At 57.7% G+C, this 57,671-nt stretch carries 54 protein-coding genes (1 of these 54 running past the window's edge); 39 read left to right on the top strand and 15 right to left on the bottom strand.

The window, feature by feature from the left end; translation table 11 throughout:
• Positions 1-8, top strand: partial view of a hypothetical protein gene (locus U1140_RS06150; protein WP_369846660.1) — the final stretch only. Its footprint begins 160 nt before the window's first position; 8 of the gene's 168 nt are visible here — the last part of the coding sequence; its start codon lies beyond the left edge, outside the window; the stop codon is at positions 6-8.
• On the opposite strand, the gene U1140_RS06145 is transcribed toward U1140_RS06150, so the two are convergent.
• On the bottom strand, positions 5-1,078 hold the full coding sequence (locus tag U1140_RS06145; RefSeq protein ID WP_369846659.1) for an HtaA protein: 1,074 nt from the start codon (positions 1,076-1,078) through the stop codon (positions 5-7). The two genes, U1140_RS06150 and U1140_RS06145, sit on opposite strands and share 4 nt — an antisense overlap.
• A 284-nt stretch (positions 1,079-1,362) precedes the next feature.
• Here U1140_RS06145 and U1140_RS06140 point away from each other — a divergent pair, with 284 nt between their 5' ends.
• Positions 1,363-1,683 carry a hypothetical protein gene (locus tag U1140_RS06140; RefSeq protein WP_369846658.1) on the top strand — a complete coding sequence of 107 codons (321 nt, stop codon included), beginning with the start codon at positions 1,363-1,365 and terminating at the stop codon, positions 1,681-1,683.
• A 624-nt stretch (positions 1,684-2,307) separates the two neighbouring features.
• Here the strand turns inward: U1140_RS06140 and U1140_RS06135 are convergent.
• Positions 2,308-2,637, bottom strand: a complete 330-nt coding sequence (locus U1140_RS06135; RefSeq protein WP_369846657.1) for a hypothetical protein — start codon at positions 2,635-2,637, stop codon at positions 2,308-2,310.
• Positions 2,638-3,481: 844 nt separating this feature from the next.
• On the opposite strand from U1140_RS06135, the gene U1140_RS06130 reads away from it, so the two are divergent.
• Positions 3,482-4,915 (top strand): DNA polymerase IV, encoded by a 1,434-nt coding sequence (locus U1140_RS06130; RefSeq protein WP_369846656.1) that lies wholly within the window; start codon positions 3,482-3,484, stop codon positions 4,913-4,915.
• 16 nt (positions 4,916-4,931) lie between these two features.
• On the opposite strand, the gene U1140_RS06125 is transcribed toward U1140_RS06130, so the two are convergent.
• Positions 4,932-5,924 carry an asparaginase domain-containing protein gene (locus tag U1140_RS06125; protein ID WP_369846655.1) on the bottom strand — a complete coding sequence of 331 codons (993 nt, stop codon included), beginning with the start codon at positions 5,922-5,924 and terminating at the stop codon, positions 4,932-4,934.
• Between the two features lie 113 nt (positions 5,925-6,037).
• Between U1140_RS06125 and U1140_RS06120 the strand changes: the two genes are divergently transcribed.
• A complete protein-coding gene (locus U1140_RS06120) occupies positions 6,038-6,652 on the top strand; it encodes a WKL family lipoprotein (RefSeq protein WP_369846654.1) in 615 nt (204 codons plus the stop codon).
• A gap of 108 nt (positions 6,653-6,760) precedes the next feature.
• Here U1140_RS06120 and U1140_RS06115 read toward each other — a convergent pair whose 3' ends face one another.
• Together U1140_RS06115 and U1140_RS06110 are read right to left on the bottom strand one after the other, a co-directional pair.
• Positions 6,761-8,434, bottom strand: coding sequence for an L-lactate permease (locus tag U1140_RS06115; protein WP_369846653.1), 1,674 nt, complete (start codon positions 8,432-8,434; stop codon positions 6,761-6,763).
• A 348-nt stretch (positions 8,435-8,782) separates the two neighbouring features.
• On the bottom strand, positions 8,783-9,898 hold the full coding sequence (locus U1140_RS06110; protein ID WP_369846652.1) for a hypothetical protein: 1,116 nt from the start codon (positions 9,896-9,898) through the stop codon (positions 8,783-8,785).
• Positions 9,899-10,015: 117 nt separating this feature from the next.
• On the opposite strand from U1140_RS06110, the gene lspA reads away from it, so the two are divergent.
• From lspA to U1140_RS06065, 9 genes are all read left to right on the top strand, one after another.
• The gene (gene lspA / locus U1140_RS06105; protein ID WP_369846707.1) at positions 10,016-10,546 is read left to right on the top strand and encodes a signal peptidase II; all 531 of its coding nucleotides are present in this window, start codon (positions 10,016-10,018) and stop codon (positions 10,544-10,546) included.
• On the top strand, positions 10,536-11,471 hold the full coding sequence (locus U1140_RS06100; protein WP_369846651.1) for an RluA family pseudouridine synthase: 936 nt from the start codon (positions 10,536-10,538) through the stop codon (positions 11,469-11,471). Before lspA ends, U1140_RS06100 begins: the two co-directional genes overlap by 11 nt.
• Positions 11,472-11,541: 70 nt before the next feature.
• Entirely contained in the window at positions 11,542-12,192 is a 651-nt protein-coding gene (locus tag U1140_RS06095) for a hypothetical protein (RefSeq protein ID WP_369846650.1), read from the top strand.
• Between the two features lie 38 nt (positions 12,193-12,230).
• Positions 12,231-12,428 (top strand): hypothetical protein, encoded by a 198-nt coding sequence (locus U1140_RS06090; RefSeq protein WP_369846649.1) that lies wholly within the window; start codon positions 12,231-12,233, stop codon positions 12,426-12,428.
• A gap of 30 nt (positions 12,429-12,458) precedes the next feature.
• Positions 12,459-16,037, top strand: a complete 3,579-nt coding sequence (gene dnaE / locus U1140_RS06085) for a DNA polymerase III subunit alpha (protein ID WP_369846648.1) — start codon at positions 12,459-12,461, stop codon at positions 16,035-16,037.
• 76 nt (positions 16,038-16,113) lie between these two features.
• Complete coding sequence (gene ilvA, locus U1140_RS06080) at positions 16,114-17,415, top strand: threonine ammonia-lyase IlvA (protein WP_369846647.1); 1,302 nt, start codon at positions 16,114-16,116, stop codon at positions 17,413-17,415.
• Between the two features lie 13 nt (positions 17,416-17,428).
• Positions 17,429-18,070, top strand: a complete 642-nt coding sequence (locus U1140_RS06075; protein ID WP_369846646.1) for a YigZ family protein — start codon at positions 17,429-17,431, stop codon at positions 18,068-18,070.
• An 11-nt stretch (positions 18,071-18,081) separates the two neighbouring features.
• Entirely contained in the window at positions 18,082-18,318 is a 237-nt protein-coding gene (locus tag U1140_RS06070) for a hypothetical protein (RefSeq protein ID WP_369846645.1), read from the top strand.
• A gap of 30 nt (positions 18,319-18,348) precedes the next feature.
• The gene (locus tag U1140_RS06065; RefSeq protein WP_369846644.1) at positions 18,349-18,765 is read left to right on the top strand and encodes an RNA-binding S4 domain-containing protein; all 417 of its coding nucleotides are present in this window, start codon (positions 18,349-18,351) and stop codon (positions 18,763-18,765) included.
• Between the two features lie 32 nt (positions 18,766-18,797).
• Here U1140_RS06065 and U1140_RS06060 read toward each other — a convergent pair whose 3' ends face one another.
• The 4 genes from U1140_RS06060 to U1140_RS06045 form a co-directional block, all read right to left on the bottom strand.
• Complete coding sequence (locus U1140_RS06060; RefSeq protein ID WP_369846643.1) at positions 18,798-19,442, bottom strand: hypothetical protein; 645 nt, start codon at positions 19,440-19,442, stop codon at positions 18,798-18,800.
• A gap of 172 nt (positions 19,443-19,614) precedes the next feature.
• The gene (locus U1140_RS06055; RefSeq protein WP_369846642.1) at positions 19,615-22,536 is read right to left on the bottom strand and encodes an FAD-binding and (Fe-S)-binding domain-containing protein; all 2,922 of its coding nucleotides are present in this window, start codon (positions 22,534-22,536) and stop codon (positions 19,615-19,617) included.
• A 61-nt stretch (positions 22,537-22,597) separates the two neighbouring features.
• Positions 22,598-23,437 carry a glucosamine-6-phosphate deaminase gene (locus U1140_RS06050; RefSeq protein ID WP_369846641.1) on the bottom strand — a complete coding sequence of 280 codons (840 nt, stop codon included), beginning with the start codon at positions 23,435-23,437 and terminating at the stop codon, positions 22,598-22,600.
• Between the two features lie 48 nt (positions 23,438-23,485).
• A complete protein-coding gene (locus U1140_RS06045; RefSeq protein WP_369846640.1) occupies positions 23,486-24,634 on the bottom strand; it encodes an N-acetylglucosamine-6-phosphate deacetylase in 1,149 nt (382 codons plus the stop codon).
• A 142-nt stretch (positions 24,635-24,776) separates the two neighbouring features.
• Between U1140_RS06045 and U1140_RS06040 the strand changes: the two genes are divergently transcribed.
• Genes U1140_RS06040 through U1140_RS06030 form a run of 3 tightly spaced genes read left to right on the top strand, consistent with a single transcriptional unit; the run spans position 24,777 to position 27,456 of the window.
• Positions 24,777-25,718 (top strand): dihydrodipicolinate synthase family protein, encoded by a 942-nt coding sequence (locus tag U1140_RS06040; RefSeq protein ID WP_369846639.1) that lies wholly within the window; start codon positions 24,777-24,779, stop codon positions 25,716-25,718.
• Between the two features lie 2 nt (positions 25,719-25,720).
• Positions 25,721-26,674: an ROK family protein gene (locus U1140_RS06035; RefSeq protein ID WP_369846638.1), complete on the top strand. Its 954-nt coding sequence runs from the start codon at positions 25,721-25,723 to the stop codon at positions 26,672-26,674.
• A 56-nt stretch (positions 26,675-26,730) separates the two neighbouring features.
• Entirely contained in the window at positions 26,731-27,456 is a 726-nt protein-coding gene (locus U1140_RS06030; RefSeq protein WP_369846637.1) for an N-acetylmannosamine-6-phosphate 2-epimerase, read from the top strand.
• Positions 27,457-27,570: 114 nt separating this feature from the next.
• Here U1140_RS06030 and U1140_RS06025 read toward each other — a convergent pair whose 3' ends face one another.
• Positions 27,571-28,269: a FadR/GntR family transcriptional regulator gene (locus U1140_RS06025; RefSeq protein ID WP_369846636.1), complete on the bottom strand. Its 699-nt coding sequence runs from the start codon at positions 28,267-28,269 to the stop codon at positions 27,571-27,573.
• Between the two features lie 283 nt (positions 28,270-28,552).
• Here U1140_RS06025 and U1140_RS06020 point away from each other — a divergent pair, with 283 nt between their 5' ends.
• Genes U1140_RS06020 through U1140_RS06005 form a run of 4 tightly spaced genes read left to right on the top strand, consistent with a single transcriptional unit; the run spans position 28,553 to position 34,092 of the window.
• Positions 28,553-30,193 (top strand): ABC transporter substrate-binding protein, encoded by a 1,641-nt coding sequence (locus tag U1140_RS06020; RefSeq protein ID WP_369846635.1) that lies wholly within the window; start codon positions 28,553-28,555, stop codon positions 30,191-30,193.
• Between the two features lie 24 nt (positions 30,194-30,217).
• Positions 30,218-31,183, top strand: coding sequence for an ABC transporter permease (locus U1140_RS06015; RefSeq protein WP_369846634.1), 966 nt, complete (start codon positions 30,218-30,220; stop codon positions 31,181-31,183).
• Entirely contained in the window at positions 31,183-33,228 is a 2,046-nt protein-coding gene (locus tag U1140_RS06010) for a dipeptide/oligopeptide/nickel ABC transporter permease/ATP-binding protein (RefSeq protein ID WP_369846633.1), read from the top strand. The genes U1140_RS06015 and U1140_RS06010 overlap by 1 nt, the downstream gene beginning before the upstream one ends.
• A gap of 6 nt (positions 33,229-33,234) precedes the next feature.
• A complete protein-coding gene (locus U1140_RS06005) occupies positions 33,235-34,092 on the top strand; it encodes an ABC transporter ATP-binding protein (protein ID WP_369846632.1) in 858 nt (285 codons plus the stop codon).
• A gap of 99 nt (positions 34,093-34,191) precedes the next feature.
• Here the strand turns inward: U1140_RS06005 and U1140_RS06000 are convergent, their stop codons facing one another.
• Positions 34,192-34,875 (bottom strand): GntR family transcriptional regulator, encoded by a 684-nt coding sequence (locus U1140_RS06000; RefSeq protein WP_369846631.1) that lies wholly within the window; start codon positions 34,873-34,875, stop codon positions 34,192-34,194.
• A 124-nt stretch (positions 34,876-34,999) separates the two neighbouring features.
• Between U1140_RS06000 and U1140_RS05995 the strand changes: the two genes are divergently transcribed.
• Together U1140_RS05995 and U1140_RS05990 are read left to right on the top strand one after the other, a co-directional pair.
• On the top strand, positions 35,000-35,638 hold the full coding sequence (locus tag U1140_RS05995) for a flavin reductase family protein (RefSeq protein WP_369846630.1): 639 nt from the start codon (positions 35,000-35,002) through the stop codon (positions 35,636-35,638).
• Entirely contained in the window at positions 35,635-36,909 is a 1,275-nt protein-coding gene (locus U1140_RS05990; protein ID WP_369846629.1) for an MFS transporter, read from the top strand. Before U1140_RS05995 ends, U1140_RS05990 begins: the two co-directional genes overlap by 4 nt.
• 82 nt (positions 36,910-36,991) lie before the next feature.
• On the opposite strand, the gene U1140_RS05985 is transcribed toward U1140_RS05990, so the two are convergent.
• The 3 genes from U1140_RS05985 to U1140_RS05975 form a co-directional block, all read right to left on the bottom strand.
• Positions 36,992-38,725: a BCCT family transporter gene (locus tag U1140_RS05985; protein ID WP_369846627.1), complete on the bottom strand. Its 1,734-nt coding sequence runs from the start codon at positions 38,723-38,725 to the stop codon at positions 36,992-36,994.
• Between the two features lie 85 nt (positions 38,726-38,810).
• Positions 38,811-40,130 (bottom strand): DNA polymerase III subunit epsilon, encoded by a 1,320-nt coding sequence (locus U1140_RS05980; protein ID WP_369846626.1) that lies wholly within the window; start codon positions 40,128-40,130, stop codon positions 38,811-38,813.
• Positions 40,127-40,849 carry a TetR family transcriptional regulator gene (locus tag U1140_RS05975; protein WP_369846625.1) on the bottom strand — a complete coding sequence of 241 codons (723 nt, stop codon included), beginning with the start codon at positions 40,847-40,849 and terminating at the stop codon, positions 40,127-40,129. The genes U1140_RS05980 and U1140_RS05975 overlap by 4 nt, the downstream gene beginning before the upstream one ends.
• A gap of 276 nt (positions 40,850-41,125) precedes the next feature.
• Between U1140_RS05975 and U1140_RS05970 the strand changes: the two genes are divergently transcribed.
• From U1140_RS05970 to pyk, 16 genes are all read left to right on the top strand, one after another.
• A complete protein-coding gene (locus U1140_RS05970) occupies positions 41,126-41,848 on the top strand; it encodes a hypothetical protein (RefSeq protein ID WP_369846624.1) in 723 nt (240 codons plus the stop codon).
• A gap of 3 nt (positions 41,849-41,851) precedes the next feature.
• Positions 41,852-42,433 carry a hypothetical protein gene (locus U1140_RS05965; RefSeq protein ID WP_369846623.1) on the top strand — a complete coding sequence of 194 codons (582 nt, stop codon included), beginning with the start codon at positions 41,852-41,854 and terminating at the stop codon, positions 42,431-42,433.
• Between the two features lie 22 nt (positions 42,434-42,455).
• On the top strand, positions 42,456-43,877 hold the full coding sequence (gene hisD / locus U1140_RS05960) for a histidinol dehydrogenase (RefSeq protein WP_369846622.1): 1,422 nt from the start codon (positions 42,456-42,458) through the stop codon (positions 43,875-43,877).
• Between the two features lie 4 nt (positions 43,878-43,881).
• Positions 43,882-44,967, top strand: coding sequence for a histidinol-phosphate transaminase (locus tag U1140_RS05955; protein WP_369846621.1), 1,086 nt, complete (start codon positions 43,882-43,884; stop codon positions 44,965-44,967).
• A complete protein-coding gene (gene hisB / locus U1140_RS05950; protein ID WP_369846620.1) occupies positions 44,964-45,569 on the top strand; it encodes an imidazoleglycerol-phosphate dehydratase HisB in 606 nt (201 codons plus the stop codon). The genes U1140_RS05955 and hisB overlap by 4 nt, the downstream gene beginning before the upstream one ends.
• Positions 45,569-45,736, top strand: coding sequence for a hypothetical protein (locus U1140_RS05945; RefSeq protein WP_369846619.1), 168 nt, complete (start codon positions 45,569-45,571; stop codon positions 45,734-45,736). The genes hisB and U1140_RS05945 overlap by 1 nt, the downstream gene beginning before the upstream one ends.
• A gap of 364 nt (positions 45,737-46,100) precedes the next feature.
• Positions 46,101-47,360 (top strand): MFS transporter, encoded by a 1,260-nt coding sequence (locus U1140_RS05940; protein ID WP_369846706.1) that lies wholly within the window; start codon positions 46,101-46,103, stop codon positions 47,358-47,360.
• A gap of 15 nt (positions 47,361-47,375) precedes the next feature.
• On the top strand, positions 47,376-48,008 hold the full coding sequence (gene hisH / locus U1140_RS05935) for an imidazole glycerol phosphate synthase subunit HisH (protein WP_369846618.1): 633 nt from the start codon (positions 47,376-47,378) through the stop codon (positions 48,006-48,008).
• An 11-nt stretch (positions 48,009-48,019) separates the two neighbouring features.
• Positions 48,020-48,790, top strand: coding sequence for a bifunctional 1-(5-phosphoribosyl)-5-((5-phosphoribosylamino)methylideneamino)imidazole-4-carboxamide isomerase/phosphoribosylanthranilate isomerase PriA (gene priA, locus U1140_RS05930; RefSeq protein ID WP_369846617.1), 771 nt, complete (start codon positions 48,020-48,022; stop codon positions 48,788-48,790).
• Positions 48,791-48,804: 14 nt separating this feature from the next.
• Entirely contained in the window at positions 48,805-49,596 is a 792-nt protein-coding gene (locus U1140_RS05925; RefSeq protein WP_369846616.1) for an inositol monophosphatase family protein, read from the top strand.
• 25 nt (positions 49,597-49,621) lie between these two features.
• Positions 49,622-50,386 carry an imidazole glycerol phosphate synthase subunit HisF gene (hisF, locus tag U1140_RS05920; protein WP_369846615.1) on the top strand — a complete coding sequence of 255 codons (765 nt, stop codon included), beginning with the start codon at positions 49,622-49,624 and terminating at the stop codon, positions 50,384-50,386.
• Positions 50,383-50,784: a phosphoribosyl-AMP cyclohydrolase gene (gene hisI / locus U1140_RS05915; protein ID WP_369846614.1), complete on the top strand. Its 402-nt coding sequence runs from the start codon at positions 50,383-50,385 to the stop codon at positions 50,782-50,784. Before hisF ends, hisI begins: the two co-directional genes overlap by 4 nt.
• A 4-nt stretch (positions 50,785-50,788) precedes the next feature.
• Positions 50,789-51,460 (top strand): TIGR02234 family membrane protein, encoded by a 672-nt coding sequence (locus U1140_RS05910; RefSeq protein WP_369846613.1) that lies wholly within the window; start codon positions 50,789-50,791, stop codon positions 51,458-51,460.
• Between the two features lie 91 nt (positions 51,461-51,551).
• Positions 51,552-52,433, top strand: coding sequence for an indole-3-glycerol phosphate synthase TrpC (locus U1140_RS05905; protein WP_369846612.1), 882 nt, complete (start codon positions 51,552-51,554; stop codon positions 52,431-52,433).
• Between the two features lie 21 nt (positions 52,434-52,454).
• Positions 52,455-53,387, top strand: a complete 933-nt coding sequence (lgt, locus tag U1140_RS05900) for a prolipoprotein diacylglyceryl transferase (RefSeq protein ID WP_369846611.1) — start codon at positions 52,455-52,457, stop codon at positions 53,385-53,387.
• A 29-nt stretch (positions 53,388-53,416) separates the two neighbouring features.
• Positions 53,417-54,847, top strand: coding sequence for a pyruvate kinase (gene pyk, locus U1140_RS05895; RefSeq protein WP_369846610.1), 1,431 nt, complete (start codon positions 53,417-53,419; stop codon positions 54,845-54,847).
• 11 nt (positions 54,848-54,858) lie between these two features.
• Here pyk and U1140_RS05890 read toward each other — a convergent pair whose 3' ends face one another.
• Positions 54,859-56,115, bottom strand: coding sequence for an amidohydrolase (locus tag U1140_RS05890; protein WP_369846609.1), 1,257 nt, complete (start codon positions 56,113-56,115; stop codon positions 54,859-54,861).
• Between the two features lie 363 nt (positions 56,116-56,478).
• On the opposite strand from U1140_RS05890, the gene U1140_RS05885 reads away from it, so the two are divergent.
• A partial coding sequence (locus U1140_RS05885; RefSeq protein ID WP_369846608.1) for a hypothetical protein occupies positions 56,479-57,671 on the top strand: 1,193 nt, incomplete at its 3' end.

The raw sequence follows: 57,671 nt of genomic DNA, 5'->3' as shown, positions 1-57,671 counted from the left end.
AACGCTAGCCGCGTACCTGGTCGGCGGCCTGGGCGGCAGTGATCAGCCCCAGTGGCACCCGCACCATTTCATCGGCACCCACATTGTAAGAGCGTGAGACAAGCCCCGAAATCAGGAAGCCGCCGTCTGGTTGCGGTATGAGCCACGGATCGGCCACCGCGACTTCCGTCAGGGTAAATCGTGCGGTGGTGATCACGGTGCCTTTGTATTTGCGCACACCATCGCCGTTTTCTGCGGCCGCATCTCGGGTGAATGTCACGCGGTTTGCATCGGTCTTGGTTGCTCCATTCTTGGCGTTTACCCCGCCCTTGGTGATCTCTGCGAAACGGAAGGCAAGGTCGGCATCGAGAAGAAGATCAGGCTGGGGTGGTGCAGGGGTGTTTGGGCCAGGTTCGGGCGAGTAATTCAAGGGAATATAAAATTCCTCGGCCGCATTGATGGATCCTGCGCCAGGGTAAACATACACGCCCCAATTATCACCAGGCGTGGTTTCGGGGGGATCCACCACGATGCGGGCGGTAAACGAACCGTCAGCATTCATTCGCTGCTCCTGCCGCGCGATAGAGCGGCGCATGTCAACGGCTCCGGCGGGAATACTGTCCAGAGTGCCTTCTGGCATGACCCACGCCATGCGATCGTGCGGGTGGGTACGGGCGGAAGAATCTGCGCCCTCGCTGGGCTTCCAGTGTGAGGGGAACGCTCCGTATAAGGCGTAGAGGCCATTGGGTACGCCCGGTGGGACAGGGAGGGGGAAGCCGCCTTGGTTAGCTTCGGGGGAGAATCCGGTGCCATGCACCAGTAGCACGTCGCCGCGGTGGACGGTCGCGCCTTCGACGGGGGTACCGTCTTCGAAAGTTACGGATACCTGTGGGTTTTCAGTAACTTTCGGGAAAATAGGTAGGTCGTCCGGAATCACTGGGGTGGCGGCGTGGGCGCGAGGGGTGATCTCGGGAGTGCCGGGAGCGAGCGTGCTAGCTGCAAGGGCGAGCGTGAGCACGCCAGCCGAAAGCGACGCGGTGCGGCGGGAGAAACCACGGCTGCGTAGGCGGGGTGTGTGGAATAGCAGGCGAGAGTTCATAGTACCCAAGGTAATTCATTATCAGGTTCGCCAACCTTTATTTGGTTATGCTGTATATCACTTGGGGAAATTGTGTTCGCGATAAGCAAAGGCGTGCAGTACGGAAAGGAGTTAATGGAGTGCTCGTAAACGTCGCGTGGGTTTTAGAAAACGGACAAGCTGTTTTGAAGACAGCCTATTCAGTCCGGGGTGAAGGGGTGATGGAAGTTCGGGATTGGTAAACTAGCTAAACCCACTAACCCGTTTAATCGCGACGAGTTTTTCTCTAAAGTTAGGAAGCAGGCATGACACCATCGATTTATGGCATCAATGCTGAAGATGCAGCCGATGACGTCGATGGCGCGTTAAGAAGATTGTGGGAAGAGTTCTTGACCGATTACCTACAAGAATTTCAGACGCCAGATGCGATTGACACTAACAGCGGCGGAGAATTCGACCTATCGTTTGAATATGCCATTGACGCGCTTATTGCCGAAGACGTCATAATCAGCGAACAGTGGCTTGACGTGCTCGAAGTAGCGATTTATCTAGACCCCTGGGATCGTGAACAGTTTGCCGAATATGCCAAGCGCGTGCGCGCACACCATGATAAGGCAAGCGCTTAACCCGAAAGATTCACCACTATGCCGGCCCATTATCGCGCCGGGTGGGAAAAGCGAGTTCAGAGTGCTCACGAATTTGGCGTTGAAGTCTCAATATTCCGTGGCAGCAGCTCTGCGGAGACCCAAGGGCATGTCGAGACACTCAAGGAGGCATTCGAGAGGCTACAAGCACAGGTATTAGCTCTCCGCATTCGTGGAGAAGAGACATGCTTGACGTGTTCTACTGCCAGCAACTTGGCATTACCCCGCGTGCGCGGAGAAGCGAATGATGGCCGGTGTGTTACACGGCTTTCAACTCTTTGTATAGGCGCGGTATGTTTCTTAGGCCATAGCCTACTGCCATAGCGAAAGCTGCGTAGAGTATGAGGGTGAGTTCAATAGGCGCAGGCAGGGCATTACTGAAGATAAGCGCTACACCGAGTGTGATGGTGATTATTTTTTCCATGATGGGTGCTTTCTGCTGAAGGGGGGGGCGAATTCTTTGCCATCTGGTTTGGCCGGGGATTCTTTTATTGATTATTCTTTAGAATAAGCTCCACGGATGCGGAGAAGAGCTGCTGTGAACCGCTATTACGCCTGGAATTGCCTTCGAATGCAGGGAAAGAGTAATCGGTCCGGGTTTCCGAATTAAGCGTTTGTCTTTGCGTGATAGGCACGCACGCGCTTGGCGTATTCGGCGAATGCTGCTTTCTGTCTATCATCCAGGTAGACCACTGCCTCTAACACTGAAAGCCATCGTTCACTGATGATGATATTTTCATCGATAAGCCCCAAGATTGCGTATTCAAGAGCCAGATCAAATTCGCCCGCGTAAGCAAGAGTATTGTACTCAAGGTCATCAGGGTTAGAGTATTCTTTCAGATAATCTGTAAGGAACTTCTCCCACAGCTGCATCATTTCATCGTTCATATCAGCTAGGGCGTCTTCTACTTCGATTCCGTATATCGAAAGTGACATTGCTGCTCCTAAACATCAGTGAAAAGATGATCATATTTCTCAATTGCAGGTGATCCACTAATTTACCACCTTTCTTAAGAAAACTTCTTCTCCCTGATAGAGAAACGGTTTTTAGGGCTGCAGTATTTCCAGACGCATTCTAGACCGCTTCTATGAGGACGACCCCATCAAGATTCTTTCTTCCATGTCGCATTCCTCAATTATCGATACGATATTTTTCTCGCTGCTCGATAGTTCTATGCACGGCATTAACAACCTCCTGTGGTTCCCATGACTCCGGAAAACGGTTTTATTACTCTTTTCCGATCTGTAGAGATGTTTCCGAATATCGCGGAGCTCATGGGCTGACGCACCAGTATTACCTTCTTTTTGCCAAGCGTTCCCGGCGGGTGTTGTTGGCAGCCGAGCAGGAGGTGTCCAGCAGATTCTGTAGCCACTAACTGGAGCGGCTAGGGATCACAAAACCCGTGTGATTCACTTTGAGCGATCGCTTCGGCGTTTTCAAACTTTTAACGCTAAGGAACCTCACCGGTTCTTCTGAATCGGTTGCTTCGCGCCGTTGAAAAATGATGAGTTCTCACCACTGACTACGCTGCTGATTACAAGCATCTCGCGACTCGCCAGCATCGTGCAAAAGAGCATGCTGCGGGCGAAGGAATACGAGCATGGATTGTTTTATCTCGGCTAACTGTACTTTTTAGTATCTTACGCGCTGGCTGGTAGACGAGCTGGTTAGTCACCCCGCGTAGCTTTTTGTAAGCCTTACCCGAAGAATTCCTCCGCATGCGCGGAGAACCCCCGCACAATCAGCCGTTACTCGAGCACCGTCACTAGACTGGAAGGCATGCAACGCTGGGTCATTCACATCGATATGGACGCGTTTTTCGCTTCCGTCGAACAGCTGACCCGCCCCACTCTGCGCGGCCGCCCCGTCATCGTCGGCGGTATGAACGGCAGGGGAGTTGTCGCCGGGGCTTCCTATGAAGCCCGCAAATTCGGGGTGTCGTCCGCGATGCCCACCTACCGGGCGTTGCAGCTCATCGGCTTTGGCGCGGTACAAATCCAACCGCGCAAGGCCGTGTATTCCGCGGCCAGCAAGCGCGTATTCGCGCTGATCCGCAAGCGAGTTGATCTCGTCGAACAACTCTCCATCGACGAAGCTTTCATGGAACCCGCCGAACTCGTCGGCGCCACCGCGGAAGAGGTCAAAAACTGGGCGGATAACCTGCGCGCAGAGATCAAAGAGATCACCGGTTTGCCGTCGTCGATCGGGGCAGGCTCTGGAAAACAATTCGCGAAAATTGGCTCCGGCCAGGCGAAACCCGATGGGTCAAAGATCATTCCTGTCGACGAAGAACTCGATTTTCTGCACCCGCTGCCCGTCGGCAAGCTCTGGGGTGTCGGGCCAGTCACTGCGTCGAAGTTGCAGTCCATTGGCGTGACGACGATCGGCGACCTGGCAAACATGAGCGAGCGGGAGGTAAAAATCTCGTTGGGCAGCACCGTCGGCATGGACTTGTGGCACCTGGCGCGCGGTATCGACGAGCGCCCGGTCGCGCCCCGAGCGGAGGCGAAATCGCATTCGGCGGAGCAGACCTTCGCCAAAGATCTCACCACTGCCGCGCAGGTGGACGAAGCCGTAGGGAGGGCCGCAGAATCCGCGCACAAACGCTTGCTTGCCGACGGACGCGGCGCACGCACCGTCACAGTAAAGCTGAAGATGGCGGATTTTCGTACCGAAACTCGCTCTGCCACGCTGCCGTACGCTACTGACGATGCCGAAACGCTGCGCGCGGTCGCGGGAACCGTGGTGCGCTACCCAGCAGAAACCGGTCCGGTACGGCTGGTTGGTGTGGGCTATTCCGGGCTCGAAACCGCCCGACAAGACGTATTGTTTCCAGAGCTCGATCGTGCCGCGCAGCGACGCGTGACGGCAAGCTCCAGCGATGGTGCGAGCATGGAAGAACCCACCATGGTTACTGGAATTCCTGGCGCGGATATCGTCGTCAGCGAAACTGCGGGAGAAGACATCGCAGAACAACCCGGCGCCCCCGAACTGCCTGGCAGCCACTGGCGCGCCACCCAAGACGTATTTCATCCCGACTTCGGTCACGGCTGGATTCAGGGCAGCGGGCATGGGGTGGTCTCTGTGCGCTTTGAAACTCGCGCGACCGGCCCAGGCAAGACGCGCACCTTTCGCACGGATGATCCGCAGTTGGTTCCCGCCGATCCGCTGGACTCGCTGGCCTGGGAAGACTGGTTAGTCGATAATGCTTAATCGACGTCGCTACAGCTTAGTCGAAAAGCTGGAAAACCGTTTCTACTGCGGTCCCGGTGGCCAGTGCGCTAATCAGCGCCAACCGTGCTTGCCCAGGATGCACCGTGCGGGCAGAGACCGCGCCGTGTTCTGCCAGGGTAGCGCCGCCGCCACCGCCGCCGTAGGCCAGCGCGACTGCTCCTTGCGGGACGCGCGTAGCGACGACCACAGGGACGCCACGCTCCAGAGCACGCACGACGGCGGGCCCAAGATCTGCCGACATATTGCCTGAACCTAAAGCCTCGATGACGAGCCCGTCGGCGTGGTGCTCGACGGCATAATCCACGAGTTCTGCGGTGGCGCCGGGATAGCCAGCGATGATCGGCACGAAATAGCCGTCCAGCTTCGGTAACTGCACCGGTGCCGGAAACTTCGCAGAGTAAGCGTTCGTACAGTCGGCGTCGTGAGCATGAGAGGCGAAGGCCGCGAGTTCCGCAGTGTGCCGCTTGTGCACGCTATGCCCGGGGAGGTTCTTGCCGGCGAAGTGCACCTCGACGGCGGTTGCGGCCGACGAGCCAGCATCTGCCCTGGCGTCGGCTAATTCCACCGCGCGATTAATCGCTCCCGCGAGGTTGCGCGGCCCGTCCGTAGCTGGGTGATCAAACGCACGCTGCGCACCGGTAAAGACCACCGGGGCGCCGCGCACCAGCAGGGCAGTCGCGAACGCAGATTCCTCCATGGAATCCGTGCCATGCGTGACGACGACCGCCGCAATGCTGGGATCCGCGGCTTGTTCAGCGATTGCGGCAAGCAGTGTGTCCAACTCGGCGAGCCCGATCGACGACGAGTCGAGCTGCAACGTGTCGAGGATGCGGAAGCGCACATCGTCGTCAAGCGCATCGTCGTCAAGCGCGGGCACGGCGGCGTCAACAAGCTGGTGGCCGCTGACTGTGGGCACGAGGGCGCCGGTGTCGTCGGCAGTGCACGCGATGGTGCCTCCGGTGCAGATGATAGCGATGTGGCGAGTCATGAATTCAAGTATAAAAGGCAGGCAGGTAAGATTTCTTCGAGCGCTACGACTTCGAACCAGAAACCTGTGGGTTCGAGGGCTATGACCCCAATGTCTATTTTGGAGGATTGACCGTGAAATTCACGAAAACGAGCATCACCGCCGCAACCGTCGGCCTGGCGTTGACCCTGGCTGCATGTTCCGATGATGCAGACAACGCTGATAATGCTGCCGAAACCACCAGCAGCGCCGCCAGCAGCGCCCCGGCTGAAAGCGAAGCTGTTGGCGTGCCGACGAAAGAAGAACTGAACGAGGTTTTGCGGCGTGCCGCCGATTCCAGCCTGCCGCAAGAAGAGCGCGTGAACACCGTCGAAGGCGGCGAAGAGTTCCCAGAACTGTTCGACACGATGGCTGCCGCGCAGGAAGAATCTGGCGCGGAGTTCAACGTCGTGGATCCGGTGATCCCGGGTTACGTTACTAACTCTGCTTTGGCAACCGTGGCTTTCACGACGCCAGACGGTGATGTGCAGTCAGCCGATGAAGTCGAGTTCATCTACCAGGATGGCCACTGGAAGCTCTCGCGTGACTGGGCTTGTGTGCTGATCACCAACACCGTCGAACCAGAGCAGGTTCCAGCGACATGTTCGGAAGGTGACGTCGAGGTTCCGCCGAATGAAGCAGAGGTCATCGAAGAAGGCCACCACGAAGGGCACGAAGGCCACGATGCTCCGCCTGCAGAAGCACAGTAAATACGTGCAGTAAATAGGCGCACGACAAAGCCGCCCGGTTCCAGTTGCAAAAACGTGGTACCTGGGCGGCTTTTGACGTTGTAGGTTGAACCGCGGCAGCCAACGGAACTAGTTCACGACCGGCGCCATCCAAGACAAGATGTTCGTCTGCAAGAAGACCAGGGTACACAGCCCGATCAGCAGCACGATCGAGTACCCCACGACGGACTTGAAGATCGCGCTCTCTTTGCCTTCCAGGCTCACGGCGGTGGCGGCAATCGCCAGCGACTGTGGCGAGATCATCTTGCCGACGACACCACCGGTGGTGTTGGCAGCCAGCAGCAGATCCGGGTTGAGGCCGATGTTGTTGGCGGCGGTAACCTGCAGGTTCGCGAACAGCGCGTTGGCAGAGGTATCGGAACCGGTGATCGCGGTACCAACCCAACCCAGCACCGGCGCAAGGAATCCATAGACTGCACCCAGCGAGGCCACATAGGTACCCATAGCGACGGTCTGGCCGGAGTAGTTCATGACATAAGCCAGCGCAAGAACCGTCACGATGGTCAGCGCAGTCCAGCGCATCTTGTAGGCAGTGCTGGTCAGCTCACCGAGGACGGCGCTGCTTTTCACGCGGAACTTGCCGTTGTGGTTGAAGATGCCGTAGATGACTGCGACGATGATGCCGGAGATCAGCAGCAGGGTGCCTGGGTTGTTGATGATCTTGAAGCTATAGGAGGTGTCGATGACGCTTCCCGACGCATTGACCAGGCGGTCGGTCAGCAGCGGCCATGCGAACGAGATCTTTGCTTTGTCCAAGAACTCGGGGATGGTCTTGCCCAGGTTCGCCAGACCGAAGATGACCGTGACGATTGCGTATGGCAGCAGGGCCATCCACACACGGGTTTTGGTCAAAACTTCTCCGTCGTCTTCGCGCTCTGGAATGTTCAAGCGCTTGCGCATCGCGGCAACGCCCTTCGGCTGCCAAACGCGCAGGAAGGCGAACGCAGCGCCCAGGGAAACCAGGCAGGCGACGATGTCGGTGAGTTGGTATGCGAAGAAGTTTGATGCCCACCACTGTGCGATGGCGAAAGAACCCCCGATGACGGCTGCTGCCGGGGCAGCTTCGCGCATACCGCGAGTGCCGTCGAGGATGAAGAGCAGAATGAATGGCACGAAGAAGGCAAAAAATGGTGCCTGGTGGCCGACGATTGCAGCGATGTTTTCGGTCTGTTCCAGGCTACGGCCACCGACGTTACCGGCGGTGGTAATCGGGATGGCGACGGCGCCGAAAGCTACCGGCGCGGTATTAGCCAACAGCACGGTGGTTGCGGCCTTGAGCGGTTTGACTCCCAATGCGAGAACCATCGTTGCTGTGATGGCAACTGGTGCGCCGAAACCGGCGAGGGCTTCGAGCAGGCCACCGAAACAGAATGCGATGAGGATGGCCTGGATGCGGATATCGCCGTTGCCCAAGGCATCAAAGGTGCGGCGTAGATCTTCGAATCGGCCAGAAACGACGGTGACCTGGTAGAACCAGATCGCCATCATGATCACCCAAACGATGGGCAAAAGACCGAAGAGGCCACCGCGGAATGCCGAGGAAATTGCGGCGTCGAACGGCATGTTCATGCCGAAGATGGCGATCAACAATGCTGCAAGTAGGGCAGCGGCACCAGAGGTGTGCGCGCGTGCTTTTACGAACAACAGCATGACGAAGAAGGTCAACAGTGGGACGGCGGAAACCAGGGCTGTGAGGCCGAGGCTTTCCCCGATCGCTTCGGTATTAACCATAAATTGGTTCATGGGGGTCTCCGAACTGTGAGTGGGGCAAAGAACAGCCTCATGGCGGTGAGTCTCGTAACGATGCGCTCAGCGCGAGGTTGTCAAAATGCTGCGTGTTGCTAGATCGATTCAGTTAGCCACCAGAAACTGGGGCTTGATCGGTAATGCAAATCACGAAACAGACGTTAACACAGCCGGTTTCACTAAATTGAATTACCTGCAAAACTCGGTTTTTGACACGAACATAATCTGTGTTGCGTCTGATGGTTCGGCAGAGCCTGTGGTCACATAAAATGCCTGCGACCACGGCAGCTGGCGATGTCAACGATGCACACTATGACACAGCACTATGACGCAGCCGTGGCGCGCCTATTGCGCGGTAGTAAACCGCAGGCGCGTCGACGAATCCTGCACCACGCTGGCGTCGCTGCCGTCGGTGCCGTAAACCACGCGGGTGGTGTAATCCAACTCGCCAGCAACCGGCAGTGGCTTGCGCAAATCCACCGTTAGCGATCCATGTGAGCGCGTATTAGAGCTGGTGACATTCAACGTATCGTCGGCAAAGCCTTCCGCACCGGCCAGGCCCTCCAGCGACAGTGCACCCAACGCCGGGCGCTGCTCGATAGAAATGTCCAACTCAACAGTGTCGTCGGCAAGCTCGGTGATTTCGAAAGTCGTGGTTTGCAGCATCGTCGACTCACCGGTGACCCGCGAATCCACCGACCACCGCGCACCCACGCCGACGGCTTCTTCTGGGAAGATCACCGGGGCGGAAACTAATTTCGTGATGGATTGCTCCACGATCGCGCGGGCTTCATCGCCTGCCTGTTGCGGGGCTGCCAACAACAAAGTAGCCAACTGCCCATTGGGTTCGGCCAACCAACCGAAGCCAAAACCATCAGCCGAAGCGATCTGTTCTGCCAACCCGGTATCCGAAATCTGCGGATCGCGCACCCGGAAATCCACGTGCCGCGCGGCATCGGCGCCCGGCGTGGAATCCTCAAAACCTTCCGGAACCAGCACTGACCCGGCGACCGGCAGGGTAGTGGTCACCGAATCGTCAGCACCCGGCCCCTGAGTTGTATCCGCGCCCGCGCCGGTGTCTGGTGCTGCAGTCACCAGCTGCTCATTGCGCACGACGAACTGCTCGAAGCCCTCGGTGACCTCAATATCAACGGCTTGCTCGGCATCCACGTCGTCATAGGCCAAAACGGCACGCTCGCCTTCGCCCGTCGAGGCAACCTCAATGCGGGGAGCGTCGATCGGCAAGCCCACGGCATTTTCGGTTGCTGGTGGCGTACCGCGACGGTCTCCCGCGCTGCCAGCAGCGGAATCGCCGGCGTCGCTAGCGCCATCATCACCACACGCTGCAAGCATCAGCGCAGAAGCTGTCAGCAGGGCAGTCGCGGCAAGGCGCCGGGAATCCGTGCGCCCGGAGGTGGTGCGTCGGGAAGAAAACCGTCGGAAACTAGCAGCAGAATTCACACCAGCTAGTCTAACCAGCGCGGCAATTTCACGTAAAACCCATTTTCGGGAACAATAAAGGCCGTGACTAGGTTAAAAACGTTGCCAACTCGACGACGCGCACCACACCTGCGGCTCATGTTGCTGCTGATCGCAGCCGTCGTCGTGGTTGATCAAGCCAGCAAACTCGTCATCGAAGCCACACTGCAGCCAGGCCAAGCACTGCACATCATTGGTGATTGGTTCCGCTTCCTGCTGGTCTACAACCCGGGTGCGGCATTCTCCTTGGGCGGCGAGTCTTCTACCTGGCTCTTTACGACGTTTCAACTAGTGTTCCTGGTCGGCGTGATCATCGCTGCACCGCGTATTGATGATCGCTTCCAAGCCGTCGCTCTGGCCATGGTCGCCGGCGGGGCGGGCGGTAACCTCGTCGACCGCTTGGTGCGCGAGCCCGGGTTTTGGTTCGGTCACGTGGTCGATTTCATCTCCGTCGGAGATTTCGCCATCTTCAATATCGCAGATTCATTCATCACCGTCGGCGTGGGCTTATTCCTTATCGCCGTGTTGACCGAAGAACGCCGCGCCGGGGCAACCGCTCGCGCGAGCGACACCGCAGCAACGACAGACACCGCAGCAACAACAGAACATGAGGCCGACGATGAGCGCTAACCGCCGCGAGACCCGCTCGCTGCCCGTCCCCGAAGGCCTCGCTGGCATGCGCGTCGATGCTGCCCTGGCGAAACTATTGGGCTTATCGCGCACCGTCGCCGCCAACCTGAGCGCTGCTGGTGATGTGCTTGTCGACGGCACCAGCGTCGGCAAGTCTGACCGATTGCATGAGGGCGCTTGGCTGGAAGTCACGCTGCCGGAACCGGCGAAACCACTGGTGCCCAAAGAAGAACTCGTCGAGGGCATGGACATCCTGTATTTCGACGATGATCTGATCGCGGTACACAAGCCCGTCGGCGTGGTCGCACACCCAACCGTCGGCTGGGAAGGGCCAACCGTCGTCGGGGGCTTGGCGGCTGCGGGTTTCCGTATCTCAACGTCCGGTCCGCCAGAGCGCAAAGGTATCGTGCAGCGCCTGGATGTTGGCACCTCCGGTGTGATGGTGGTCGCGGCGTCGGAACGCGGATATAGCAGCCTGAAAAATGCGTTCCGCGAGCGCACTGTGTCCAAGACCTATCATGCGTTGGTGCAGGGGCTGCCGGACCCAATCGAAGGTACTGTCGACGGCTCGATCGGCCGCCACCCCAGCGCCGGGTGGAAATTTGCGGTCACCGACGACGGCAAACGCGCCATCACCCATTACCGGCTGCTTGAGGCCTTCCGCGAGGCGAGCCTGCTGGAAATTTCGCTGGAAACCGGCCGCACCCACCAGATTCGCGTGCACATGTCGGCCCTGGGGCATCCGTGTTGCGGTGATCCGATGTATGGTTCTGATCCCAATCTGGCGCAGCGGCTCGGCCTGCAGCGGCAGTGGCTGCACGCTGTCAAAGTTGGTTTCCATCACCCCGGCGATGGGCACTGGATGGAAATTGAGGCGCCGTACCCGGATGATCTCGCCGCTGCACTGGGCAAACTCCGGCAATGACCGGGGCGGCAGAAAACGAAAACAGCAACCGTTTCGGCAGGAATTCGGTAGGAATCGCAGGGACAACGCGATGAGCACTCGCAGCATGGGCGCAACACTGGTGATCGGCTCGCTGGTCGCGGCATTGATATGGCTGGCAGGTGGCAGCGACTATGCACGCCCGCGACCGTTTGCTGGCGACCACCTGGGCCCGCACACCGGGCAGACCAGCGCTGAGTACCAGCAGCATGCCGACGAATCCCTGGCTGCCGCGCTGCAGCGCGCACCAACCAGCAGCGCTTATGCCATGCTGAGCTTGACGACGCCACTAGCTGCCGCCGAAGCCGGCGAACTTTTCGCAGATCTGCAGCGGGTGGGAACCATCATTACGCATGATGGGCAGATCTTGGCAACCCCAGAACCGGCGGCCTCGGCCAGTCGTGGTGAAATTTTTCAGACCACGCTCGCAGCTGCGCTCGCAACCGCCCTGACTGACAGTGCGAGGACTGACACCGCGGCGACTGATAGTGCGAGGACTGGCACCACGGCGGTCGGCAGTGCCAGCGCTACCACCGCCGTCGCACCGCACGATCTCCCACAGATCAGCGCCGTGATCGCGTTCGAGAGCCCAGAAAACCTGGCTCTGCTGGCGGACAATCCGGCGATCGCCACCATCGAGGTGTTGCCGGCCGATGCGGTGTGGCGGCAATTCGGAATTAGCCCGCCGGTAGCCGGAGTATAAGCACCACTGGCAATCGAATTCGACTAAACTTCGGGTCTATGAAGAAGCGAGAATCGATTACTTTCACCGTCGCTTTACTCGCGATTTTCGCGGGATGTTTCAGCCTGGTCATAGGCGTGTTCAACGGTTCTTTTGCCTGGCCAGGGTTGCTTGCCGTGCTTGTCGGGGCAGTCGTTGCGTTTTCTGTTCTCCGCGCCCATGCCAACCCAGAAAAGGCCTTAGAACAGCACGCTTGAGAACCAGCCACCGGGCGCTAAACTAACGCCATGGCTAAAAACTCTTCTTTCGTCCACCTGCACAACCACACAGAGTTTTCCATGTTGGACGGTATGGCCAAAGTAGACCTGCTGTCGGAAGAGGTTAATCGCCAAAAAATGCCAGCCGTGGGCATGACGGACCACGGCAATATGTTCGGTGCCGATGCCTTCTATCGCCGGATGACGGCCAATGGCATCAAGCCGATCATCGGCATTGAGGCTTATATGGCTCCGGAATCTCGGTTCAATAAAAACCGCGTGCGTTGGGGAACCCCAGATCAAAAGCGTGACGACGTCTCCGCCTCCGGTGCCTATTTGCACCAGACGATGTTGGCGGAAAACGCCACTGGCCTCAAGAACCTGTTCAAACTCTCGTCGCTGGCTTCTTATGAAGGTCAATTGGGTAAGTGGCCACGCATGGATGCCGAATTGATTGCCGAGCATGCCGACGGCATCATCGCTACCACTGGCTGCCCCTCGGGGGATGTGCAGACCCGCTTGCGCCTGGGGCAATTCAACGAGGCTTTAGAGGCTGCGGCGATGTGGCAAGACATCTACGGCAAGGAAAATTACTTCCTGGAGTTGATGGATCACGGCCTGGACATCGAAAAGCGCACCCGGGATCAGCTGCTCGAGATCGGCAAACGACTGGAACTGCCACCGCTGGTGACCAACGACTGCCACTATGTGCTGCAATCACAGGCCAAAGCCCACGAAGCGATGCTGTGCGTGCAAACCGGCAAGACTTTCCAAGACCCGGATCGCTTCAAATTCGACGGCGATGGCTACTACATCAAATCCGCGCAACAAATGCGCGAAACTTGGGATCACATGGTGCCGGATGGTTGCGATAACACCTTGTGGATCGCCGAGCGCGTTGGTGATTATTCCTCGATGTGGGAAGAACACTCCCATGACCGCATGCCGATTGCCGACGTGCCCGAAGGCTATACGCCGACCACGTGGTTGCATCACGAGGTGATGGAAGGCCTGGCAGAGCGCTTTCCTGGCAAAGACATCCCGCAGGAATACATTGACCGCGCGGAATACGAGATCGACGTCATCGACGGCAAGGGCTACCCGTCGTATTTCTTGATCGTTGCCGAGATCATCAAATATGCCCGCTCGGTGGGAATTTGGGTGGGCCCGGGCCGTGGTTCGGCCGCGGGTGCGCTGGTGGCCTACGCGCTGACCATCACCAATATTGATCCGATTGAACATGGGTTGTTGTTCGAGCGTTTCTTGAACCCAGAACGCCCGTCGGCACCCGATATCGATATCGACTTCGACGATCGCCGTCGTGGAGAGATGATCACCTATGCTGCGCAACGCTGGGGTGAAGACAAAATTGCCCAGGTGATCACCTTCGGCACCGTCAAAACCAAGCAGGCGATCAAGGACGCCGCGAAGGTGCACTTTGGCCAACCCGGTTTTCAGATGGCCGACCGCATCAACGGTGCACTTCCGGCGCCGATTATGGCGAAGGACATTCCGCTTTCGGGGATCATGGACCCGGAGCACGAGCGCTATTCCGAGGCCACCGAGGTGCGCAACCTCATCGAGTCGGACCCGGACGTGAAAAAGATTTATGACACCGCCCGCGGCCTGGAAGGCGTGGTGCGCCAACCGGGCGTACACGCGTGTGCGGTGATTATGGCCTCGGTGCCGCTGATGGAACATATCCCGATGTGGAAGCGCAACGCGGATGGGGCGATCATCACCGGCTGGGATTATCCGGCCTGCGAGGCCATCGGCCTGCTGAAGATGGACTTCCTGGGGCTGCGCAACCTCACGGTGATTGGTGATGCGCTGCGCAATATCCGGCAAAACCGGGGTGAAGAAATCGATCTGGAAACTCTGGCTCCCGATGCCGAGGAAGTCTCGGAGGTCTACCGCCTGCTATCACGCGGTGAAACCCTGGGCGTGTTCCAGCTGGACTCCACCGGCATGCAGGAGCTGCTGAAACGCATGAACCCGACGGGCTTTAAAGACATCGTCGCAGCGCTTGCGCTGTATCGACCAGGCCCGATGGGCGTTAACGCACACTTGGATTATGCAGACCGTAAAAACGGACGCAAACCCATCACCCCGATTCACCCAGAGTTGGCGGAACCACTGGAAGACATCCTGGCCGAAACCTATGGCCTGATTGTCTACCAGGAGCAGATCATGCGTATTTCGCAGAAACTCGCGAATTACACCGCTGGTGAGGCGGATGGTTTCCGTAAAGCCATGGGTAAAAAGAAACCGGAAGTGCTGGCCGAGCAGTACGAGAAGTTCTCGTCCGGCATGGCAGAAAACGGCTATTCCAAAGAAGCCTGCGATACATTGTGGGGCGTTATCGAGCCTTTCGCTTCCTACGCGTTCAACAAATCGCACGCGGCGGGCTATGGTCTGGTCTCGTTCTGGACGGGTTACCTCAAGGCTTATTACACCGCGGAATACATGGCCGCGCTGCTGACCTCAGTGGGTGATAAGAAAGACAAATCCGCGATTTATCTCGCAGACTGCCGCCACCTGGGCATCAACGTCTTGCCACCGGATGTCAATGAATCCGACGTGGAGTTTATGGCCGTCGGCAAGGATATTCGCTACGGCATGGGCGCGGTGCGCAACGTCGGCACGGAAGTGGTCAACTCGATTATCAAAACCCGCCGACAAAAAGGCGCGTATCGTTCATTTGGCGATTATCTGGACAAGATCGAATTGCTGCCGTGTTCCAAACGCATTACCGAAGCTCTGATCAAAGCCGGCGCCTTCGATTCGTTGGGTCATCCCCGCAAAGGCTTGATGCTGATCCAAGAAGATGCCGTCGATTCGGTGCAGTCGACGAAGAAAGCCGCAGATAAGGGACAATTTGATCTCTTCGCCGGGATGGGCGGTGATGACGGCGAAAACAACGCATTCAGCATCACCGTCCCGGATGAGTCCTGGGAGCGCAAACATGAATTAGCACTCGAGCGTGAAATGCTGGGGCTCTACGTTTCCGGCCATCCACTTGATGGCTTCGAGCAAGCGTTGGCCTCATACACCGATACCGCCTTGACGACGGTGGTCTCCGGTGAGTTAAACCCCAAGCAGAACGTCATCATCGGCGGGATTATCTCTAGCGTCGACAGGCGCTTTTCCAAAAAGGATGGCTCGCCGTGGGCGATCGTCACTATCGAAGATCACCACGGTGCGCAGGTTGACGTGTGGGTGTTCAGTAAAGCTTATTCGTTGGTGGCCGAAGACATCGTCGAAGACAATATCGTGTTGTTCAAAGCCCAGATCCAGGTCTGGGGTGATGGTGACCAGAAAGTCATCGGTAATGACATGCGCGTGCCAGAACTAGGACGCGGTGGGGGAGCAGGCCTTCCGCTGCGGCTGCATTTGACGACGCAACAGTGCTCGCTGGAAACCATCGCCGCGCTGAAAGCCGTGCTGCTGGAACATCCCGGCGATACCGAGGTCTACTTGACGCTAAGCCACGGTGAGGCAGAAGAAGTTTTGGTGTTGGGCGATCATCTCGCAGTGGAGCGCTCCAGCAGTTTGATGGGCGATTTGAAAGCTGCGATGGGCCCGGGCATCGTCATGGCGCAGACTTAAGCCGCCGACGCTCCTGGCTCGTCTGTTGCAACCTCGAGCTATGTGCTGGGTACAGGGGTGGTTACAATAAGTGGCTATGACTACCCCGCAGACTGCCACAGCATCCCCGGATAATTTCGAGCCCGTGCGGGCTTCTGATATTCAGCTGGCGCAGTCCCGAATTTCGAGCGTCATCGCCCCCACGCCTTTGCAGTATTGCCCACGGCTGTCACAAGAAACCGGCGCAGAGATCTTCCTCAAACGTGAAGATTTGCAAGATGTTCGTTCCTACAAAATCCGTGGCGCGTATTATTCGATCGCGAAATTGAGCCAAGCCGAGCGCGAAACAGGCATCGTCGCAGCCTCGGCCGGCAACCACGCCCAAGGCGTCGCCTATGCCTGCCGCACCATGGGCATCAAGGGCAAGATTTTCGTGCCGACGAAAACCCCGAAGCAAAAACGCAACCGCATCAAAGTTCACGGTGGCGAGGCCGTCGAGCTGGTGGTCACTGGAGCCAACTTCGACGAAGCAGCAGCCGCGGCCCGGGAAGAAGCCGCCAAGCACGGCTCGACGGTCATCGAGCCTTTCGACGCCCGCGATACCGTTATCGGCCAAGGCACCGTTGCCGCAGAGATCCTCTCGCAGCTCTCGGCGCGCGGGCATAGCCTGGATACCGTCGTCGTCCCGGTCGGTGGCGGCGGCCTCCTGGCGGGAATCACCAGCTATTTTGCCGATATGGCACCGACCGCCGCACTGGTCGGTGCTGAACCACAAGGTGCGGCCTCATTGGAAGCGGCCCTGGCCGCCGGAGAGCCAGTGACCCTGGAGACCGTCGATGCCTTCGTTGATGGTGCAGCAGTCAAGCGCATCGGGGCGAAACCCTTCCAGATCATCGACGCTAATCGTGAGCGCATCCAACACCTGACTGTGTCTGAAGGTGCGGTGTGCACCGCGCAACTAGGCCTGTACCAAGACGAAGGAATCATCGCCGAACCCGCCGGTGCGCTGTCGGTGGCGGCGTTACGCAAAATGGAGATTGCGCCGGGATCAGTGGTGGTCTGCATTATCTCGGGCGGTAACAACGATGTGCTGCGCTATGCCGAGATCATGGAACGCAGCCTGGTGGACCGCGGGCTCAAACACTATTTCTTGGTTAACTTCTTGCAGGAACCCGGCCAGTTAAGACACTTTTTGATGGAAATTCTTGGCCCTGACGACGACATCACCCTGTTCGAATACCTCAAGCGTAATAACCGGGAAACCGGTGCCGCCCTGGTGGGGCTGGAACTTGGTGCCGCGACGGATCTGGAGCCACTGCTCGAGCGTATGGCCGATTCCGCAATTGAGTGCCAGCGTTTGTTGCCGGGCACCTCGGAATACGACTATTTGGTGAAATAGAACTGAGCGAGGAATGAAACATTGCTATCAGCTGCCTGCAGGCGGCGAGTCGTTCCGCGCGGAAATCGAGATTAAACGCTCGCGGTTTATCAGCATCATTGAGCGGGTAGCCAATGATGAGCAAGCCCGCGGATTCATCGACCGCGTCCGTGCTGAGTTTCCTGATGCCCGGCACCATTGTTCCGCCTATATTTATCGCGTCGAACGAGCCAACCCGGTGGAGCGCTCGTCTGACGACGGCGAACCAGGAGGTACCGCTGGCAAGCCCATTTTGGATGTTCTATCTGGTTCCGGGATGCACGATCTGGCGTGTGTGGTGGTGCGCTATTTTGGTGGCATTAAGCTCGGCGCGGGTGGTCTGGTGCATGCGTATTCGCAAGCCGCCAGCGATGCGCTCGAGCAGGTGGATCGTCGGTGGCGCTGTTTGCGCAACTTGTACGAGGTCAGTTTTTCGCATGCTGATGCGCAGAAATATGAAGCCGAGCTGCGCGCGAAAAATATCGCGATCACCGATACGCAGTACGGTGCCGAGGTCACCTACACCTTGGCCATTTCCCCGGATGATTTCGAGCAACTTGAATCGCAGCTTGCGGCGTTGACCGCTGGCACTGCACAGCTGGTGGAAGCTGGGACAGCGTGGGCGGAAAAACGGTAGAATCGACGGACATGAGCATGCAACCTTCTGCGCAAAACCCCATTGAACGACGCAAAGCAGCCGTGCGGAAATATTCCAAAAACGGCGTGATTAGCGTTGGCGCTGGTCTCGGCGGCGGCCTGTTGTTCGCGTTTTTGTTTTCCAGCTCTGGGTTCTGGTTGCTCCTTGGTTTTGTCGTGGCCGTCGTCGGTGGTGTGTACAACTACAGCAAGGTGCGCAAGATCATCAACCACCGCGATAGCTATTAGCAGCGCTGACTATCAAGAACGATTGTGCTGATGAAATCCCACACGAACGCAACCGCGAAAGCGAATGAACCGTCGGCCTCGCCGGTACGTATTGATGCTTGGCTATGGTCGACGCGATTTTTCAAAACGCGTGCTGAGGCCACCAAAGCAGTCAAAGCCGGGCACGTATTGATTGGTGACAAGGTTGCCAAGCCGTCGTCGCCGGTGGTGCCGGGGTTGCGGGTTACCTTGTGGAAAGATGACCGCGAATTTCGCTTAGAGATTAACGCGACGGTGTCTAAGCGAGTGGGGGCGAAGATCGCGGAGCATTGCTATATCGATCATTCTCCGCCGGCGCCGCCGAAGCCGCTGCAACCGACGGTGCCGAAGCGCGATCCCGGTGCCGGACGGCCGACGAAGAAGGACCGCCGTGAGATGGAAAAATTCACCGGAAAGCACCGGAGCTAAACGTCTCGCACACTACAGCTAGCGGCATGCGCTCAGCACAATTCCGTCGGGAAACCGTGTGCGGCCACCAACGGTGCCTGGCACAATAAACGAGAATGTGCATTATTGTGTGTGCCTGCCAAGCCTTGCGTGTGCTCGGCTGCGACATGCAACCAGGCCGAAGCCGCGGGGATGGTGCAATCCGTCAGCGCCAGCAAGGTCTCAGTATTCGGGGCTAAGAAAATCAGGCTGTCGGTGCCCAATAATCGCGCGAGATGATCGTGCATGACGGTCAACAAATGTGGGTGCGCGAGCCACGTCGTGGCGGGAACGGGGCAGGATCGCAGCTGCAGACCCAGTGGGGCATCGTTGCCCAGTAACTGCGCTGCGGGTCTGGTCCAAAACTGGGTGCCCTGCGGGGTATGGGCGGCCCGTAAGACGTTATCGGCGGATAGATCCCAGGCGCGCCGCATCGGCAGATCAAATTCCGCCAGGGCGCGGTGGCTCAGCGTGATGTCGTCGACACGCAATGTGACCGCCGTGGACCGTGACAACGGCAGGTGCGCTAAAGAATCACAGAAGCCATCATCGCTTAATCCACGTTGATCCACCCAGCCGGTCGGGCGCATGACCGGGATGCAGTTCGCAAAAGCAGGTGGGGTGGCTGTGGTTACTGTGGCTACCGCGGGCGCAGTCATCAGGGTCCTTTCGCTGGTTTTTTAGCGTAGTGCCAGGGGGTACAGCCTTGTTGGACTGAGCAAAACCAGCGCAGGTTCCCGGTGCTTCGTGAAGTTAGCCGCGGCGCACCTTAGTGCCGGCGCAGCGCGTGCCGGTACACCTTAGTGCCGGCGCAGCGCGTGCCGCCGCAAACTACGGCGTGACCACGGGCCGCGAGGCCTTTTCCAGCAACACCGCCACCGAATCGAACTGGTAGCCCGCGACGACATCCAGGCCCATCTCGCAGGTGCGGTTCGACGAGACAAAGGCGTCGTAATGCCGGGCATCCAAGCCGGTACGCTCTTCGCGGGTGGCAGATTCCACCAATTCTGGGTGCAACAATCCGCGATCGCCGGCAGTCCCACAGCACATCGCCCCGAACGGAATAGTCGCCCGTCCCGCACGATTGGCGACGGCGACGAGTGCGTCAGTCTGGCTCATATGCTGGGTAGAACAGGCCGGGTGCACTGCGATGGTGCCCATGTCGTGGTGAATTGGCAGGTAGTCGATGACATCATCATGCAGCCACTCGACGATGTCGATGATGCGCAGCTCGTCGTAAAGCTGCTTCGTCTCGGCATCCAGCACCTCGGGCACGCCGGACAACAAGCCGTGAGTGCAGCTGGAGGCATCGATGATGATCGGCAATTCGCCACCTTGCGACCACTCGTGGAATTTCCGCACGATCGCGTGCGCCTGGTGGTTAAAGCCATCCTGGTAGCCTTTCGACGACCACGGTGTGCCGCAACAAAAACCGGTGACATCATCCGGGATCCACAGCGACTGGCCGCTGCGGCGAGCAAGTTCCACCATGGCGCGCGGCAGGTCGACGGATTCGGGATCCGACCCAGCCGGCCGACCGAAAATCCGGTTCACACAGGCCGGGAAATACACCGCGCTGGCTCCGGCGCGTTCGGTAGCTGGCAAACGGTCCGCTGCCTGCGGCAAGGCGCCAGGCACCGACGGCACCAAATCCGGGTTAATCACATTCCGGGCTACGTTGGCAGCCCACCCAGCAGCTTTTTCGCCGACCTTGTTCGCGCTGATGATGCCCGCCCGGGCTAGCTTTTCCACGACATCCCATTTTTCGGCGGTGGTCAAAGCGACCTTTTCCGCGCGCGGGGTGGTCTGCTTGGCGCGCAGGTTCTTCATCACGGCACCGGTATCAATGCTGATGGGGCAGGGGATGGCACACGTACCGTCGGCGGCACACATATCGACCGCGTCGTACTGGTATTCTTCCTGCAGCTGCTGCAACACCGGCGAGCCGGGGGCCTGGCGCGCCATCTCCCGCCGCAGCACGATGCGCTGGCGTGGGGTCACGGTCGCGTGCCGGGAAGGGCAGACTGGTTCGCAGAAACCACATTCCACGCACGGGTTGATCTCTGCTTCCACGCGTGGGAACGATTTGAAGTTGTGCAGGTGGTTGTCCTCGCGTCGGGTCAGTTTCACATCTGGGGCCAACATCGCCGTGGGATCGATGAGCTGTTTGGCCTCCCACATCAGATTCCAGGCGGCATCACCCCATTCTTGGCGCACGAACGGTGCCATGTTGATGCCCGTGCCGTGCTCGGCTTTGAGTGAGCCGTTGTATTTGTCGATCACCAGATCCGCGAGTTCGCGCAGGAATTCGGCGTATTTATCCTTTTCTTTCGGATCATCAAATTCCGGGATGAGGAAGAAGTGCAGGTTACCGAAGGCGGCATGGCCCATGACCATTTCCGGGTAACCGTAGCGTGAGAGTAAATGCAGCAAATCGGCAGCAGCCGCACCGATCTGCGCCGGTGGGAAACACACGTCCTCGGTGATCAACGCTGATCCCTGCGGGCGGTCGGCGCCCAGCAGACCGAATAACCCATTACGGATAGCCCAGGCTCCGCGGATATCCGCATCACTGGTGAGAAATTCCAGTTCGGCGCCCAGCTCGGCGTCGGCAAGCACATCTTTGACGCGATCCATGGCGTCGGCCAGTTCGTCGTCATCGGCGCCACCGACCTCGAGCAGCAGCGCTGCGGATTCGTCGGAAATATCTGCCCATTCGGCTGGCGCCTGCTCGAAGTTTTCTACCGACTTCTTCATCACCGGCGCGACCATGAGCTCGCAGGCCCAGGCGCCGGTCTCCATCAGCGGGGCGACGTAATTCGCAGCCTGGAAAAGGTCGGGCAGCATCACCCAGGACACAGCCTTCTTCTTCGGCAACGCGACGGTATCAAGCTCGCATTCGGTGAAGGCGCCGAAAATACCTTCGGACCCGACTAACAGGCGCATCAGGATGCGTACTGGTTCTTCTTCGTCCAAAAACGCATCCAAGCGTAGACCGTTGGTGTTGCGGATAGAAAATTTCTCCCGCAAGTGTGACACTAACTGCTCGTCGCTGCGGATCTTGTCGCGCAGTTGCAGCAGGCCAGCGTGCAGTTCCGGTTCCTGGGAGCGGAATTTCGCGTCACCGGCGCGTGTGTCGACAATCGTGCCCGAAGGCAGAACGAATTCCGCCTGGCGGATGCTGTGATAGCTATCGTTTTCCAGCCGACAGCGCATGCCACCGGCGTTGTTAGCGAGCACACCACCGATGGTGCACACCGACGTTGATCCGGGGTCCGGCCCCAGCATGAAACCAGCGCGGCCGAGTACCGCCTGGGCATCACCGAGAATCACCCCTGGGCGCGACCACAACACTTTGCCACCGTCGCGGACTTCCATGCCGGTGAAGTGCGTTTTCAGATCGACCAGTAGATCATCGCCCTGGGCCTGGCCGTTCAGTGAGGTGCCAGCAGAACGGAACGTGATATTACGGCCATGGTTGGTGGCATAGCGCATCACGCGCGCCAGTTCCTGTGTGTTGCGGGGTGCGACGATGACCTGCGGGAGCAAGCGGTACGGGCCGCCATCCGAGGCATAGCGGACTACGTCACTAATGCGTGCGTGCACGTTTTCCGTCCCGACGATCGCGCTCATATCGTCGACGAGCTGTTGTTTATCGGCGCGCAGGTGGGAAGTGGGCACGGCATCGTTTTGTGGCGTGGAGTTTTCTGGCCTGCCGTAGCTGCGTGGGTTGGGCGTGAGAAGCTTTTTCATAGTCAATAGCTTATAGGGCGAAGTGGCCGACGCCATATTCTGCTGAATCCGTTAACTGGCGTTAATACGCTTGGTACGACGGCTTGTTTTGGTCGGCGTACTGGTAGTACTCGCGGAAGGTCAGTAGCGATGCGGCTTGTTCGTCGACCAGCACGGTGGCGTGTGGGTGCAATTGCAGGGTGGATGCTGGGCACATCGACGAAAGCGGGCCTTCCACCGCTGCTGCGATGGCCGCGGCCTTGTTTGCACCGGTGGCGACCAGCAGCAGGTGCCCGGCACGCTGGATGGTGGCCAGGCCTTGGGTGAGAACGTGCTTGGGCACCTCGTCCGCGGAATCGAAAAAGCGCGCGTTATCCGCGATGGTTTGCGGTTGTAGGGTTTTGAGTCGCGTCACTGAATTGAGCGAGGATGTCGGTTCGTTAAACCCGATATGGCCGTTGGTGCCGATGCCGAGCAGCTGGATGGCGACCTGTTTGCGGGTGATCAGCTCTTCGTAATCCGCGGCAGCCTGCAGCGGGTCAGCGGTGTTGCCAGCCGGGGAGTAGACATCGGCATCGTCGATATCGACGTGGTCAGTAAACTCGCGGCGAATGGTGCGGGCATAGGACTGTTCGTGGTCTGGGGCGAGGCCGACGTATTCATCGAGCATGAATACTGTGCAACCACGAAAGCTGAGGTCTTCCTGCTTGTGCCTGCGGATTAATTCTTGGTAGGTGGCCAGCGGGGTGGAGCCGGTGGCAAGCCCGAGCACGGCACCTCCGTTGCTGTCTCCGCCTCTGTCGTCGTCTGCACCGCCGGGGTTTTGCGGGGAGCCGTTGTGATCGACGCGCACGTAGCTGGCAATGATATCGGCTGCCTGCTGGGCGACAGCATATGCGGAGGGGCGGATCAGAATTTCCATGGTGTCTCTGGGCAGCCTTTCAAGGAATGTTTATTGTGAGCGGGAGCATTAGCTGACGGTATGCACCGCGTGGATGGAGTTATTCGGGTTAATGCCCACCAAGTCGACGGGGTTTCCAAGGATCTCAGCGCGCTGGTTGAGCACGGCCAATGCGTTCGTGGAGGTAAACGCCACCGCTTCCGACAGGCTATGGCGCCGCGAAAAGCGGAGGAACTGCTCGAACAACGTGGTGGTGCCGCCTGCGATAGCTCCGGGGCTGCCATCGCTGGTGGCCAGACGTGCGACGCCAGCTTCTACCGCTACGTCGAGATCGCCAAGCCGGTAGGCGCCGTCGGCAAGCCCGGCTGCTTCCATCGCATCGGTGATGGCGAATGCGCCCGGGTTGCCACCGTTCATGACCATGTCCACGGTGCCATCGGCGAGATGGACGCCATCGCCAATGAGCTCGAGGTAGATCTGGCCACTGCGTGCTGCCGCGAGGCACGCCGCTGCTGCACCGGGGGCGCGGTGGTGGATCTGCGGCATCGCGTTAAAGAGGTGCGTTGCGGTGACCGTTACCCCCAATTGGCCCGCGTGGTTGATCACAGCCAACGTGGTGTTGTAATCAGCGTTCGAGTGCCCCAATGATGCGATGATGTCGTGTTCCGCGCAGAGCTGCAACAGTTCATCGACGTGTTCAGTCTCGGGTGCGAAGGTAATAGAACGGACCGTGTTGTCAGAAGCATCGATCACGCGGGCAAAAACCTCCGGATCGCCGGGCATGATCTTGCTCGGATCTTGCGCGCCGCATTTACCTGGATTGATAAACGGGCCTTCCATGTGGATGCCCTCGATCAGACCTTCGTCGACAAGCGGGGCCAGACGTGCAGACTGTCGCGCTAATTCGTCGCCCGTGCCAGAAACCAGGCTGGCCAGCATGCGTGTGGTGCCGTGGCTGCGGTGATACAACGCCGCCCGTCGACAATCATCGGTGCTCCCGGTGGGAAAGGCCCCGGCGTTGCCGCCGTGATTGTGCACGTCGACGAAGCCAGGAACCCAAGTGATCCCGCCTTCCCCGGGTAGTGGCTCGACGCAGGTGACCACGCCGTAGCCATCGAGGGTGATGCGTGCGTTGTTCCACACCTGCTGTGCGGTGACGAGTCTGCCTTCGAGATGATGCGGAAGCGTGGGCTTTCCGGCAGAAACAGAAGGGGTCATGGTTCTCCTGTGGAGTGGTTCCTGCAAGGTGTACCTGCGAAATGCTTTGTCGAAATTCTACCCCACCCAGACATAAGACGTATGATGTTTGCAGAAAGTTGTGCACGAACCATACACGCACGTCGTCAGGAGCGCAGAAGACATGCCAGAAAACATCACGCCGTTCCATGGGGTAGTACCGCCGATCGTCACCCCATTTAACGAAGATTTCACCATCGACACCGAGTCCTTGCGTGCGCAGGTTGAGCGCATGATTAAAGCGGGAATCCATGGACTTTTCGCCCTCGGCTCATCCGCCGAGGTCGCGTTTTTGACCAGGGAAAACCGCCAGATAGTGCTCGATACCATCATCGAGCAAAATGCCGGTCGCCTGCCAGTTGCCGCCGGTGTCATCGACATGACCACCCCGCGCTGCCTGGAACACGTCGCCGACGCCCGCGAACGCGGCGTCGATGCCCTGGTTGTCACCGCGCCGTTCTATGTACGCACCCACCCCAACGAAATCGCCGAGCACTTCCGCCAAATCCACGCCGCAGCGCCGGAACTTAAACTTTTCGCCTACAACCTTCCGGTTTCAGTCAACGTCGTGCTGGAAATCCCCATGCTGATCAACCTCGCACAAGAAGGCGTATTGGCTGGCATCAAAGACTCCGGGGGCAAAGACGATTACACCCGCGCGATCGTCGCCGCCCGCAAAGAAGCACAGCTGGACAATTTCGTTATCTTGACCGGCTCGGAAATGACCGTCGACTACGCCTACCTCGGCGGTTGCGATGGCGTGGTCCCAGGCCTGGGCAACGTCGACCCGTACGCGTACGTAGAACTGCACGAGGCATGCACCTCGAAGCAATGGGACCGCGCCGTTGAGATCCAAGAACGCATCAACAAACTCATGACCGTCGCCTTCGTTGGTGACGGCGCACGCATGGGCGGATCTGCAGCAGGTCTCGGCGGATTCAAATCCGCACTGCACCACCTCGGTATTTTCGCTTCGCCACGCATGTCACCCACCCACGTGCCGTTGAACGACGACGAACACTCCCAGGTTGCTGCCATCGTCGACGAGCACAGCCACGGTGCATAACCGTGCCAAGCACACTGTGTTTCGATATCGGTGGCACCAAAATCGCCTACGGCATCGTCCACGACGACGATCCCACCCACGCGGTTGCAAGCGGGACGGTCCCGGCCCAGCCACACGACTCGTTACTGGCCAACCAATTCGACAAAGCCGTAAGCATAGCGCTTGCCGACGCCCAAGCAGCCGGAATAACCCCGGACCGCATTGGGGTCGGCGCGCCGGGCATCGTGCGCGGGCCCAGCGGAACGATTTTGCGCTCTGGCCCCACGGTGCCAGGTTGGCAGGGCACGATCGTCGAAGACATCATCGCCCGGCACACCAATGTTCCCGTCGCCTGTCATAACGACGTTCGCGTATGGGCCTTTGGTGAACACATTTACGGTGCTGGTCGCAAGATGAGTGGGCGCGTGATCTATTTGTCACTGGGCACGGGTGTCGGGGGAGCTATCGTGACTGATGGCGAGCTGGTATCTGGAACGACCGGCTCGGCAGGTGAGTTTTCTGAGCTGTTGGTGGCCGACCTGCGTGGATTGGCCGAGCGCGTGGAAAATACTTGCTCAGGAAATTCCTTGGCGCGCTACTACAACGTGCTATCGCGTGATCCAGAATTCTCCGAACCGATTGCTTGGGATCACCCCGGCCGAGAGGATGATCTGCGCCTGCCGGAAATCATGGAGCGGTATCACGATGGCGACCGCCTGGCCTTCGCGGTTGTCGACGGAAACCTCCGTGGTTTCGGCCGTGCATTGGCAGGGCTATCGTTCGCCCTGGACATCGACGGCATCGTTATTGGCGGTGGTGTCGGTGGGCTTGGTGAACCAATACTTGGTGCGCTGCGGGCAGGTTTTGCGCACTGGGCAGTTGATTCGACGCAGCGCGTGCCGATCGTGGCCTCGGAACTGGGCAAGCTCGCACCACTGATGGGCGCGGCTGCCTATGCGCGGGCATATGCAGAATAAATAAAAGTTCCTTGTAATAGGTATGTAGTAGGTACCAAGTAGAAAGCACACGAGCAATGCCATTTACGTTTAGTGCCACCGACGTCGCAGGGCGGCGAGAAGAAATCATCGATATTGTGCGCGGCCACCTGGTGGTTTCGGTACAAGCTCCGGACGGGCACGCCATGCGCGATACTCACACGTTGACGCACGTCGCGCGCGCCTGCGTCGCCGGGGGCGCACCAGCGATTCGCTGCGGGGGATACGGTGGGGTAGAAGATATCTCCTCGATTGCGAACGCGGTCGACGTGCCGGTTTTCGGCTTGACCAAAGAAGGCGATACCGGGGTTTATATCACTCCGACGAAGGAATCGGTGCGTGCGGTTGCTACAGCTGGCGCCGCGGTGGTGTGCGCAGACGCTACATTTCGGCCACGGCCCGATGGCTCAACTTTCGCTGAGTTGGTGGATTTAGCCCATGAACTCGGTGTCGTGATCATGGCCGATTGTGCCACCCCGGAAGAAATGGCGGCAGCGCATCGTGATGGCGCGGATATCATCTCGACGACCTTGGCTGGCTATACCGAGCACCGGGAAAAAACTTCGGGCCCGGACTTGGAATGCCTGGCGCGGGGGCGCGAACTAGTCGGCGGCGATGCCTTTGTGATTGGCGAAGGGCGTTTTCACAGTCCCGCTGCGGTGGCCGAGGGGATCAAACATGGCGCGGATGCCGTCATCGTGGGCACCGCGATTACTGATCCGGGCTGGATTACCGCGTCATTCGCGGCAGCGTTTCAGCAATAGTAGGTTTCAACAGCAGTAGTTCTGCAGGCTCGGCGGCGCTGCCAGCGCTTGGCGACGGCGCTGGCCCGGGGCGCTGGCCAGCTCGCTGAGCCGACGCCGTGCGAGATGCCTGGCCTATGCAGAATGCGCGGCGATGGCGCGTTGTAGCGGTGCATAGTGCTCGATGATGACCTGCCGGTAGCGCTGCGCATCACCAGCTTGCAGTGCCTGAACTATCGCGGCATGGGCCTCAATGGTGATTTCAATATCACCGGGCATCTGCAGTTTCATCAATGGCAGAACGTCCATGTGCACCTGCCAGAATGCGTCGGAAAGCTCGCGAATCAAGTTGTTCGACACCAAGGAATGCAGGCGGCGATGGTAGGCGCGGTCTTGGGCCGCGAATGATTCACCAGCAGCGTGCTGCGCGCGCATTTCGTCGACAAGCGCTAACAAGTAGGTGGCATCGCCGTCAGTAAATGCATCGCAGAGCTCGTCGGCCATGGACAGATCCAGTCCAATGCGCACCTCAACGACCTCACGGAGATGGTCGAGCGAGTGTGCGGAATCAATCACCGTGCGCAGCACCAGGCCCTGCACCAGCGGTGACAACGACAGCGAGCCGACGAAGGTGCCGTGCCCGTGGCGCACTTCCACGATGTCGAGGCTGGCTAGGGTGCGCACGGCTTCGCGCACGGACGAGCGGGATAAATCAAGTGCTTCGCACAGGCGGGCTTCCGTCGGTAGCGAATCCCCGGGTTTTAATTCGTGTTTTTTGATGTAATCAGTGATTCCATTGACTGCCAGTGTGGCGGCGTTGGTGCGTTGATTCACTGTGGTTCCTTTCGGAAACGATGGGGATGAACAGGTGAGGTTACCCCCGCGGTGGTGCCAAGGCAAAGCGGGTGACCTTGGTAAACGGGCAATTTTGCAATTGTGTGAGAAAAGTTAGGGCCAAAATAGTTGTTGGAAGTCAGATGTCTGACATATTATATGATCACGTTCACACCTTCGGGTTCCGTCGTGGGATATCACGCTGGGCCGCACAAACTTGGCGCGGCTGCCATGCCAACGACGCGATACGCGATAGGGCCTTGACAGAAAGGATCAAGACCTCATGACTTCGAAGCTTTCCATTATCCGCAGGATCGGAATGGTTGCTGCAGCTACCAGCATGACGTTCGCATTGGCTGCCTGCGCACCTGACCAAGACTCATCTGGGGCACAAGATTCCAGCTCTAACGGCTCTAGCAGCTCGTCTGGATCCTCCGACTCCCAAGCATCGGGTGAGGTCAACGAAGAAGGCACTATCCGCGCCGCCATCTCCTATGAGCTCGGCACCAATGGCTACGACCCGATGACCACCACCGCAGCGCTCACCCTGGCAGCGAACTGGCACACGCTGGAAGGTTTGACCGAACTGGATCAAACCGACGGCTCCACCTACGCCGCGCTTGCTGCTGAGGTACCAGAATCGGGCGATGACACCGAAGCTACCGTCAAGCTGCGTGAAGGCGCGAAGTTCTCGAACGGCAACGACGTGACTGCCGACGACGTCGTCTATTCCTTCGAGCGCGTGATGGATGAAAGCAACGAATCGCTGTATGCCTCGTTCATCGACTTCATCGAATCGGTGGAAAAGGTCGACGACACCTCCGTGAAATTCACCCTGAAGCACCCGACCGGCGTGCTGGCCGAGCGCTTGTCGACGGTCAAGATCGTGCCGAAAGACGTCGTTGAGGAAGATCCAAAGGCCTTCGACAACAACCCGGTTGGTTCCGGCCCGTACACCATGACGGATAACGGTGGAGCAACGAACACGATCAAGTTCGAGCGCAACGAGCACTACAACGGTGACCGCCCAGCGCGCTCGGCGAAAATGGAGTGGGACATCATCCCGGATGCCTCGACTCGTATCAACGCATTGCAGTCGCAGCAGGTCCAGGCGATTGACGCGGTGCCTTACCTCAATGTAGACACCGTTGCTGCCACCAACGAACTCGAATCCGAGCAAGGCTTCGGTTTGCTGTTCTCGATGTTCAACAACGATCCGTCGAACCAGTTCTCTGATAAAGATGCCCGCCAGGCATTCCTGTACGCGCTCGATATGGACAAGATTATCGAAAACGCCATGCAGGGCCAGGCCACTGCAGCCAAGTCCTTCCTCGACACCGAGCACCCGAACTTCCATGAGGCTGCCACCGTGTATGAGCACGACACGGAAAAGGCGAAAGAGCTCTTCGAAAAAGCTGGCGTGAGCACATTGCGTCTGCTGGCCACCGACCATGACTGGGTGAAACTGGTATCGCCGATCATCCAGGAAAGCCTGAAAGAAGCTGGCGTCGAGGTGGAATTCGAAGAGAAGAAATCCTCGGATGTCTACAACACTATCGACGGCAAACCAGAAGCCTATGACGTCGTCATTGCTCCGGGAGATCCGTCCGTTTTCGGTAACGACCCGAACCTGTTGATGCGCTGGTGGTACGGAAACGACACCTGGACGCAGACGCGTATGCACTGGAACAACGAGGGCTACGAGAAGATCCAGACCTTGCTCGAGGAAGGCCTGCAGGAAACTGACGAATCCAAGCAGCAGGAAATCTGGAACGAAACCTTCGACGTGCTTGCCGACGAAGTCCCGCTCTACCCGCTGTTCCACCGCAAGGCCCCAAGCGCTTGGGATAACAGCACCCTGGTTGATTTCGAGCCGATTCCGGTTACCGGACTGTATTTCTTGGGCACCGGTACCACTGAATAGTTAAGGGTATAAAAGGCACTCGCAATGTCGAATCTTATCCGCCTGATCGGGCGAAGACTGCTGGCGCTGCCGATCATGGTCCTCGGCGTGACCTTCCTGGTGTTTTTCATCATGTCGTTCTCGCCAGCAGATCCGGCACGCCTGGCGCTCGGTGAGACAGCTTCGCCCGCAGCGCTGGAAGCCTACCGCGAAGAGCACGGCCTCAATGATCCGCTGTTGGTGCGCTATGGCCAGTTCTTGGCGAACATGGTCCAAGGTGATCTTGGCCTGTCTTCCGGTGGCGTCCCCGTCACCGAAAGGATCGCGCACGCCTTTCCGATCACCCTGCAGTTGACGTTTACCGGACTGCTGCTGGCCGTGGTCGTGTCCGTGGTGTTGGGTGTGCTGGCTGCTATCTATCGCGAAAAATGGGTGGACCAAGTCATCCGCGTGCTGTCCATTGCGGCGCTAGCAACCCCATCGTTTTGGCTGGCGATTTTGCTGATCCAATGGCTGGGTACCATCCCAGGTGGTTGGGGAGCATTTCCCGCGGTAGTTGCGCGCTGGGTGCCGTTTAGCCAAGACCCAGCGACGTGGGCGAATAATATCTTCTTGCCAGCCGTCGCCTTGGCCGTGCCCGTGGCAGGTTCGCTGACTCGCGTTGTGCGTACATCCATGGTGGAAGAGCTGGATAAAGACTACGTCCGCATGGCCATCGGTGCTGGAGTTCCGCGCCGTGAAGTAATTGGTCGCAACGTTTTGCGCAACGCGCTGATCACCCCGATTACCGTGTTGGGTTTGCGAGTCGGCTACCTGATGGGCGGCGCGGCTGTCATCGAGATCATCTTCAACATTCAAGCTATGGGCCAGCTAATTCTTGATGGCGTCGTGCGTAACGACGTCTACCTCGTGCAGGGAGTCACGCTGGTGGTCGCGATTGCATTCATTGTCATCAACATCATCGTCGATATTCTCTATGTGCTGGTTAATCCACGAATTAGGAGCATCTAATGCTACGAGCACGAACCACGCAACGGCTCGAGAATAAAGCGGGCGCGCGATTTTCCGGCGTGAAAAACCTGCCGCTGAAATCCAAAGTTTCCATGGTGGTTTTAGGCCTCGTGGTACTCGCAGCGATCTTTGCTCCGCTGATTGCCCCGCATGATCCTCTGGCTACGGGAACCCCAATTCAGCCGCCATCCGGTGAGCACTGGTTCGGCACTGATGCCGTTGGCCGCGATATTTTGTCGCGCGTGATTTATGGTGCCCGCTCGTCGCTGTTAATTGGCTTGCTGGCTACCGGCTTGGCGTTGGTAGCCGCGGCAGTTCTTGGATCGATCGCTGCGACATCCAACAAAGTGGTCTCTGAGGTGCTCATGCGGATCTTGGACATCGTGATGTCTTTTCCCGCGATCGCCTTGGCTGCGGTCTTCGTTGCTGTGTGGGGCAATAACGTAGCCATCTTGATCATTGCGATTGGCTTCGTTTACACCCCGCAGCTTTCGCGCATCATCCGCGCTAACGTGCTGGGGCAATTCGGGGAAGACTATGTTTCCGCTTCTCGTGTGATGGGCGCTTCGATACCACATATTTTGCTCAAACAAGTTGCCCGTAACTGCATCGCGCCGGTGCTGGTATTCGCTACCGTACTGGTGGCGGATGCGATTGTGCTGGAAGCATCCCTGTCGTTCATCAATGCTGGCGTGGCACCGCCGAACCCGTCGTGGGGCAATATCTTGTCCAACGGCCAGGGTGTATTGCTCACCGGTGCCTGGTGGCCGACGTTCTTTGCGGGGTTGATGCTGTTGATCACCGTGTTGTGTCTCAACATCATGTCCGAAGGCATGACCGATGCGTTGGCATCACCGCCGGCACGTAAGCCGATTGCCGACGACGCCCGCACGGCTGCCAAGGTAGAAAACGCCGCGCAGGTTAAAACCTTGGGCGCGACCTCGCAAGAAGATGCAGACGAAGCTCTCGCGAAATCCCTCGCTGCGCTGCGCAACTCATCCGTGGCTACGGCACCGCGTGGCGGAGCGCAAAATGCGGGCGCCGACGCAGCTGGCGCACAAAAAAGCGCTGCTCCTTTGCTCGAAGTCAAAGACCTACGCATCAGTTTCCCTGATGCCCACGGTGAGGTCGACATTATCGATGGGGTGAACTTTTCTGTCGCTCCAGGCGAAACCCTGGGGCTGGTAGGTGAGTCTGGATGCGGCAAATCCATCTCCGCGATGTCAATTATGGGATTGCTGCCGGAATCTGCGAATTGCTCCGGAACGGTCTCGTATGACGATAAAAATATTCTCGAACTCAGCGCCAAGCAGCACAACGCGTTGCGTGGCCACGAGATCGCGATGATTTACCAGGATGCGTTGTCCTCGTTGAACCCGTCGATGTTGATCAAGTCGCAGATGGCGCAGCTGATAAAGCGCGGTGGCAAACGCGGTGCGCGCGAATTGTTGGAGCTCGTTGGTCTGGACCCGGATCGCACGCTGAAGTCGTACCCACACGAGCTTTCTGGTGGCCAGCGCCAACGCGTGCTGATCGCGATGGCTCTGACGCGTAACCCGCGCTTGCTCATCGCAGACGAGCCGACCACGGCTCTCGACGTGACGGTGCAAAAACAGGTTGTCGACTTGCTCAATGACCTGCAGGAAAAGCTCGGTTTTGCCATGATCTTTGTCTCGCACGATCTTGCCTTGGTGGCGCGCATGGCAGATAAAATCACCGTGATGTACGCCGGCCAGGTCGTCGAACAAGGGTCGACGCAAGAGATCCTGGCCGCGCCCACCCACGAGTACACCCGCGGGTTGCTCGGTGCGGTGCTGTCTGTCGAAGCTAATGCGCAGCGGCTCTACCAGATCCCGGGTACCGTGCCATCGCCGACGGAGTTCGTCTCGGGTGATCGTTTCGCACCACGTTCGTCCTACCCGGAGGCTGGGCTAGAAGAAAAACCCACGCTGCGTTTGATTGGTGATGCGGCGACGTCCACTCATTATTATGCGAGCACCGACGAGTTGGAGTCCGTGCGCACAAGCTCGGAACAGGAAGGCTAGAGGCCAATGAGTCAGACGGACAAGAGTCAGACGAACAAGACGGAAACGGAATCCTCCGCGACCCAGCCTGCTGCAGGTCAGCCGGTTCTCGAGCTACGTGATACCAGCGTGACCTTCAAAACCCGCACGGGTAAGCTGTTTAGCCCGAATAAAGTGCACGCCAACAAGAACATCAATTTCCAGATTTATCGCAACGACATCGTCGGTATCGTCGGCGAATCAGGTTGTGGTAAATCAACCCTGGCGAAGGTCATGGTGGGCCTGCAGCGGCCGACATCTGGCGACGTGCTGTTCAAAGGCGAGCAGCTAGGATGGGGGCGTGCTGCTCGGAAAAAGATGGGCAAAGCGGTTTCTGTGGTCTTCCAGGACCCGGCGACCTCACTCAACCCGCGCATGAGTGTGCAACAACAATTGCTCGATCCATTGAACGTGCACGGAATTGGTTCAGCAAGTGAGCGTTTGCAGCGGGTGCGGGAGCTGCTTGCGATGGTCGGCTTGCCGCAATCTGCGCTCAACGTGCTGCCGCGCCAGATATCCGGTGGGCAGCGCCAGCGCGTGGCTATCGCTCGTGCGCTCGTGCTCGAACCGGATGTGATCATCGCCGACGAGCCGACGTCGGCCCTCGACGTTTCGGTGCGTGCGCAGGTGCTCAACCTGTTGCTGGACCTGAAGCGTGAAATGGGACTTGGCCTTGTGTTCATCTCGCACGACATCAACACTGTGCGCTATGTGTCTGACCGGATTTGCGTGATGTTGGCCGGTGAAATCATCGAAGAAAACTCCACCGACGAGATTTTTGCCAACCCGCAGCACAGCTATACCCGCGAACTGCTGAGCGCGGTGCCGTCACTGCTGGGGGAGTAGTGCGGCAGTATTGCTAGGTACCCGAGTTATGATGCAATTAATGTATGTTTAGTGAGCATTAATCACCAGGTGTCTAGCATGTCGAGTGCTTTTATAAGGTCACTGCTGGAGAGGGCGGCTATGGAAAAACGCGTCTCCCTTACGCACGATAGATGCTTGCTTTTTTGCTACTCCTAGCGTGAAATCTACTAGGTAATCGTTGAGCCCAAGGGCAGCCTCTTGAGCTGTAGCAGCATCGCGGCGAAGTATTGCGTCAATAATGATTAGATGATGTTGTTTGCCATGCGCGACGCTCTTATCAAAATATTTGAGGTAAGCACGCCAAAAGCGCCGAGAGAGTAACAACAGTGGTTTCATAGCTTCTTGCAGATATGAATTACCTGTATGCTGCAGAATTAGTTCTTGGGTCTGCCGAAGTAATCCGAGGTATCTATGAGGTTCGGTTACTTGTGCAAGGGCGTTTTTGATCCCCAGCAGATCTTGCAAATCTTTGTCGGATGCACGTTCTGCGCTAAGAGCAACCGTCAAACATTCTAACGCGCGGCGTACTTCTAGCCGACCTAGTTGATCGTCAACAGATAGCGGTGGAATTTGAATCCCAGCACGGCCTCCGACCGAAATGATATGTTCACGCGTTAAGCGCTGGAGAGCTTCGCGCAAGGGGGTGCGGCCGATGCCTAAGCGATTGCTGAGATCGGATTCAGTAAATACATCGCCAGCCGCAAGTTCTCCAAATTCGATGTCATGGCACAACTGGATGTAGGCATCTTCTGATTTGCTCACAACTTATTTTCCCAAACGACTAGAGGGCAGCAAAATCCGGTTATGCATATCTCAAATATATTTATGATATATTTTTAAATGAGATGTAGTTCACTAGGAGGGAGTTGCTATGAAATGGCACCCAATGCAAGAAAAGAATCCGCTGCCGTATTCACCATTTAAGTCGAGTACGGTCCCGCGCCCAATCGGTTGGTTGTCTTCGGTTAGTGAAGACGGAGAAGAAAATATTGCTCCATATAGCCAGTGGCAGAACTTAACTTTTGATCCTCCAATGGTGATGTTCTCCGCGAATCAATACCCCGATGGTCGTCGAAAAGACACGGTGCTGAATGCGGAAAAGACCGGTTGGTTTGTCTGGAATATGGCCACATATGACCTCCGAGAAGAAGTCAATAAATCAGCGATGGCATTGGATCCTAAAGAAAGCGAGTGGGATCATCTCGATGTCACGAAAGAGTATTCCGATAATGGCAATATTCCGATGGTCAAAGAATCACCGATCAAGTTTGAATGCCGTTATCTTTCGACTCACAGGTTGCCCGGTAATTCGAATGTAGGAACTATCGACGTCGTCTTTGCAAGGGTAGAAGTAATTCATATCGACGATAAGGTCATCACCGATGCCGGCAAGATCGATATTGAGAAGATCATGCCGATAGCTAGGCTGGGCTACTTTGACTACACAGTCGTTCGAGAAACCTTTGAAATGCGTGTTCCTGGGGCCGATGGAGATGCCCAGTCTGGTTTGGAAGGCTCCGCATGACCAGACAAACAAAAGGCCGCCGCTTAAAAGATCTTGTCGCCGTCAATTTTGGCAACATTCTGGAATGGTATGACTGGAACATATATACAATCTTCGCACCTTATTTTGCGGCCAAACTCTTCATTGACGATGATCCAGCGAGTGCGTTGTTGTCCACGTTGGCAGTATTTGCAATCGGGTTCATCGCACGGCCGGTAGGCGGCTTCGTTTTTGGCAGATTTGCCGATAAAGCAGGACGCAAGCAAGCGTTGTTTTTGGCGATGATGTTAACGGCTGGTGGCTCACTCGTTATCGGGATGGCTCCAACAGCAGCTTCCGTGGGGGTCTGGGCTGCTGTAATTCTCGTCGGAGCAAGGCTTTTACAGGGATTAGCTCATGGCGGTGAAATGGGTACGTCTATGACCTACCTCGTGGAGCGCGCTCCGAACGGGAAACGTGCATTATTTGGATCGACTTCTTGGGTAAGTGTCGTTATGGGCACCATGCTCGCAACCATCATCGGGTTATTGCTCAATATAATGCTCGACGAATCGATGATTGATTCTTGGGGTTGGAGGGTTCCATTCCTCATCGGCGGAGTTCTAGGGTTATATGCGCTGTGGCTGAGGAAGAACATTGTGGAGACATCTGAAAGTCGCACTTCGACAAATGATGCGATCTCTACGGCACCGTTAGCTGAAAAGAGTGGGATTTTTGGTTACTGGCGTGGGCTGCTGCTGATCTTCGTGACTTCCGCTGGCGGTTCCCTAATGTTTTATAACTGGCTATTGTATTTGCCGACCCATGCACAAATTAAGTTTGAGCAATCGCCAGACAGCACACTAGCAGCTAGCCTCGTCGCACAAGTGATCTTCTTGCTGATGATTTTGTTGTTTGGCTACCTCGGCGACAAGGTTGGCAGGAAACCATTAGTTATCGGTTTCTCAGCAGGATTCATTGCACTCACAATTCCTTTTTACAGCATTCTGAGCGGATCATTCATCACATTAGTTGTTGCAATGGTTGTTTCACTAACGGTTTTGGCGATGTTGTTCGGTATCAATGGTGCCTTATGGGCTGAAAGTTTGCCGACCAAATATCGCGCGACCGGCGTGGCCACAACGCTGTCGCTGGCAACAGCTATGTTCGGTGGGACAGCGCCTTATGTTAATCAGTGGCTGAGCAATGCTGATAAAGATTTCTGGTTCCAGATCTATCTCATCGTTGTAGCAAGTGTGACACTATTAGCCGGGCTATTTGCAAAAGAAACTAAGGACAAAAACTTGAGCTAAGTGCCATCGCTGCTGGGTGAGTAGTGCGGTAAGCGATCAACGTGTAGGTATTGACCGAGCCAAAGGCGACTAGCAATAAGCGCTAGTCGTCTTTATCCGTTTCCACGGTGACGTTACCGGTGAGTTTCCAGCCGTCGCCTTCTTCGTATTCGAATTCTGGGGCGTCTAGCTCGTTGCCGTCTTTGTCGTAGCCCGGAGCTGGTTTGTCCTCTGCTTGCTTGAGTTTTTCGGGGGTGTCTGTCTTTTCCCAGCGGCGGGTGCGCACGCGCTTTTCGGCTGCGAAGTCATCGCCCATGCCCTTCAGCAGTGAGATCATGATGAATCCTTGCATGATGAAAAACGGCAACGCGACGATGGTGACGACTTCCTGGATGGCCTCAATGCCTGATTCGTTGATAAACAGCAGGGCAGCGGTGACTACACCGACAGCAATTGCCCAGGCAACGCGGTAATAGGTCGGTGATTTGGCTTCTTCACCAGTGGCGAAGGTGTCCATGACCAGCGCGGCGGAGTCGATTGAGGTGATAAAGAAGATCGTGATCACGGCCAGTGCGAGCGTGCCGGAGACCGCATAGAGCGGGTATTGCTCCAACAGTGCGAATAGCGCGACTGGTGTGTTGCCTTCTTCTACCACCGGGCCAGTCAGCACACCCGGATCGTCGAGTTCCATCTCGATGGCCGAACGGCCGAAAACCGAGAACCACACGATCACGAAAATCGTCGGCAAGGCCAACACACCACCGATGAATTCACGCACGGTGCGACCCTTAGAAATGCGGGCGATAAACATGCCGACGAACGGCGACCAACAAATCGTCCAGGCCCAATAGAACGCGGTCCAAGAGTTCAGCCAGCCGGGGTTTTCGTTATAGGAATCCACCCAGAACATCAGCTCTGGCAGGGTGCTGGCGTACAACCCGAATGCTTCGGTGGTGTGGTTAATCACCTTAAGCGTTGGGCCCATGGCCAGAACGAAGAGCATCAGCAAAACGGCACCGAGGATGTTCAGGTTGGAGAGGATCTTCACGCCTTTATCCAAACCAGTGGCCACAGAAATCGAGGCGATCACGGTGATGACGACGATGATCAGCAATTCCACCCAGCCGACCAGCGGCACGCCCCACATGATGTTCAAGCCGGCATTGATCTGCAAAACCCCCAGGCCGACCGAAACCGCCAGGCCGAAGATCGTGCCGATGATCGACATCGCGTCGATGAGCTTGCCCGGCCAGCGATACACCATCCCGCCCAGAAACGGCGAGAACACAGAAGAGATGCGGGCGGGCATTTTGCGCTTGTAGATGAAATAGCCCATGGCTAAGCCCGGCAGCACGAATATGACCCACATGTGTGCGGCAAAGTGATAGTAAGTGTATTCAAAAGCCTGCACAATGGCCTGTTGGCTCATCGGTTCCAGATCGCCACGCGGCGGGTTATACGCGTGGTGGATAGGCTCGGCAGCGCCCCAGAACAGCAACGTCGCGCCCAGGCCAGCGGCAAAAAGCATGGCGAACCACACCGGCAAGGAGAATTCTGGTTCGTCGTCGTCATCTCCGAGGCGCAGGTTGCCGAATTTGGAGACGAAAATGCCGATGAGGAACACGAAGATCACCGAAAAACCACCGATGTAAAGCCACGCGAAGTTTTTCAGCAGGCTGTCAGAGACATCGCTGTAGAGGTCGCGGGCGCGTGCGCCGAAGGCGATGGTCCCGGCAACAAAAACCACCACAAAAATGGTGGCGGTGAAAAAGACGAACGGGTCGGTTTGTAGTTTGAATCCACGCCGTTTATTCGGCGTTTTGTGTGGGGCTGTCATGATTTTCCTGCCAGCTAGGTTGCACGTTTCTCGATGAGATTACCTTGTTCACACTAGCTGCGGCGGAAAAATCACCGAGTGTGGCTTAAAACGGCGGTTGTTCATCCAGACCCAGCGCTGCGAATAACTTCGATGCCGGCCAAATCTCGATGCCCTGGCCTTTTTCATTGAGTTCTTCGGCGCGCTTTTCTTTTGACGTCTTCTTTGCCCATTCGCCGACCACCAGAATGGTCGTTTTCTTGGTGACATTTTTACCAATCTGCGCGCCGCGTGCGGCGATATCGTCCCACAGCCGCCCTTTGTCATAGGGTTCGAATTCACCGGTCAGGGTGACATGTTGGCCGAATAATGGGTGGTGAGAGTCGGCATCGTCGTTGGCTTCCGGAACCGTATCCGGGGTGGCGACGGCCTGCCACGGTGCAGGTTGCCCCGATTTGCCAGATTTTTTGCTTGTTGACGACGGTTGCTGACTCGGTTGATCCGCAGCCGCGCCGTGTGCATCGGAGCCGTTGCCACTGGAGTTTGCGCCTTCAGTCCCACCTCCGGGTTTGTGGCTTAAATCGGTGCGCAAGACCGGTCGGTGGGTGCCATCGTGCAATTCACCCAAAGCAAAATCAGCAGCACCGAATAAATCGGCGACACTACCGCGGTGGTGTTCGCGCAGCGCCAGGGCAACCAACACATCTCCAACCGTGCGGGCGGAATCTTGCTCGGCCGTAACCCCGACGGCCTGGGCTACGGCTTTCAGGCTATGGTCGGCTACCTCGATAACTGCCCGCGCGCTGGCATCACGGGCCAGGGCTAACGTGCAGCCGTAGTGTAATGCTGCCTTCGGCACGGCGCGCTGTAGCAGCGCCGCATGGTAAAAGCCATTGTGGGCGATCAGTGGCGTGGTGCCGTTGGCTAGTGCTGGGTTTTCTTGCACGTGTTGGGAAAATTCCGCGGGGCCGAAACTGCGTGATTCGCCAGCCTGGCCATCGCTAAAGACAGTGGTGTCGATAAGCGGTTCGGAATCGTTGGCAACACCGGCGGGCGCAGCTTCTACGCTGATCGCGACGAAGTTCAAGCCTGCTACCGCACCGTCAGCAGGGGCATCGCCTTGTTGCGCATCACGAACATCGCTGATGAACGCCTGGAGTGCTTTGGTGCCGGATTCACCGGGAGGAAAGATTATTCTTTCTGGCGCCGAGCCTGCACCCACGCCCTGTAATTCGACGAAACCGCAGTTGAGTGCTGTCGGTTCAGTCGCGGAGATTCCAGTGATGTCAGTGATGCGGATGCTGGAGACGACGCGGGACTTTGCAGCAGAATCCGCGCTGCGAAACAAAGCAGCAGATAACTCGCTGCGCATTATTGTGATCTCTTCATTCGATACTGTCAGCGTGGCGTTGTGTGCTTGAGTCACGGCAAGGATCCTTTCTGGTTATTTACGTCGTTATTTACGTTATTTAACCGAGTTTTCAGGCCAGCTAATAAAACGGTAATGCCGCGTGGGACGTCGTCAGTAACTCGGCGAAACGTTGCTTCTGTTGAATGTAGTCCGCCAGGGGGTTTGGCGGCGGCACTCGCGGGCAGTCTAGGTTTGTGAGCAGACTGCGTGGCTTCCAACAGTTGCTTGGCGGATTGCTCCATTATGCTGGCGCCAAAAATAAGGTGCAGGGCAGATGTGGTGGCAGCGGATATTTCTGCAGCGGTTTCATCTGCAATTTGCGGGTCGGGGGCGCCGGGGGCGCCGTGGGCATTGTGTGGCAGCAGGCCTTCGTTCACCAATTCTTGTTGTATGCTGCGCGCTAAAAGTTCACACAGCTGGGACCACAGCGGTGAATGCGGCTGCGATGATGCCGCGTGCACCAGCTCGGCGCCATCGCGGTGGCGCAGTAAGGTTGCACGCAGCTTTGTGCAAAACTCCTGCGGGCTGGATTCGTCGTCAAGCACAAGAACCGGAGTAAGGATTTTTGTGGCGACGGCTGTAATTAATTCTTGCTTGTTTGCGATATGCCAATAGAGAGCTCCCGCGGCTACACCGAGGGAGCTTGCTACCCGCCGCATCGTCATATCCGCCAGCCCATAGGCGTCGAGAAGCTCCAGGGCATGGTTGATGATGGTCTCGCGGTATAGCTGCACAATTGCATAGTTTACGGTAGATATTTCCTGCAGGTGAGTGCTCTCGGTGTGCGCTCGAGATCGGAAACCGCGTGCGCACGGTCAATAACCACAGATCGCTGAATATGCGGCGTTCACAGCTTCTTCTGAGGGAGTTCTCATGTTTACCGGAGGCCCAGACTGTTAATATTGCAGGACACTGCGCCAGTGGGCGAAAGTGCCGGAAAGTGGAGTTGTCCTCTCCGGGGTTTTCTCTCACCGGCAAGTTTCCCCCAAATAATTATTCAAGGAGTATCCATGTCTTTGTCCCTGACACCCAAAAAAGCCATTGTGGCCGTTGCCGCACTGGCCCCACTCTTTGTGGCTGGGTGCTCATCGGCTGATGAGGAAACCGCTGCGAAGAACACCTCGACTGTCACGAGCACGTCTGAGACCGCTGCGGAAACCCCGACGGAAGATCCAGAGCACGATGCTGAAAAAGATGGCGAGGATAAGGACAAAGAAGCTCATCCAGATGGCGAGCACAAGCCGAAAGACCACGCGGCAACCGGCGGCCCCAACGGCGGGCCAGCTCCGCAGGGTAACCACGACGGCCAGCCAGTGAACCCGTTTGGGAATGATGCCAATGCGCAGCGCATGAACGTCGCGCCCGTAGAAGGCGGCCAGAACGCAGATGAGCAGACTGCCAATGAAATCCGGCAACTGGTTGATGGCCAGTACCAGCAAAACAATCTAGCGGATTTCATTAGCTATATCCCGAACAACACCTGCGCTGCGGTGTTGAATGAGATCGGTGGTGCAGAAGCATTCAACGTTGACGCTTGGGATCCACAGTCTCGTGCGCTCATGCAGCAGGCTTATGAAATGGTGCCGAATCAATCCGGCATCGAATCGGTGACTAATATTCAGCGCAACGGTGACCGTGCGTCTGCGACTGTGCGCACCAATACTCCACAGGGCATCGACGAGGGCGTGCAGCGATACCAGCTCGAAGATGGCAAGTGGAAGTTCTGTAAGTAATTTATGGCGAGAATAATACCGCGGTGGCTGGGAGATCGTGCCGGTCTGATCGGGCTGGCACTGATCGTATATTCCGTCGGCGGCGCAGTCTGGGGGTTGCTGCGTCCGCAATTTTCGGCGGAAGTCGTCAACATCGAGCGAGTGATCCCGGATTATTCTGATTCGAGCCATTTTCGCGCCTTCGCCACGTTCGTGATCGTCACCGCCGCATTGTCTGTGGCGTTGGCAATTTTCGCCTACCTCACGCAAGGCTCGCGCAAGCTTGTCGACCTGCTATGGCTCGGCGTCGTAGCATTAGCTGGCGCAGTGTCGTTTTTGGCGGTGGGCGATGTCGTTGGCATGAGCGTGCATGGCGTTGGTGGTGCGGAACAATTGGCACCGGGGACCACGATCACGACGGTTGCGCCTGCAAAACCAGGTATTTCGGGTTACCTCATCGCGCCATTCGTGGCTATGCTTGTGTATTGGTCGTTGCAGGTTCTCACCCCTGCGAGTGAGCAACCTACACAACCTACTCAGTCCGAGAACCGAAGCCGGGCTGAGCAGAGCGGGCAGAAAGCCCGGCAACCATCCGAAACAGCTTAGCCAGCATGAAGGAGCCAGCACGGTGTTAAGCACAATCGACCTGCGAGGCCAAGTGCCCACCACCACACAGTTGCGCCGCAGCCTACCGCGCGGTGGCACAGATATTTCCTCGGTGATACCGACGGTGGCACCAATTATCGATGCAGTGAAAACCGGCGGCGCTGGTGCGGCTTTGGATTTCGGCGAGCGCTTTGACCGTGTGCGCCCAGGGTCGGTTCGCGTGCCTGATGAGGTCATTGATCGTGCAGTGGGCAGCCTGGAACCTGACGTCCGCGCTGCGATTGCCGAAGCGATCGCCCGCACACGCAAAGTGCACCGTGAGCAGAAGCCTTCCAGCCACACCACCGAGCTTGCCGACGGTGCACGGGTTACCGAAGTTTTCCGTCCCGTCGAGCGCGTTGGCCTCTACGTGCCGGGTGGGCAAGCCGTCTACCCATCCTCGGTGATCATGAACGCAGTACCGGCGCAAGAAGCTGGCGCGCAGTCGTTGGTGGTCACCAGCCCGCCGCAAGAAGATTGCGGTGGTTGGCCGCACCCCACCATCTTGGCAGTGTGCCAGATGCTGGGCGTCGATGAAGTTTGGGCCGTGGGTGGTGCGCAAGCCGTCGCGCTGTTGGCATATGGCGACGACGGTGTGGGGAATCCTGGCGCGAGCGCCCAGAGCCCCGAGAACGTCTGCGAGCCCGTCGACATGATCACCGGGCCCGGCAATATCTATGTTGCTGCCGCGAAACGCTTGGTGCAGGGAGTTGTCGGTATTGACTCCGAAGCCGGGCCCACCGAGATTGCGATCATTGCTGATCACACCGCGAACCCGACCTGGGTGGCTTACGATTTGATTTCCCAGGCAGAACACGACGAAATGGCAGCCAGCGTGCTGATCACCACCGATGAGGGTTTCGCTGCGCAGGTCAACCAAGAAATCGAACAGCGCTACGGCGTGACCGCCAACCATGCGCGCGTGGAACAGGCATTGCGTGGCCAACAGTCGGGGATTGTGCTTGTCGACGATATTGACCAAGCAATCCGCGTTGCCGATGCCTATGCAGCCGAGCACCTGGAAGTGCACACAGAAAACGCCCGAGAAGTAGCAGAAAGAGTCCGTCACGCTGGCGCGATCTTCGTTGGGGAATTCTCTCCGGTGCCGTTGGGTGATTACGTCGCTGGTTCGAATCACGTGTTGCCGACTGGTGGTACCGCACGGTTTTCTGCGGGCTTGTCGACGCACACGTTCCTGCGTCCAGTGAACCTGATTGATTATTCGCAAGCAGGTTTGCGTGCGGTCGCAGAGCACGTCATCGCGTTTTCTGCGGCTGAACAATTGCCAGCCCATGGCGAGGCGATCCGTGCGCGATTCGTGAACGCGGCAGACGGTGCGCCACAAGGTACTGCGTCACACGGTACGGAGCCACAAGGTACGCAAGAAAGCACGGTAGAAAGCTAAATCCATGGTCGATATTTCCCGTTTGCCACTGCGCGAAGAATTGCGCGGCCAGCACGCCTACGGCGCACCACAACTTGCGGTGCCGGTGGCGCTGAACACCAACGAAAACCCGTACCCGCCGTCGCCGGCACTGGTGGAATCGCTGCTCGCAGAGATCAAGCAGCTGGCCTCGAAGCTCAACCGCTATCCAGACCGCGATGCGGTGCAACTACGGGAAGATCTCGCTGCGTATATCACTGGGCGCACCGGGGTGGCAGTTACCGCAGACAATGTCTGGGCGGCGAATGGTTCTAATGAGATTTTGCAGCAATTGCTGCAAGCCTTTGGCGGGCCGGGGCGCAGTGTGTTGGGTTTCCAACCGTCGTATTCCATGCACCCGATCTTGGCGGCGGGCACGCACACTGAATTTATTAACGTGCCGCGCCGAGCAGATTTCACCGTCGACATGGATGCAGCATTGGCTGTGATTGCTGAGCGCAAGCCGTCGGTCGTGTTCATCACCACGCCGAATAACCCGACCGGAACACCGACCAGCCTGGATGAGATCGAGCAGCTCTGCCAGGCCACCGACGGCATCGTCATCGTGGATGAGGCATACGCAGAATTTTCGGCAAGCCCTTCGGCGACCACGTTGGTGGCGCAGTACCCAGAAAAGCTCGTGGTCTCGCGCACCATGTCGAAAGCTTTCGATTTCGCCGGAGTGCGGCTGGGATATTTCGTTGCTGACCCAGCTTTCGTCGAAGCCGTGCAACTGGTGCGCTTGCCGTACCACCTGTCGAGCGTGACCCAAGCTGCTGCGCGCGCGGCGCTGCGCCATGCCGACGAGACCCTAGCCGACGTCGACAAGCTCATCGAAGGCCGCCACCAGGTTGTTGCCGGGTTGGAAGAGCTCGGTTATCGCGTGATGCCGAGCGAGTCGAATTTTGTGTTCTTTGGTGAGTTCGCTGATCAGCATGCCGTGTGGCAACAATTCTTGGATCGGGGCGTACTGATCCGCGATGTTGGCGTTGCAGGCTTCTTGCGTGCGACGATTGGTACACCGGAAGAAAATGAAGCGTTTGTGCAGGCAGCACGGGAGGTGCAACGATGAGCCGTCGGGTAGGCACGCATCAGCGGGCAACCAGCGAATCTGATATTTCTGTCGAGATCAACCTGGATGGCCCGGCGCACGCGGAAATCACCACGGGTCTGCCGTTTTTTGATCACATGCTCACCGCTTTTGCGCTGCATGGCGGGTTCGGCCTACGGGTTGCCGCGCGCGGTGATATTGAAGTCGATGCGCACCATACGGTGGAAGATACCGCGATTGTGCTGGGGGAAGCATTCGCCCAAGCACTCGGTGACAAAGCTGGGATCACGCGATTTGGGCAACAGCAACTACCCATGGATGAAGCATTGGTGGAAGCCGTGGTGGATATTTCTGGCAGGCCGTATTGCGTGTTCATTGGCGAACCCGAGCATCTGGTGCACCAGATCATCGGTGGCCACTACGCCACGGTGATGAACGAGCATTTTTTCGATACCTTTGCCAAGCACGCTGGCTTAACCCTGCATGTGCGGTGCCACTATGGTCGCGACCCGCACCATATCACCGAAGCGGAGTTCAAGGCCGTTGCGCGTGCATTGCGCGCTGCGGTGCTGATTGATCCGAAACAAGCAGGCCACATTCCGTCGACGAAAGGTGCGCTGTAATGGCGAATGTTTCGGTGCTGATTGTTTTCTTGTTTGCTGGTTTGCTCGCCGGTGGTGCCGTCAGCGCCTATCGGGCAGGAGCTAAAGCCTGGACGATCATTGCCGCTCTCGCCGCGGTTTTGCTGACAGTACTTGCGGTGTGGATGATGACCGCACAAATGCCGTAGCCGCTCAGCGGCTATTCTGCGTATACGTAGCCGCTCATTCACCGGTAGCTCCTTCGCTGGCTCACCCTCATGGTCTTGCGAAGCTTACCTTCATGTATTTTGAATGCACGTACTGTTGTGCCCGCGCGCAGATTTTTCTGTCTTCATACGCTGCGTGGCGCAAGAGCATGGATTATTCGACGAGATGTAGGTGAGTTCACAGCGAGGAGCAGTAGGCCAGATGAGTCAGCAGCATGGTGGTGAAAACAACAACCACGCCGACAAGACCACGAGCACGACCCAGCTAGGCGAAACTACAGGCCAGTCGGGGGACACGAAGACCACCGAGACGTCCATCTGGAAAGTGCGCGGGTTTACCTCCACGATGGTGGCAATCGCCTGCGCCTACGGTGCATTTTCCTTGCTGCTGCCCGTCTTGCCACTCGCTGTGCTCGATTCCGGTGGGTCAGCGACTCTCGCCGGTGGTGCCACCGGAGCGTTCATGGCTGCGACCGTGGCCATCCAGATTTTCACCCCCAAGCTGGTGCGCAAGTTCGGCTATAACCCGGTGATGATGGTTTCTGCCTTCATGCTTGGTGTGCCGGCACTCGGGCACTTGTTGGGCATGGATGCCTGGATCGTGCTGGTGTTCTCTGCGCTGCGTGGTGTCGGCTTCGGTGCGCTGACCGTGGCGCAATCTGCCTTGATCGCCGAGTTCGTGCCCATTCGCCTGTTGGGCAAAGCCACCGGCATTTTGGGGGTGTTCGTCGGCAGCGCGCAGATGGTGTTCATGCCGCTGGGCCTGATGATGGGCAATGCCTGGGGTTATCACACGGTCTATCTACTTGCCGCGGCTACCGCGTTGATTGCGGTGGCGATGATCATGCGGCTGCCGAAGTTATATCCTGCGACCGCCGATGACGACAGCAGCCCGGTGGTTCACGTATCGATGTGGAAGCTGGTGCTCGTCCCGGCGCTTGCGATGACAAGCATTTCCATGAGCTACGGCGTGGTCTCGTCGTTTTTACCAGCCTCGGTGCGTGAAGCTGATCCCGCAACTGGTGCGGTGCTGGCCGGCTTCATGCTCTCTTTGATCGGTGCGATGACCTTCATCTTCCGCCTGGTTTCCGGGCTGGTGGCCGATCGTACGGGCAAACCAGGCTTACTCATGATTCCCATGCAATTCCTGGGCCTGCTCAGCATGCTGTTGATGGCCGTGGCGACGATCGGCGGCTGGTCGATTTGGTGGCTGGTGCTCTCGGCGCTGCTGTTCGGCGCGGCATTCGGAGGCATGCAAAATGAAGCCCTGCTGTCGATGTTTGACCGTTTGCCTCGACACAAATTCTCCGAAGCCTCGGCGGTGTGGAATATTTTCTACGACGCCGGCACCGGCCTGGGTTCCCTTGCACTCGGTGCGCTGGTTGCGGGCTACGGCTACGGCGGCACCTACCTGGCTGCCGCGGGTATTGTTTTGCTGATTATTTTCTTGACCAGCATGGATGCCTATATTGGCAAGCACCGCACCACCGATTACCATCACATTCGCGGCCGCTTGCGCCAAGTCCCTGGTGCACGTACCGCAGGGCGCGCGTGGCGCTACAGCCGCAGAAATGCTTCCCGCCTGCGTTTCGGCAAGCGGCCATAGCCTAGACTGTCTGCTATGAGCCCGACTGTTGCCCTGCTTGACTATGGTTCCGGAAACATCCGCAGCGCCTACCGCGCCCTCGAACACGTCGGCGCGGAAGTAGAAATTACCCACGACCCGCAGACCTGCCTCAACGCCGATGGCCTTCTGGTGCCCGGTGTGGGAGCGTTCGCTGCCTGCATGCGTGGTTTGCGCGCGGTGCATGGCCCCCGCATCATCGGCCAGCGTCTAGCCGGCGAACGCCCCGTGCTCGGTATCTGCGTAGGCATGCAGGTGCTGTTCGAGCACGGCCGCGAGCACGATGAGGCCGCAGAAGGCTGTGGCGAATGGCCGGGAAGCGTGGAGCGCTTGCAGGCGAAGATTTTGCCGCACATGGGGTGGAATACCGTGGAACAGCCCGATTCGCCGATGTTTGCCGAGCTTGACGACGACGAACGCTTTTATTTTGTCCACTCCTACGGCGTGCGCACTTGGGAGCTAGACAGCACAGATTTTTCTGCCCCGCCCAAGGTCGCGTGGTCGACGCATGAAAGTGATCGTTTTGTGGCTGCCGTCGACAATGGTGCATTGTGGGCCACCCAGTTTCACCCGGAAAAATCTGGCGCTGCTGGTTCGCAACTGCTGCGCAACTGGATCACCACGCTTTAGAAAGGCTGCCGATGAAATTCACGCTGCTACCTGCTGTTGATGTCGTCGAAGGGCGCGCTGTACGCCTAGACCAAGGCGCTGCGGGCACCGAAAAATCCTACGGCGACCCGCTCGAGGCTGCCCGGCGTTGGCAGGATGCCGGAGCGGAATGGATCCACTGCGTTGATCTGGATGCTGCTTTTGGCCGCGGTTCCAACCACGAGCTGCTGGCAGACATCGTGCGCGACCTCGACACTCAGCACGTCAAAATTGAGCTCACCGGTGGCATCCGCGACGACGCCTCGCTGCAACGCGCACTGGCGACGGGGGCACGCCGGGTCAACATCGGCACCGCGGCATTGGAAAAACCGGAATGGATAGAAAAAGTTCTCGCAGAGCATGCCGACGTCGTCGCCATTGATCTTGCCGTGCTCAAGGATGAAGCCGGCGACTGGCGCACCCGCGGTCGCGGCTGGGAGTCCGACGGCGGTGATCTTTGGGAAGTTTTGGAACGTTTGGATGCTGCTGGTTGCCAGCGCTTCGTGGTCACGGATGTCTCCAAAGACGGAACGCTGAGTGGGCCCAACGTGGAGTTGCTGCGTGAGGTGAGTGCGGCCACCGATGCCAAAATCACTGCCTCGGGCGGAATTTCTAGCTTGGATGACATCTCCGCGTTGGCGCAGTATGCCGACGAAGGCATCGACTCTGCAATCATTGGTAAGGCGCTGTATGAAAACCGTTTTGCTCTTAGCGAAGCACTAGAACTGGTTGCTGGACTAGTAAGCAAGGCCACACACGGCTAGGATCGGGTTTTACCATGGACGCATCCGAGACGACTGGAACTAAGGCCACGCAGCATCTGGCACAGCTGGAAGAACTGCTTGGCGAGGCCGAAGAGATGTTTCGTGCTGGCTTTGGCACTGCGCCCGCCCGCCGCAAATCAGGTGGCTCGCCGGTGACCACCGTTGATTTCGCCATTGAAGAATATTTGCGCGAAACCCTGCACGGCATTGGCGGCGCGACCGTCTGCGGGGAAGAACATGGTGGTGAGATCGGTGAAGAACCCGCGTGGGTGATTGATCCAATCGATGGCACGGCAAATTTTGCTGCCGGTAACCCGATGTGCGCGATCAACGTCGCGCTGGTTGCGAATTACCGTCCCGTCGTCGGCATGATCGCTCTGCCCATGTTGCACAAGCGCATTAGTGCCGTCGTCGGTGGGGGAGTATTGCGCAATGGCGAACACTTCGACCGACACCGCCCGCACGGGCATATTGGTGCCTCGAATGTGGGCTCGGCTGCCGTCGACCAGGTTTCTGCGCACCGTCGCGCGCAAATGCTGGAAGATATCGTCTCGCAGGGCTTGTCGACGCGCATCACCGGTTCCGTCGGGCTTGATCTGGCATTTGCTGCAGAAGGTGTTTTTGATGGCATCATGAATTTTTCGCCGTACCCGTGGGATAACGCTGCGGGGGCGCTGTTAAATTCCGAAGCCGGTTTGGTGGTTACGGACCTGGAAGGCAGGCCGTGGACGACTCGGTCGAATGGAATCATCGCTGGCAGTGCTGATATTCATCACCGGCTGCACCGCCTGGTGCGAGAAAATTAAGTAGTAAACAGAAAGGGCAGGGGCAGTGAGTCTGGCAACGAGGGTGATTCCCTGTTTGGATGTCAAAGACGGCCGCGTGGTCAAAGGCGTGAATTTTGCAGGCTTGCGTGATGCCGGCGATCCGGTCGAACTCGCCCGCCGCTACGAGGCCGAAGGCGCCGATGAGCTGACCTTTTTGGATGTCTCTGCCTCAAAACAAGGCCGGGGCACCATGCTGGAGGTTGTGCGGTTGACTGCAGAGCAGGTTTTCATCCCGCTGACTGTCGGCGGCGGGGTGCGCAGTGCCGATGATGTCAACGAGCTGCTGCGTGCCGGTGCCGATAAAGTTTCTATCAATACTGCGGCCATCGCACGCCCGGAGCTGCTGCGTGAGCTCTCGCGGCGCTTTGGCTCGCAGTGCATCGTGCTTTCTGTCGATGCCCGTCGAGCACCACACACCCCGTCTGGTTTTGAAGTCACCACGCACGGTGGTTCGAAGTCTGCTGACCTGGATGCCATCGAATGGGTGCGCACAGGAGAAGAACTCGGCGTGGGTGAGATTTTGTTGAACTCCATGGACGGCGATGGCACGAAGGCGGGGTTTGATCTCGAATTGATCGCTGCGGTGCGTGAGCACACCAACCTTCCGGTGATTGCCTCCGGCGGGGCGGGTGCTGCCGAGCATTTTCCTCCCGCGATCGCCTCTGGCGCGGATGCGGTGCTGGCGGCCTCGATTTTCCACTTCGGTGAGGTTGCGATCGACGAAGTGAAACAATCCATGCACGATGCAGGATTGACGGTACGGCGATGACACACGAGACCACACCGAACAAAAACTCCAGCGAAGCCGGAAGTGACAATCCCGCCGATTACGAGCTGGCCCCGGGCGTCGTCAAGCGCCTCAAGCTCAACGACGCTGGGCTGGTTCCTGCCGTCGTGCAAGCCGCCGATACCGCTGAAGTGCTGATGCTGGCCTGGATGGACACGCATGCGCTGGCGTATACGCTGGCAACGCGCCGCGGCACGTATTATTCGCGCTCGCGCCAGGAATACTGGATCAAGGGGTTGACCTCGGGAAATACGCAATACGTTGAATCGGTTGCGCTCGATTGCGATGGCGATACGGTGTTGCTGCGGGTCCGCCAACGCGGCGGAGCGTGCCACACGGGTGATCGCACGTGTTTCGATGCAGACGTTTTGCTAGCCTAAAACGATGATTTCGCATCGCGTTTCTGCGCTGTTGTTGGCCGTGGGTGCCGCCGGTTTATGGGGTGCATCCCGGATGGATTGGGTTGTGGCTGACACTGCCGATGAGCTTGCCGGGGGCCGTACCATTGCCATCAGCGGTGGGCAGTGGTCGATGGAGCTGACTGCCTTGGCCTTGGTTATCGTGGCTGGTTCTGTCGCGGGGCATGCTTTACGACGCCTGGGGCGGCGCGTCGTCGGTATTTTGTGCGCGCTGGCCGCCATCGCTGCGAGCTGGTCGGGATTGTCGATGCTCGCTGGCACCCCAGATCCCGAGCACGCCCGCAATGTGTTGCGCGCGGCGGCAACGAATGACACGGCCGTGAACGCAGAAGGCATTAGCGAATGGGCGAGTGTGGTGGCTGTGCAGCCGCAGACGGCAGGGCCGATCGTCAGTTTGGCGGCGTGTGCGCTCGTGGTGTTTGCCGGGGTGTTGTTGGCGATGCGTCCGGGGGCAGATCCGGCGCGGCTGAACAAATATGAGCGCCAATCTGCTCGGGAAGACAAGATTGAGCGGGAATTGGAAGAAAGCCCGGATTCCGGTCGCGTGCTGTGGGATGCGCTCGATGCAGATATTGATCCGAGTATTGATCCGAGCGAGGATCTGAGCGAGGATCGCCGCTCCGCCCCCAAAAATTAGGTGCACCTTGGTATTCGTAACAGTGATGTGGAATACTCAAAGCTACCGATAGCAGCACAACCCGCGGTCAACGAAGAGAAGGGGTGGGCACGTGGTCACGACGCTAGGCACAGCGAAGGATATTGTCGCCGATATCCTGGTCGATGTTGCCGCCCGCGAGGCCCGTTTGCCCTTCGTGGACATCAAAGCGCTCTCCCGTGCCGTGGCTGCGCCCCGCCCGATTGTGCCGATTTTGTCGCAGCCTGGCTGTAGTGTGATTGCAGAGATTAAGCGTGCTAAACCCGCGGTTCGTTTTGGTCAATCTTCCCGCTACGGCAGTGCGTCTGCTGCAGATTGCCTGATTGATTTTGGGGCGGTGGATACGCTTGCCGACGTCGCTAGCCTGGCGCAAGGCTTCGAATCTGCCGGTGTTGCCGCGATTGCGTGCCAAACTGAGCGGTTGCGTTTCCGGGGTTCGCTGGAAGACATGGCTACCGCACGCACGGCGACTTCGGCGCCAATGTTGTGTCGGGATATCATCGTTGATCCATACCAGGTGCATGAAGCGCGCTTTTTCGGTGCGGATATCGTCCCGCTGCAAGTAGAGCTGCTGGAACAACCGCGGTTCGAGGCGTTGGTGGACCGCATCGAAAGCCTGGGCATGACGGCGTTGGCAGAAGTCCGCAGCGTGGAACAAGCCCAACGCGCGATGGCTGCCGGCGTGCGCGTGGTGGGTATTAATGCCCGTGAGTTAAATTCGCACAGTTTGCAGCCGGATCGTTTTGCAGCGATCGTGCCGCATTTGCCAGAGTCTGTGGTTCGCATCGGACTTGGTGGCGTGCTGGGCGCGCGGGAGTTGTGGCGCTATGCCGGATGGGGTGCTGATGCCGTGTTGGTCGGTGAAGCGTTGATGTCGGCACCGCGACCAGCGGATGTGGCGCGTGCGTTGGTGGCAGCCGGGGTGCACCCGGCGTGCCCGATACGCCAGCTCTGATCTATGGCACAATGCTAAGGCGTGACTGTAGATTTTTTGGCGAATATTCCGTCCCCTCCGCAAGCCGTCTGGCAGTTGGGCCCGTTGCCGCTGCGTGCGTATGCCTTGTGCATTATCGCGGGTATCATCGTCGCGCTTTATGTTACCCAAGCACGCTATGTGCGTGCCGGTGGTGATTCGAATGTGGTCTGGGATGCAGCGATCGTCGCGATCCCGGCGGGAGTGATCGGTGGTCGGATTTATCACGTCATCACCGATCACCATAAGTATTTTTGTGCCGATTGTGACCCTGTCGACGCCCTGCGTATCACTAATGGTGGTTTGGGTATCTGGGGCGCGATCGCGTTGGGCACCATTGCCGTTGCGGTGATGTTTAAAATCCGTGGCATTCGACTTGCCCCGTTCGCGGATGCTGCAGCGCCGGCTATCGTGCTTGCTCAAGCTATCGGCCGGCTGGGCAACTGGTTTAACCAGGAACTTTATGGCCGTCCCACCGATGTTCCGTGGGCGCTGGAGATCTACCGCCGCGTTGACGAGCAGGGCAATTATGCCCCGGTAACGGGCACCTCAACCGGTGAAGTCTTGACGACGGTACACCCCACATTCCTTTACGAGCTGTTGTGGAACGTCGCTGTCTGCCTGTTTTTGCTGTGGGCACACAAGCGCTTCCGCCTAGGTGGCGGGCAAGTTTTCGCCTTGTATGTTGCGGGGTATACCGCGGGTCGGTTCTGGATCGAGCTGATGCGCGATGACGAGGCCACGCTGCTGTTCGATGCCGTGCGCGTCAACGTGGTGGTTGCCGTGGTGGCGTTCGCACTCGCGCTGCTGGCGTTCGTCGTGTTGGGCAAACGCTATCGTCGGCAAGTCCAGGAAGGCCGGGTGGATGCGGAAAAACCAGCGGCAGATGAATCTTCGGTGAACGAGGCCGCGACGGAGTCTTCGGGGGCTGACTAGACAAGCTGCATGCGGGTAAGGTTGGGGCCGTGGACAGAAGAACAAAGATTGTATGCACACTCGGACCAGCCGTTGCCAGCCAAGAAGCCATTGCTGGCTTGGTCAGCGACGGAATGAACGTTGCTCGATTGAACTTCTCGCATGGTGAACACGAAGATCACCAACGCAACTATGAATGGGTACGCCAGGCCGCTGCTGAAAGCGGCAAGGCCGTTGGTGTGCTGGCCGATCTGCAGGGGCCGAAGATTCGCCTGGGTCGGTTCGTGGAAAACGAAACTTACTGGGAAACCGGCGAGACGGTGCGTATCACCGTCGATGATGTCGAAGGCACCCATGACCGGGTGTCAACCACCTATAAAAATCTTGCTGACGACGCCCGCGCCGGTGACCGTCTGCTTATCGACGACGGCAAGGTCGCCGTGGAATGCGTTGAGGTCGATGGTACCGATGTTGTCTGCCGTGTGACTGAGGGCGGGGCGGTGTCGAATAACAAAGGCGTTTCGCTTCCGGGCATGGATATTTCGGTGCCCGCGCTGTCGGAAAAAGACATCGAGGACCTGCGCTTCGCGTTGCGCCTCGGGGTGGATTTCATTGCGTTGTCGTTTGTGCGCTCCCCGTCGGATGTGGATTTGGTGCACGCCATCATGGATGAAGAAGGCCGTCGCCTGCCGGTGATCGCGAAGCTGGAAAAGCCAGAAGCCGTCGATGCCCTCGAATCAATCATTTTGGCTTTCGATGCCGTCATGGTGGCACGTGGCGATTTGGGTGTGGAAGTTCCACTCGAGCAGGTGCCGCTGGTGCAAAAGCGTGCGATTCAAATTGCTCGCGAAAACGCCAAGCCGGTGATCGTGGCAACGCAGATGCTGGATTCCATGATCGAGAATTCACGCCCAACGCGTGCCGAGGCATCCGATGTGGCTAACGCGGTGCTCGATGGTGCTGATGCCGTGATGCTGTCCGGCGAGACCTCGGTGGGCGTGGACCCGCACAACGTGGTGCGTACGATGTCGCGCATCGTATTGGAAGCAGAAACTATCGGTGAATTGCCGGATCTGGGGCATATTCCGCGCACCAAGCGCGGCGTGATCGCTTATTCTGCCCGCGATATTGCTGAGCGATTGAATTCGAAAGCACTGGTGGCGTTTACCACCTCCGGTGATACGGCAAAGCGTTTGTCGCGGTTGCGTTCGCAGCTGCCGCTGTTGGTGTTCACCCCGCACGAGGGGGTGCGTTCGCAGCTGGCGTTGACCTGGGGCGTCGAGACGTTCTTGTGCCCAGAGGTTGCTTCAACCGATGAGATGCTGCATGTGTTGGACCGGCAGTTGGTCAAGGTTGATGGTTATCACCGCGACGATGTCATCGTGCTGGTGGCAGGTACCCCACCGGGAGTGGAAGGTAACACCAACATGGTGCACGTTCACGCGATTGGCGAAGACGTGCGCATCGCCCCGAAGAGTTAGCCGCTAGGTATCTAGGTATTGGCGACGAAACTGAGCAGTGCACCAGCGCCCGCGAGGGTGGTTGCGTGCACTGTTGGTTTATATTCGGGCACAAAGTTTGCCTGGTGGTTGACCGGCACGTCCGTGTCTATGGTGCCGCGGGAGGCGGCCTCGTCCCACAGCTGGTGCGGGGTGGAACCGACAAACCAGAACAGGTACGGAGCATTCCAGGCTTTGGGAAGATAAGTAAAATCTTCTGAGACCGTGGAGCGGTTTGCGGTGGCGCTTTCGTCGCCGAATATCGCATCGAAGCTGGCGCGCACGCGCTCAAACACCGCCGGGTTATTATCGACGACTTCGCCGTGGGCGTAGAACTTGTAGATCGGCTGTTGCGTGGAGCCTGAGGCATCGACTTCTGCTTGTACCACGCGTTTGAGTGCAGCGTAAACGCGTTCTGCGAGTTCTTCATCATAATAGCGAGTGTTGAGAACTAGTTCTGCGCGGTCCGGAATGATGTTATTGGTATCCCCGGATTGCAGCGTGCCGACGGAAATGACGAAAAACTCATCCGGGGCGACTTCTCTGCCGACGATGGCTTGCAGCCGGGTGACAATCATGGCCGCTGTATAAGTCGGGTCGATTGATTTATGTGGCATGGATGCGTGGGCAGATTTGCCAAAGATGGTGACTTTGATGGAATCACAGCCGGCCATTAACGGACCGCGGCGCGTTTGTACTTCACCCGCACGTCCAGGCATGACGTGTTGGCCGAGGCAGACATCTGGGGCGGGGATCTTGTCGACGAGGCCGTCCTCGAGCATCAGTTTGGCACCGATGGAGGATTCTTCGGCTGGTTGGAACAGTGCGATGACGGTGCCAGACCAGTGCTCGCGGAGGTTATCCAGAATTGCGAGTGCTCCGAGCAGGGCAGTGGTGTGCATATCGTGCCCGCAGGCGTGCAGGTTTTTGCCATCAACGAATAACGCGTCGAAGTCCGCGCGCATAAGTGCGGTGGGCGTGTGCTCTGTGGCGTTGTTTCGCATGACGGCGGTGATGCCGTGACCGCCGATGTTGGTGGTGACCTCAACGTCGAAGCGTGTGAGCGCGACCTGAATAGCAGCGGCTGTGCGTTCTTCCTGGTGGGAAAGCTCTGGGTGTTCGTGAAGATCGTTGTAAAAAGCTTGTTGCCAGGAAAGATCCGCGGTGTGGTTGGCGAGGAAGTCTGCGATGTGTTGGGCAGTTACGCTTTGTTCGACTTCTGTGCGTGATGAATCTTGGGGTTGCTGCATGGAGTTATGGTAACCGGCTGTGAATACGTATTAAGAACAAGTGTGTGATTAATGTGAGAATAGTGAATAGCTGGCGTTATTACTTTATTACCCCCGGAGACTGAATCGCATGATCAGCTATGGAGGGCGTATTCCGAGGCGGGGCCTGTCCTTCGCGATGTTTCTGCAGGTCGCGGTTGGTAATGGCTGATTATAAAGTTTAATCGAGTTGTAGTGGGGCGGTAACTCTAAAAGAATCCTTTAATAAGGGGGGGGTAACTGAATTTTACTTGGAAAAACTAATACAATTAGGTAATTTTTGGAGTGTTGAAAAGTGTTCACCTGGGTTGGGGATGCTTGCTAGCTTCATCGAGAGGGAAAACCATGTCTAAGTCAAAGCCAGCTGTTCGCACTGTTAAGCGCCGCGGTCTTGCAATCGCAACTGCAGTTGCAGTCACAAGCAGCACGATCGCTACAGTGAATTTTGCTTATGCAGAAGAAACAACTGATCGCGGCCAGGATGTAAAAATCACTGACGAACTGCCAGCGGAGACTGAAACTCCAAATACCGAAGCCGGTGAAACGGATGTCGTAGTCTCCCCAGAATCGACCGATGAAACTGTTGGGGATGCATCTGAGGAAGAAGACTGGCTGAAAGCTCCAACTGCGGACGAAGCTTTTCTGCAGGAGCAAGCGTCAATTAAATCGTATTTAATTGAGACACAGAATCCTGATGAAACAACTGCAAAGGTTGCGGAGAAATTCCACAATCGTATTGACGAATCTAACTTTGGTAGTTTTGAATTTCAGCTCCAGAAAAAAATCAAGTCATATTTTAATGAACTGGTAGCCGCCGGGGAAATTAAATTTGAAGGAGAAGGTTATTCATTACGGACAGCTAAAGAATATTTCGATGCTCGTAAGGTCGCTATTGCAGCCGATCTGCGCTCGCAAGATGGCTCTCCAAACAAAACTATTGATGAGGTAGTTACCGGGCATGTAGCTGCTTTGTCTGAGACCCATCACTTCGGTGATGATGGCGCTAAAGTACAGTGGGAAACTGAATTTCGGCAGTTGGTCCAAGAACTCGAAAAAGAGATATTTGCAGACTGGTATAAACCTTCCGCGCAGGACTATTTTGGTCAAAGGGAACAGGCAATCGAAGCAGGTTTTCGTTCAAAGGAACCACAGGGTGGAGCTGAGACTGCTAACAAAATCCTGGCAGAAGCAGAACGGGCAAACTTTGAGTTCAATGACGACGAAGAAAAGACTCAGTGGGAAGGCCAAGTTCGTAGTTTAGTGTTAGCCAAAGAAGCAGAAATCTTGGCTGAATTGAAACCCGACGTTTTAGAAAAACTTGAAAATTCTGACGTAAATGAGTTCCAGAAAGAAATTTTCAAGAAAGCTTTTAACTCCGTCACAGATCTGGCTGAATTTGCGAAAATCCGCAGTGCAGTGGACGCCGAAATAGAGAATCCTGTTGCGCCGTTTGGTCGTGAGGATGCGCCTAAGCCTGGGGTTCCGTCTGGTGAGGATGAGGCTGGAGTTGATGAGGCTCCTGAGTCGCCGTTGGTTGG

Origin of the sequence: Corynebacterium drakensteinense, from assembly GCF_041224285.1 — a bacterium.
Taxonomy (GTDB): Bacteria; Actinomycetota; Actinomycetes; order Mycobacteriales; family Mycobacteriaceae; genus Corynebacterium.
This window is presented reverse-complemented; position numbering and strand designations above follow the sequence as displayed.

Excerpts from the sequence above, each read along its gene's own strand:
- U1140_RS05945 (WP_369846619.1), top strand. The coding sequence starts at position 45,569 with ATGGCGAATGTTTCGGTGCTGATTGTTTTCTTGTTTGCTGGTTTGCTC.
- U1140_RS05970 (WP_369846624.1), top strand. The coding sequence starts at position 41,126 with ATGTCTTTGTCCCTGACACCCAAAAAAGCCATTGTGGCCGTTGCCGCA.
- U1140_RS06020 (WP_369846635.1), top strand. The coding sequence starts at position 28,553 with ATGACTTCGAAGCTTTCCATTATCCGCAGGATCGGAATGGTTGCTGCA.
- priA (WP_369846617.1), top strand. The coding sequence starts at position 48,020 with ATGAAATTCACGCTGCTACCTGCTGTTGATGTCGTCGAAGGGCGCGCT.
- hisH (WP_369846618.1), top strand. The coding sequence starts at position 47,376 with ATGAGCCCGACTGTTGCCCTGCTTGACTATGGTTCCGGAAACATCCGC.
- hisB (WP_369846620.1), top strand. The coding sequence starts at position 44,964 with ATGAGCCGTCGGGTAGGCACGCATCAGCGGGCAACCAGCGAATCTGAT.
- U1140_RS06050 (WP_369846641.1), bottom strand. The coding sequence starts at position 23,437 with ATGGAAATTCTGATCCGCCCCTCCGCATATGCTGTCGCCCAGCAGGCA.
- U1140_RS06075 (WP_369846646.1), top strand. The coding sequence starts at position 17,429 with ATGAAACATTGCTATCAGCTGCCTGCAGGCGGCGAGTCGTTCCGCGCG.
- U1140_RS06015 (WP_369846634.1), top strand. The coding sequence starts at position 30,218 with ATGTCGAATCTTATCCGCCTGATCGGGCGAAGACTGCTGGCGCTGCCG.
- U1140_RS05940 (WP_369846706.1), top strand. The coding sequence starts at position 46,101 with ATGGTGGCAATCGCCTGCGCCTACGGTGCATTTTCCTTGCTGCTGCCC.
- hisI (WP_369846614.1), top strand. The coding sequence starts at position 50,383 with ATGACACACGAGACCACACCGAACAAAAACTCCAGCGAAGCCGGAAGT.
- U1140_RS05965 (WP_369846623.1), top strand. The coding sequence starts at position 41,852 with ATGGCGAGAATAATACCGCGGTGGCTGGGAGATCGTGCCGGTCTGATC.
- U1140_RS06030 (WP_369846637.1), top strand. The coding sequence starts at position 26,731 with ATGCCATTTACGTTTAGTGCCACCGACGTCGCAGGGCGGCGAGAAGAA.
- U1140_RS05955 (WP_369846621.1), top strand. The coding sequence starts at position 43,882 with ATGGTCGATATTTCCCGTTTGCCACTGCGCGAAGAATTGCGCGGCCAG.
- U1140_RS06095 (WP_369846650.1), top strand. The coding sequence starts at position 11,542 with ATGAGCACTCGCAGCATGGGCGCAACACTGGTGATCGGCTCGCTGGTC.
- U1140_RS06130 (WP_369846656.1), top strand. The coding sequence starts at position 3,482 with ATGCAACGCTGGGTCATTCACATCGATATGGACGCGTTTTTCGCTTCC.
- U1140_RS06060 (WP_369846643.1), bottom strand. The coding sequence starts at position 19,442 with ATGACTGCGCCCGCGGTAGCCACAGTAACCACAGCCACCCCACCTGCT.
- U1140_RS06070 (WP_369846645.1), top strand. The coding sequence starts at position 18,082 with ATGAGCATGCAACCTTCTGCGCAAAACCCCATTGAACGACGCAAAGCA.
- U1140_RS05985 (WP_369846627.1), bottom strand. The coding sequence starts at position 38,725 with ATGACAGCCCCACACAAAACGCCGAATAAACGGCGTGGATTCAAACTA.
- U1140_RS06045 (WP_369846640.1), bottom strand. The coding sequence starts at position 24,634 with ATGACCCCTTCTGTTTCTGCCGGAAAGCCCACGCTTCCGCATCATCTC.
- U1140_RS06040 (WP_369846639.1), top strand. The coding sequence starts at position 24,777 with ATGCCAGAAAACATCACGCCGTTCCATGGGGTAGTACCGCCGATCGTC.
- U1140_RS05925 (WP_369846616.1), top strand. The coding sequence starts at position 48,805 with ATGGACGCATCCGAGACGACTGGAACTAAGGCCACGCAGCATCTGGCA.
- U1140_RS05995 (WP_369846630.1), top strand. The coding sequence starts at position 35,000 with ATGCAAGAAAAGAATCCGCTGCCGTATTCACCATTTAAGTCGAGTACG.
- lspA (WP_369846707.1), top strand. The coding sequence starts at position 10,016 with ATGTTGCTGCTGATCGCAGCCGTCGTCGTGGTTGATCAAGCCAGCAAA.
- U1140_RS06065 (WP_369846644.1), top strand. The coding sequence starts at position 18,349 with ATGAAATCCCACACGAACGCAACCGCGAAAGCGAATGAACCGTCGGCC.
- U1140_RS05890 (WP_369846609.1), bottom strand. The coding sequence starts at position 56,115 with ATGCAGCAACCCCAAGATTCATCACGCACAGAAGTCGAACAAAGCGTA.
- dnaE (WP_369846648.1), top strand. The coding sequence starts at position 12,459 with ATGGCTAAAAACTCTTCTTTCGTCCACCTGCACAACCACACAGAGTTT.
- U1140_RS06125 (WP_369846655.1), bottom strand. The coding sequence starts at position 5,924 with ATGACTCGCCACATCGCTATCATCTGCACCGGAGGCACCATCGCGTGC.
- U1140_RS05990 (WP_369846629.1), top strand. The coding sequence starts at position 35,635 with ATGACCAGACAAACAAAAGGCCGCCGCTTAAAAGATCTTGTCGCCGTC.
- U1140_RS06005 (WP_369846632.1), top strand. The coding sequence starts at position 33,235 with ATGAGTCAGACGGACAAGAGTCAGACGAACAAGACGGAAACGGAATCC.
- U1140_RS06090 (WP_369846649.1), top strand. The coding sequence starts at position 12,231 with ATGAAGAAGCGAGAATCGATTACTTTCACCGTCGCTTTACTCGCGATT.
- U1140_RS06115 (WP_369846653.1), bottom strand. The coding sequence starts at position 8,434 with ATGAACCAATTTATGGTTAATACCGAAGCGATCGGGGAAAGCCTCGGC.
- U1140_RS06055 (WP_369846642.1), bottom strand. The coding sequence starts at position 22,536 with ATGAAAAAGCTTCTCACGCCCAACCCACGCAGCTACGGCAGGCCAGAA.
- U1140_RS06100 (WP_369846651.1), top strand. The coding sequence starts at position 10,536 with ATGAGCGCTAACCGCCGCGAGACCCGCTCGCTGCCCGTCCCCGAAGGC.
- U1140_RS06135 (WP_369846657.1), bottom strand. The coding sequence starts at position 2,637 with ATGTCACTTTCGATATACGGAATCGAAGTAGAAGACGCCCTAGCTGAT.
- U1140_RS05910 (WP_369846613.1), top strand. The coding sequence starts at position 50,789 with ATGATTTCGCATCGCGTTTCTGCGCTGTTGTTGGCCGTGGGTGCCGCC.
- U1140_RS06140 (WP_369846658.1), top strand. The coding sequence starts at position 1,363 with ATGACACCATCGATTTATGGCATCAATGCTGAAGATGCAGCCGATGAC.
- U1140_RS06145 (WP_369846659.1), bottom strand. The coding sequence starts at position 1,078 with ATGAACTCTCGCCTGCTATTCCACACACCCCGCCTACGCAGCCGTGGT.
- U1140_RS06010 (WP_369846633.1), top strand. The coding sequence starts at position 31,183 with ATGCTACGAGCACGAACCACGCAACGGCTCGAGAATAAAGCGGGCGCG.
- ilvA (WP_369846647.1), top strand. The coding sequence starts at position 16,114 with ATGACTACCCCGCAGACTGCCACAGCATCCCCGGATAATTTCGAGCCC.